Origin of the sequence: Sphingobium lactosutens DS20 (assembly GCF_000445105.1) — a bacterium.
Taxonomy (GTDB): Bacteria; Pseudomonadota; Alphaproteobacteria; order Sphingomonadales; family Sphingomonadaceae; genus Sphingobium; species Sphingobium lactosutens.
In genome coordinates, this window is sequence record NZ_ATDP01000079.1 from 1 (window position 1) to 43,934 (window position 43,934).

58 protein-coding genes and 2 pseudogenes are annotated in these 43,934 nt (G+C 60.8%); 38 read left to right on the top strand and 22 right to left on the bottom strand.

The features are described from left to right. Positions 1-123: 123 nt before the first annotated feature. Positions 124-891, bottom strand: coding sequence for an IS21-like element ISSsp5 family helper ATPase IstB (gene istB, locus RLDS_RS37380; protein WP_007686288.1), 768 nt, complete (start codon positions 889-891; stop codon positions 124-126). Next, the gene (gene istA, locus RLDS_RS37385) at positions 888-2,381 is read right to left on the bottom strand and encodes an IS21 family transposase (RefSeq protein WP_011950768.1); all 1,494 of its coding nucleotides are present in this window, start codon (positions 2,379-2,381) and stop codon (positions 888-890) included. Before istA ends, istB begins: the two co-directional genes overlap by 4 nt. A 156-nt stretch (positions 2,382-2,537) precedes the next feature. Between istA and RLDS_RS55215 the strand changes: the two are divergent. Then, a pseudogene (locus tag RLDS_RS55215) lies at positions 2,538-2,990 on the top strand (Tn3 family transposase); the annotation flags it as partial. A 62-nt stretch (positions 2,991-3,052) separates the two neighbouring features. Then, entirely contained in the window at positions 3,053-3,412 is a 360-nt protein-coding gene (locus tag RLDS_RS37395) for a hypothetical protein (RefSeq protein WP_021225585.1), read from the top strand. Here the strand turns inward: RLDS_RS37395 and RLDS_RS37400 are convergent, their stop codons facing one another. The 17 genes from RLDS_RS37400 to RLDS_RS37475 form a co-directional block, all read right to left on the bottom strand. Then, complete coding sequence (locus RLDS_RS37400) at positions 3,413-3,643, bottom strand: hypothetical protein (protein ID WP_020819802.1); 231 nt, start codon at positions 3,641-3,643, stop codon at positions 3,413-3,415. Positions 3,644-3,702: 59 nt separating this feature from the next. Beyond that, entirely contained in the window at positions 3,703-4,152 is a 450-nt protein-coding gene (locus RLDS_RS37405) for a hypothetical protein (RefSeq protein WP_020819803.1), read from the bottom strand. 39 nt (positions 4,153-4,191) lie between these two features. Continuing rightward, positions 4,192-5,376: an LPD7 domain-containing protein gene (locus RLDS_RS37410; RefSeq protein WP_020819804.1), complete on the bottom strand. Its 1,185-nt coding sequence runs from the start codon at positions 5,374-5,376 to the stop codon at positions 4,192-4,194. Continuing rightward, positions 5,366-7,282 (bottom strand): type IV secretory system conjugative DNA transfer family protein, encoded by a 1,917-nt coding sequence (locus RLDS_RS37415; RefSeq protein ID WP_020819805.1) that lies wholly within the window; start codon positions 7,280-7,282, stop codon positions 5,366-5,368. The genes RLDS_RS37410 and RLDS_RS37415 overlap by 11 nt, the downstream gene beginning before the upstream one ends. After that, positions 7,260-8,252, bottom strand: coding sequence for a P-type DNA transfer ATPase VirB11 (virB11, locus tag RLDS_RS37420; RefSeq protein WP_011627746.1), 993 nt, complete (start codon positions 8,250-8,252; stop codon positions 7,260-7,262). The genes RLDS_RS37415 and virB11 overlap by 23 nt, the downstream gene beginning before the upstream one ends. Further along, the gene (gene virB10, locus RLDS_RS37425; protein WP_020819806.1) at positions 8,249-9,517 is read right to left on the bottom strand and encodes a type IV secretion system protein VirB10; all 1,269 of its coding nucleotides are present in this window, start codon (positions 9,515-9,517) and stop codon (positions 8,249-8,251) included. Before virB10 ends, virB11 begins: the two co-directional genes overlap by 4 nt. A 1-nt stretch (position 9,518) precedes the next feature. Then, positions 9,519-10,361, bottom strand: a complete 843-nt coding sequence (locus RLDS_RS37430) for a TrbG/VirB9 family P-type conjugative transfer protein (protein WP_021225586.1) — start codon at positions 10,359-10,361, stop codon at positions 9,519-9,521. Continuing rightward, positions 10,358-11,041 carry a virB8 family protein gene (locus RLDS_RS37435; protein WP_004213217.1) on the bottom strand — a complete coding sequence of 228 codons (684 nt, stop codon included), beginning with the start codon at positions 11,039-11,041 and terminating at the stop codon, positions 10,358-10,360. Before RLDS_RS37435 ends, RLDS_RS37430 begins: the two co-directional genes overlap by 4 nt. Before the next feature lie 9 nt (positions 11,042-11,050). Next, a complete protein-coding gene (locus RLDS_RS37440; RefSeq protein WP_020819808.1) occupies positions 11,051-11,371 on the bottom strand; it encodes a hypothetical protein in 321 nt (106 codons plus the stop codon). Between the two features lie 10 nt (positions 11,372-11,381). Further along, entirely contained in the window at positions 11,382-12,398 is a 1,017-nt protein-coding gene (locus RLDS_RS37445) for a type IV secretion system protein (RefSeq protein ID WP_011627750.1), read from the bottom strand. Between the two features lie 40 nt (positions 12,399-12,438). Further along, positions 12,439-12,744 (bottom strand): hypothetical protein, encoded by a 306-nt coding sequence (locus RLDS_RS0127980; RefSeq protein ID WP_011627751.1) that lies wholly within the window; start codon positions 12,742-12,744, stop codon positions 12,439-12,441. 2 nt (positions 12,745-12,746) lie between these two features. Beyond that, the gene (locus tag RLDS_RS37450) at positions 12,747-13,460 is read right to left on the bottom strand and encodes a type IV secretion system protein (protein WP_020819810.1); all 714 of its coding nucleotides are present in this window, start codon (positions 13,458-13,460) and stop codon (positions 12,747-12,749) included. Between the two features lie 13 nt (positions 13,461-13,473). After that, a complete protein-coding gene (locus RLDS_RS37455; protein ID WP_006949654.1) occupies positions 13,474-15,858 on the bottom strand; it encodes a VirB4 family type IV secretion/conjugal transfer ATPase in 2,385 nt (794 codons plus the stop codon). Next, positions 15,845-16,189: a type IV secretion system protein VirB3 gene (locus RLDS_RS37460; protein WP_006949650.1), complete on the bottom strand. Its 345-nt coding sequence runs from the start codon at positions 16,187-16,189 to the stop codon at positions 15,845-15,847. Before RLDS_RS37460 ends, RLDS_RS37455 begins: the two co-directional genes overlap by 14 nt. Positions 16,190-16,195: 6 nt before the next feature. Further along, positions 16,196-16,537, bottom strand: coding sequence for a TrbC/VirB2 family protein (locus tag RLDS_RS37465; protein ID WP_004213202.1), 342 nt, complete (start codon positions 16,535-16,537; stop codon positions 16,196-16,198). A gap of 21 nt (positions 16,538-16,558) precedes the next feature. Then, on the bottom strand, positions 16,559-17,224 hold the full coding sequence (locus tag RLDS_RS37470) for a lytic transglycosylase domain-containing protein (RefSeq protein WP_020819812.1): 666 nt from the start codon (positions 17,222-17,224) through the stop codon (positions 16,559-16,561). A gap of 397 nt (positions 17,225-17,621) precedes the next feature. Further along, on the bottom strand, positions 17,622-17,930 hold the full coding sequence (locus tag RLDS_RS37475; protein ID WP_020819813.1) for a hypothetical protein: 309 nt from the start codon (positions 17,928-17,930) through the stop codon (positions 17,622-17,624). A 255-nt stretch (positions 17,931-18,185) separates the two neighbouring features. Between RLDS_RS37475 and RLDS_RS56255 the strand changes: the two genes are divergently transcribed. The 14 genes from RLDS_RS56255 (at position 18,186) to RLDS_RS37545 (ending at position 28,575) form a co-directional block, all read left to right on the top strand. Continuing rightward, positions 18,186-18,338 (top strand): hypothetical protein, encoded by a 153-nt coding sequence (locus RLDS_RS56255; RefSeq protein ID WP_006949649.1) that lies wholly within the window; start codon positions 18,186-18,188, stop codon positions 18,336-18,338. Between the two features lie 303 nt (positions 18,339-18,641). After that, a complete protein-coding gene (locus RLDS_RS37485; RefSeq protein WP_020819815.1) occupies positions 18,642-19,424 on the top strand; it encodes a hypothetical protein in 783 nt (260 codons plus the stop codon). Positions 19,425-19,535: 111 nt separating this feature from the next. After that, positions 19,536-20,417, top strand: a complete 882-nt coding sequence (locus RLDS_RS37490) for a DUF7146 domain-containing protein (protein WP_020819816.1) — start codon at positions 19,536-19,538, stop codon at positions 20,415-20,417. Then, positions 20,411-21,001, top strand: coding sequence for a thermonuclease family protein (locus tag RLDS_RS37495; RefSeq protein ID WP_020819817.1), 591 nt, complete (start codon positions 20,411-20,413; stop codon positions 20,999-21,001). The genes RLDS_RS37490 and RLDS_RS37495 overlap by 7 nt, the downstream gene beginning before the upstream one ends. A 116-nt stretch (positions 21,002-21,117) precedes the next feature. Further along, positions 21,118-21,438, top strand: coding sequence for a hypothetical protein (locus RLDS_RS37500; protein WP_020819818.1), 321 nt, complete (start codon positions 21,118-21,120; stop codon positions 21,436-21,438). Positions 21,439-21,720: 282 nt separating this feature from the next. After that, positions 21,721-23,496 carry a ParB/RepB/Spo0J family partition protein gene (locus tag RLDS_RS37505; protein WP_020819819.1) on the top strand — a complete coding sequence of 592 codons (1,776 nt, stop codon included), beginning with the start codon at positions 21,721-21,723 and terminating at the stop codon, positions 23,494-23,496. 483 nt (positions 23,497-23,979) lie between these two features. After that, positions 23,980-24,852 (top strand): ArdC family protein, encoded by an 873-nt coding sequence (locus RLDS_RS37510; protein WP_004213405.1) that lies wholly within the window; start codon positions 23,980-23,982, stop codon positions 24,850-24,852. 147 nt (positions 24,853-24,999) lie between these two features. Next, the gene (locus RLDS_RS37515) at positions 25,000-25,260 is read left to right on the top strand and encodes a hypothetical protein (RefSeq protein WP_006968047.1); all 261 of its coding nucleotides are present in this window, start codon (positions 25,000-25,002) and stop codon (positions 25,258-25,260) included. A 3-nt stretch (positions 25,261-25,263) separates the two neighbouring features. After that, on the top strand, positions 25,264-26,544 hold the full coding sequence (locus tag RLDS_RS37520) for a Fic/DOC family protein (protein ID WP_013054017.1): 1,281 nt from the start codon (positions 25,264-25,266) through the stop codon (positions 26,542-26,544). A gap of 327 nt (positions 26,545-26,871) precedes the next feature. After that, complete coding sequence (locus RLDS_RS37525; protein WP_013054018.1) at positions 26,872-27,261, top strand: DUF3768 domain-containing protein; 390 nt, start codon at positions 26,872-26,874, stop codon at positions 27,259-27,261. An 11-nt stretch (positions 27,262-27,272) separates the two neighbouring features. Further along, positions 27,273-27,560, top strand: a complete 288-nt coding sequence (locus RLDS_RS37530; RefSeq protein ID WP_006953883.1) for a hypothetical protein — start codon at positions 27,273-27,275, stop codon at positions 27,558-27,560. After that, positions 27,557-27,823 (top strand): hypothetical protein, encoded by a 267-nt coding sequence (locus RLDS_RS37535; protein WP_004213311.1) that lies wholly within the window; start codon positions 27,557-27,559, stop codon positions 27,821-27,823. Before RLDS_RS37530 ends, RLDS_RS37535 begins: the two co-directional genes overlap by 4 nt. A gap of 12 nt (positions 27,824-27,835) precedes the next feature. Next, complete coding sequence (locus RLDS_RS37540; protein ID WP_004213310.1) at positions 27,836-28,045, top strand: hypothetical protein; 210 nt, start codon at positions 27,836-27,838, stop codon at positions 28,043-28,045. After that, complete coding sequence (locus RLDS_RS37545; RefSeq protein WP_013054019.1) at positions 28,042-28,575, top strand: hypothetical protein; 534 nt, start codon at positions 28,042-28,044, stop codon at positions 28,573-28,575. The genes RLDS_RS37540 and RLDS_RS37545 overlap by 4 nt, the downstream gene beginning before the upstream one ends. Before the next feature lie 41 nt (positions 28,576-28,616). Here RLDS_RS37545 and RLDS_RS37550 read toward each other — a convergent pair whose 3' ends face one another. After that, the gene (locus tag RLDS_RS37550; RefSeq protein WP_006953889.1) at positions 28,617-28,907 is read right to left on the bottom strand and encodes a hypothetical protein; all 291 of its coding nucleotides are present in this window, start codon (positions 28,905-28,907) and stop codon (positions 28,617-28,619) included. Positions 28,908-29,372: 465 nt separating this feature from the next. Between RLDS_RS37550 and RLDS_RS37555 the strand changes: the two genes are divergently transcribed. From RLDS_RS37555 to RLDS_RS37605, 12 genes are all read left to right on the top strand, one after another. After that, the gene (locus RLDS_RS37555) at positions 29,373-29,609 is read left to right on the top strand and encodes a hypothetical protein (RefSeq protein WP_006953891.1); all 237 of its coding nucleotides are present in this window, start codon (positions 29,373-29,375) and stop codon (positions 29,607-29,609) included. 135 nt (positions 29,610-29,744) lie between these two features. Beyond that, positions 29,745-29,891, top strand: a complete 147-nt coding sequence (locus RLDS_RS56500) for a hypothetical protein (RefSeq protein WP_006953893.1) — start codon at positions 29,745-29,747, stop codon at positions 29,889-29,891. Between the two features lie 117 nt (positions 29,892-30,008). Continuing rightward, the gene (locus RLDS_RS37560; protein ID WP_006953895.1) at positions 30,009-30,269 is read left to right on the top strand and encodes a hypothetical protein; all 261 of its coding nucleotides are present in this window, start codon (positions 30,009-30,011) and stop codon (positions 30,267-30,269) included. Between the two features lie 2 nt (positions 30,270-30,271). After that, on the top strand, positions 30,272-31,723 hold the full coding sequence (locus RLDS_RS37565) for a DUF4942 domain-containing protein (RefSeq protein ID WP_230463538.1): 1,452 nt from the start codon (positions 30,272-30,274) through the stop codon (positions 31,721-31,723). Between the two features lie 317 nt (positions 31,724-32,040). Continuing rightward, positions 32,041-32,289 (top strand): hypothetical protein, encoded by a 249-nt coding sequence (locus tag RLDS_RS37570; RefSeq protein WP_013054021.1) that lies wholly within the window; start codon positions 32,041-32,043, stop codon positions 32,287-32,289. Then, entirely contained in the window at positions 32,286-33,095 is an 810-nt protein-coding gene (locus RLDS_RS37575) for a hypothetical protein (protein WP_013054022.1), read from the top strand. Before RLDS_RS37570 ends, RLDS_RS37575 begins: the two co-directional genes overlap by 4 nt. An 11-nt stretch (positions 33,096-33,106) precedes the next feature. After that, positions 33,107-33,730: a DUF6884 domain-containing protein gene (locus RLDS_RS37580; protein WP_013054023.1), complete on the top strand. Its 624-nt coding sequence runs from the start codon at positions 33,107-33,109 to the stop codon at positions 33,728-33,730. Between the two features lie 73 nt (positions 33,731-33,803). Then, positions 33,804-34,061 carry a hypothetical protein gene (locus tag RLDS_RS37585; protein ID WP_020819824.1) on the top strand — a complete coding sequence of 86 codons (258 nt, stop codon included), beginning with the start codon at positions 33,804-33,806 and terminating at the stop codon, positions 34,059-34,061. Between the two features lie 221 nt (positions 34,062-34,282). Next, positions 34,283-34,600 (top strand): hypothetical protein, encoded by a 318-nt coding sequence (locus RLDS_RS37590; protein WP_020819825.1) that lies wholly within the window; start codon positions 34,283-34,285, stop codon positions 34,598-34,600. A 297-nt stretch (positions 34,601-34,897) separates the two neighbouring features. Then, positions 34,898-35,119 carry a hypothetical protein gene (locus tag RLDS_RS37595; protein WP_004213291.1) on the top strand — a complete coding sequence of 74 codons (222 nt, stop codon included), beginning with the start codon at positions 34,898-34,900 and terminating at the stop codon, positions 35,117-35,119. Positions 35,120-35,216: 97 nt separating this feature from the next. Further along, the gene (locus RLDS_RS37600) at positions 35,217-36,248 is read left to right on the top strand and encodes an IS110 family RNA-guided transposase (protein ID WP_020818605.1); all 1,032 of its coding nucleotides are present in this window, start codon (positions 35,217-35,219) and stop codon (positions 36,246-36,248) included. Between the two features lie 290 nt (positions 36,249-36,538). Continuing rightward, a complete protein-coding gene (locus RLDS_RS37605) occupies positions 36,539-36,799 on the top strand; it encodes a hypothetical protein (protein ID WP_021225591.1) in 261 nt (86 codons plus the stop codon). Here the strand turns inward: RLDS_RS37605 and RLDS_RS37610 are convergent. Together RLDS_RS37610 and RLDS_RS37615 are read right to left on the bottom strand one after the other, a co-directional pair. Then, positions 36,796-37,056 (bottom strand): hypothetical protein, encoded by a 261-nt coding sequence (locus tag RLDS_RS37610; RefSeq protein ID WP_230463539.1) that lies wholly within the window; start codon positions 37,054-37,056, stop codon positions 36,796-36,798. The genes RLDS_RS37605 and RLDS_RS37610 overlap by 4 nt on opposite strands. Positions 37,057-37,088: 32 nt before the next feature. Then, positions 37,089-37,346 carry a helix-turn-helix domain-containing protein gene (locus tag RLDS_RS37615; protein ID WP_013054029.1) on the bottom strand — a complete coding sequence of 86 codons (258 nt, stop codon included), beginning with the start codon at positions 37,344-37,346 and terminating at the stop codon, positions 37,089-37,091. Between the two features lie 272 nt (positions 37,347-37,618). Here RLDS_RS37615 and RLDS_RS56935 point away from each other — a divergent pair. The 10 genes and pseudogenes from RLDS_RS56935 to RLDS_RS37660 form a co-directional block, all read left to right on the top strand. Continuing rightward, positions 37,619-37,708, top strand: a pseudogene (locus tag RLDS_RS56935) (sigma factor-like helix-turn-helix DNA-binding protein); the annotation flags it as partial. Between the two features lie 108 nt (positions 37,709-37,816). Beyond that, positions 37,817-38,236, top strand: a complete 420-nt coding sequence (locus RLDS_RS56940; protein ID WP_236616835.1) for a hypothetical protein — start codon at positions 37,817-37,819, stop codon at positions 38,234-38,236. After that, complete coding sequence (locus tag RLDS_RS37625; RefSeq protein WP_004213279.1) at positions 38,226-38,924, top strand: recombinase family protein; 699 nt, start codon at positions 38,226-38,228, stop codon at positions 38,922-38,924. The genes RLDS_RS56940 and RLDS_RS37625 overlap by 11 nt, the downstream gene beginning before the upstream one ends. Positions 38,925-39,317: 393 nt before the next feature. Continuing rightward, a complete protein-coding gene (locus RLDS_RS37630; RefSeq protein WP_004213277.1) occupies positions 39,318-39,632 on the top strand; it encodes a single-stranded DNA-binding protein in 315 nt (104 codons plus the stop codon). A gap of 107 nt (positions 39,633-39,739) precedes the next feature. After that, the gene (locus RLDS_RS37635; protein ID WP_007016081.1) at positions 39,740-39,991 is read left to right on the top strand and encodes a helix-turn-helix transcriptional regulator; all 252 of its coding nucleotides are present in this window, start codon (positions 39,740-39,742) and stop codon (positions 39,989-39,991) included. A gap of 9 nt (positions 39,992-40,000) precedes the next feature. Beyond that, a complete protein-coding gene (locus tag RLDS_RS37640) occupies positions 40,001-40,348 on the top strand; it encodes a hypothetical protein (RefSeq protein ID WP_004213276.1) in 348 nt (115 codons plus the stop codon). A gap of 30 nt (positions 40,349-40,378) precedes the next feature. Further along, positions 40,379-41,137 (top strand): ParA family protein, encoded by a 759-nt coding sequence (locus tag RLDS_RS37645; protein WP_004213275.1) that lies wholly within the window; start codon positions 40,379-40,381, stop codon positions 41,135-41,137. A gap of 47 nt (positions 41,138-41,184) precedes the next feature. Further along, complete coding sequence (locus tag RLDS_RS37650) at positions 41,185-42,159, top strand: ParB/RepB/Spo0J family partition protein (RefSeq protein ID WP_236616834.1); 975 nt, start codon at positions 41,185-41,187, stop codon at positions 42,157-42,159. A 190-nt stretch (positions 42,160-42,349) separates the two neighbouring features. Beyond that, positions 42,350-42,901, top strand: a complete 552-nt coding sequence (gene mobC, locus RLDS_RS37655) for a plasmid mobilization relaxosome protein MobC (protein ID WP_004213273.1) — start codon at positions 42,350-42,352, stop codon at positions 42,899-42,901. Then, on the top strand, positions 42,888-43,931 hold the full coding sequence (locus RLDS_RS37660; protein WP_021225592.1) for a relaxase/mobilization nuclease domain-containing protein: 1,044 nt from the start codon (positions 42,888-42,890) through the stop codon (positions 43,929-43,931). The genes mobC and RLDS_RS37660 overlap by 14 nt, the downstream gene beginning before the upstream one ends. The last annotated feature ends 3 nt before the right edge of the window (positions 43,932-43,934 follow it).

Consider the following 43,934-nt stretch of genomic DNA (forward strand, 5'->3'; position numbering starts at 1 on the left):
TGTCAACGGCGGAGCAAAAGTCGGCCATTCGGCGGCGTAAAACCAGGCCATCGTGTTACATGCCGGGGGGAGTGGCGTGAGGGCGTAGCCCGAGGGCCACTCCCCCCGGCATTGGTGTAATTTTCAGGGTCTGGTTTTGGCCTTGCGGGCCCGGCTGTGCGCGAGGCGATAGCTTTCGCCGTTCATCTCGAGGATGCTGACGTGATGGGTCAGGCGATCGAGGAGCGCGCCTGTGAGACGCTCAGATCCGAAGGTTTCGGTCCATTCGTCGAAGGGCAGGTTGCTGGTGATGAAGGTGGAGCCGCGTTCGTAACGCTGGGAGATCAGCTCGAACAACAGTTCGGCGCCGGTCTTGGAGAGCGGCACAAAGCCCAGTTCGTCGATGATGAGCAGCTTGTATCCGGCCATCTGCTTCTGGAAGCGCAGAAGACGGCGCTCGTCGCGGGCCTCCATCATTTCGCTGACCAGCGCTGCCGCGGTGGTGAAGCCCACCGACAGTCCTTTCTGGCATGCTGCCAGTCCGAGCCCCAACGCTACGTGCGTCTTTCCGGTGCCTGATGGCCCCAGAGCGATGGCGTTCTCACGCCGCTCGATCCACTCGCAGCGCGCCATCTCGAGCACCTGCATCTTGTTGAGCCTGGGGATGGCGGCGAAGTCGAAGCTGTCGAGGCTTTTGACGGCGGGGAAGCGCGCGGCCTTGATGCGCCGCTCGACCATGCGACGCTCCCTGTCGATCATTTCCATCTCGACGAGGCGGGCGAGGAAGCGGATATGATCGACGCCTTCAGCGGCACATTGCCGCGCGAGCTTGTGATGCTCACGCAGGCACGTAGGCAGCTTGAGCGCCTTGAGATGGTGAGCGAGAAGGATCTCCGGGGCCTGATCGCTCATGCGGCCTCCTGCCGGTCGGAGAGCAGGCTCAGATAGGCTCTGGCAAAGGTCTTCTCGACCGTGGTGCGTGGCAGGAAGGGATAGACGTCCAGGTCCAGCCTGGGCGGTACGCGTTCGATCCGGCACAGGACGAGGTGCTTGACGGCATCGAAGCCGATGGCGCCAAGATCGATGGCCTGTTCGACCGCCGCCTGGAGATCGGCGAGGGTGAACGTTTCCAGCAGGCGCAGTACCTGCACATATTCGCGCCTGCCATGTTTGTGCATGCGCCCTTCCATCAACCGCTGCAGTGTCGTGAACGCTTCGGGCAGGTCCCAGCCCTGCAAAGGCGCAGCCTGGTCGAATGCGTTGATCTTCTGCTCGATCAGCGGGAGATAATGGAGCGGGTCGAAGACAACCTCCTCGCGGGCATAGCAACGAGGATGACGGGCGATGACTTCGCTGCGGCAGCCGATCACCACCTCATCGACATAGGCCCTGATCCAGACCTCCTGATGGCCCCAGGCCACCGGAACCGAATAATCGTTGGTCCTGTAGCGCACCAGGGATTGCGAGGAGACCCTCCCGCCTTTCTGATCGCAGGCCTCGAAGGGTGTAGCGGGCAGAGGCTGCATGGCCGCGAGATCGCGCTGCAGCCGCTCACCGATCGTCTCGCTCTGCCCGCGCACCTTGTCCTGCTGGCGCTTGCGGCATTGCTCCTCCAGCCACAGGTTGAACGCCTCCCAGGTCGGGAACTTCGGGATCGGCACCATGAAGTTGCGCCGGCAATAGCCTACCAGCCCCTCCACATTGCCTTTCTCGTTCCCCTTGCCCGGGCGAGCATAGCGGTCGCGGATCACGTAATGTGACAGGAAAGCGCTGAACAGCGTGGCACGCTGCCGCGTGCCGTCGGGCAGGATCTTCGTCACAAGGCAGCGATCGTTGTCATAGACGATCGAGCGCGGTACCGCGCCGAAAAACGCGAAGGCATGCACGTGTCCGTCCACCCAGGCCTCCGCCACCGCCGCCGGATAGGCCCGCACATAGCAGGCATCACTGTGCGGCAGATCGAGCGCGAAGAAGTAGGCCTTCTGCTCCACCCCGCCGATCTCCACCAGCGCTTCCCCGAAATCGGCCTGCGCATCTCCCGCAGGGTGCGCCAGCGGCACGAACATCTCCCGGCTGCGCTGTTCGCGCTCCCGGATGTAATCCTTGATGATCGTATAGCCGCCGGTGAAACCATGCTCGGTGCGCAAACGGTCGAATACCCGCTTCGCCGTATGGCGTTGCTTGCGCGGGACACTGCGGTCACCCTCAAGCCATCCATCAATGATCGCCACAAACCCGTCCAGCTTCGGGCGCTGCGGTACGGACTGGCGCCGGTAACCCGGCGGCGATGAAAACGACAGCATCTTGCGTACCGTTTCGCGCGACACATTGAAACGCTTCGCCGCCGCCCGTTGGCTCATGCCATCCGCGCAAGCCAGACGGACCTGAAGATAAAGTTCCACGCTGTAGATCCCCACACCTCCCTGACTCGGCAGAAAGGCTTCAAGGTGGACGACTTTTACGCCGCCCGCAGCAGGACTATCCCGCCGCTACCGTGGTCGAATATTGCTCCGCCGTTCTCACCTTAGCGTGGTTCTACGAAGAAACCTTCCGATGGGGCCTACCGGCAACAGAATAGTCTTGCCGCCGCACTGCGTGAGGTCGGACGCATCGAGCGCACGCTGTTCACGCTGCGATGGTTTCAGGACCCGGCGCTTCGCCAGCTCGTCACCGGTGAACTCAACAAGGGCGAAGCACGCAACAGCCTAGCGCGCGCGGTAGCGTTTCACCGGCTCGGACGCTTTCGCGATCGTGGCCTGGAAAACCAGCAAATGCGAGCCGCCGCCCTCAATCTTGTCACTGCCGCCATCATTCTTTTCAACTGCCGCTATCTCGGTCGCGCCTTAGCCGAACTGGAAAAGCGCGGGACAAAACTCGATCCCACTCTGATTTCGCAACTTTCTCCGTTGGGCTGGGACCGGATCAATCTCACCGGCGACTATGTCTGGTCAGATGGAATCGAACTCGACGCCGATGGGCTAATGCCGCTCAAACTGGCCAATCGTTCCTGATCGTTACGCGGCTACCGTGAATCTGTGTCCGAATAATGCACAGGGGCCGAGCTGGTCAAAGCATGGCCCTGAATCGGATGCGGCAGCGCTACATGGCCGGCACCGCACCTGCACCGTTTGCCAATCAGAAGATCACTGCGGCCGCGCGAGACCAGCTGGCGGGGCGGTCCACCGCTCCGGATTTCGTGGTGCGCGGGCGGCAGGCATGGAATGAGACGCAACACCGCTATCTAGCCGCCGCCAAGCGCCTTGAGGCAAGCAGCGATCCAGCTGACCGCCAGCTTGCCGACCAGGTGCGGCAATTTGTGGGGGCAGGGCGAACGCCTACAATTCATGAGCGATCGGTAGCCGCGATGGAGCGGAAGCGGCAGAGCGAACGATCTAGGAACCGCGATCGTTCGCGGGAAGGGCCAGGACGATAGTTACTGGCCGTGCTTGGTCCAGCCAACGCTGTTTGCGCGTTCCAAAGCGACCAAGGCGTCTGATACCGCCTTCTGCGCGACTAGAAGATAACCTTCGGCAATACTGGGCCATGTTAACTCATCGAACGGATTTGTGACGTTGCCGTTGAAATAATCGAGAGCTTCATGGGCGCGTGCAGCCGCCTCGATTACCTTGGCGGTTTGTTTCTTTGCCCTGTCAGATTTCTTCATCGTGCCTCATGAGGCCATAGCCCATCAAGAGATCGCAAGCGGTGGCAGCTGCCACCGCTCTACCTTCCGTCAGTTTTGAGCCTGCCACGATCTACGGACAGCTGGGGTATCATCGGATACTTTAAGGCTTCACGCTCCCGCGCCCGACCTTCATCTATCCCGTATGATGCGCCAATCATCAAACCTACGAAGAACACGGGGATCATGAGCAGGAGCATCGAGCCGAAGCGTGCTCTACGGCGAGAGCTTTGGATCGCGAGCGCATCACGTTGCAGCTTGAGGGCTGTTATGATCGTCTCGGTAGCAAGGGTGATTTCATGGGCGTCGTCGCCCACATTTGTAAGCAATTGCTCAACGTCCGTCAGAGGGCGTTCTACCTGTTTACCCACTTCGCTTAGATCAGACCAAGCGAGGTTTCTGGAATGAATCACGCGAAGCAAGGTTTCAATGTGACGATCGAGATCGGACACGCCTCTCGATGGCACCGGATCAGGCCGGGGAATGTTCATCGTGCGGTTTCCTGTTTCCAAAAAGCATGTGCCATGCACTTAGCGCGAGCGTGACGGCTTCCTTTCCTGCTGGCGCAGCGTCAAATCCTCGCGCGCTATGCGGGTAGCCTCGTTCTGGCGCTGTTGCTCGAAACGGGCAGCAGGGACCGGCGCGCCAACCTCAATACGCTTGGCGACAGTTTCCTTGGCCCGCTCTATGAAGCGATCCCTGTCTTCCTTTTGGGTGAACCGGGTTTTCGCTTCGATCGCTGCCGCCAGGACGTGCGATTGCGCGGCCTTGAATTGCGGGTTGGCCGCATTATCCCGATGCGAATTGCGCCGGAACTGTTCGGCCGCAGCACGAGATTCTGAGGGGTCTTGCTTTGCCATGCTCGCTCTCTTTGCCGGGTCTTGTGCTTCGCGGGCCTTATCTCGCGCCGCCAGCCTTTCTCCCTCAAGTTTCAGCTGTTCAGACGGCTTGAACCCTTTCACTTCGACCCCCGATCGCGCCGCTTCCAGATAGACCGCCTTCTTGAATTCGTCGCTTCCATGAACACGGATCGACTGCCAGCCATTGTGCTTCGCGATCGCGATAGCATCGCCAATGGCATAGTCCTTGTTGATGCGAATGCCGTCTTGGCCCTTGATCGACATATCGGGCTTGTCATCGCGGCCGCTACGGAAAAGATCATTCCCAACGCGCAGATATTTGCGTTCGAGCTGCGTGGGCAGAGCCAAGCGTGTGTCGTCAACTTGCTTGTCATCCTTTGGCGCTGCCTTCGATGGAACCTCAGCTTTCGCGGGCGCAGCACCGTCTTTGCTCTCCGCCCTGGCTCGCTCACCCTCATGGATATTGAGCGATTTATCGGCCGATGCGGTCGGAGCCGCTTCGCGCTTCGCTTGCCGGGGCCACGCATTAAGGTCGGCCCGCACTCTGCTTTCGTGTCCGCGCAATTCGTCGGCAGGCGCTCCGCGTTTCAGCGCCTTATTATACTCTTCGACAGCCGGCGTCAGATATTGCGCAACCGGCGTGGACCCATCATTGCGCCAATCCGTGGACGCCAGATAAGCGGTTTTTCCGCCTTTCTGCATCGTCAGCGCGTGGTCATATTGGTTTTCCAGCTTGGCAAATGCCTTCATGGCATCGGGGAATCTCGCAAAGGTTTCCTTGCTGTTCCCAGGGCCAAGAATTTCGTAGGAGCGCGGCGTCTTTGCTTGGCGTTCGCTGTTGTCATTATCGGCCATATTCTTCTCCTTCACTCAGAACTAGATCCCGGCGCTGACCTTCCCACTCCTCTTTCGTCGGGTCGGGACCAATAATGTCGTCGAAGTTGATTTCATCGAAAGCCATGCTGCCGTCCTTCACTGTCAGGTTCGGCATATCGCGATCGAGGGCGAGAACGTCTTCGGGAATGTCCTGCACCTGGTCATCGGCCAGTGCGGAATAATCATTGAAAGCCGCCAGCTCTTCATCGCTCAGATCATCGACGGCCGCGATCGGCGCGACCGGCTTGGGCAGCGCCGGCACTTCCGGCGCAGGCGTCAAGCGCGAGCGGAACACGGCATCCTTGAAGTAGCGGATTTTCTTCCCGCGAATGACGGGGATGCCGCCCCGGATGACGAGTATATCGTCTTCGGGCAGCTGCATCAGCTCTTGCGGGAGCATCAGCGCGCGGCGCTGTTCGGAGATCGTCTTGCTTCGATTGGCGAGCAATCCATGTATCGTCAGGGACCGGCTTTCCGCATCCTGACCAAGATAGCCGAGGCGTTCGGACAGTTCCTTTGCGACCCGCAGCTCCTTCGGCGTGAAAGCAATTTCGACCCCGCAGTTTGATACGATTTCGTCCGCGCCATGCTCACCATAGACATTCCGCAGCTGGGAGCGGGACTGGATGACGGGGAGCAGACGCAGCCCATAGCCGCGCACATAGGAGAACGCATTGGCAATGACCTGGGCGCGGCCGAGCCGCGCAAATTCGTCCAGAATGAGCAGCACGGATAGCTTTTCACCATCGTCGGGCAGTTGCCGCGTGTTGAGGTCGATCAGCTGTTGGAAAAACAGATTGTAGAGCGGCGCGACCCTATCGAGTTCATCCGGCGAGACACCGAGATAGATCGAGGTCGGGATGCGGCGAAGGTCCGTCAGGGAAAAGTCGCTTTCGGCCGTCGCGCGATCGACAATCGGATTGATCCAGAGATTGAGCTTGGAGGTGACGGTCTGGATAATGCCGGTGAATGTGTTGTCTGCGCTGGACGTAAAATCGCTCAACGCAGCGCGGCACCCTTCCGATAGCGCACCATCGCCGGCTTCCTTGGCGAAGAATGCCTTCATCCCCGGCATCGTGATGGTCCGGTAGATCTCGCCAAACGAGAAGGGACGTTCAGGCTTGGCCGCGATCCACGATGCTATGCCGACAAAGGCCGTGCGGGCTGATTCCGTCCAGAATGCCTCGCCCTTCTCCGGGGGCACGAAGAGCATCGTGGCGATCTTCTGCAATTCGACCAGGACCTCAATCGGGTCGGACCTGTTGATATAGCTGAGCGGGTTGTAGCGGGCCGTGCGGCCTTCCCTGTCCGTAGGGTTGAACAGCACAACCTTTTGGCCGCCCTTGCGGCGGAAACCCGCCGTGATTTCGTAGTTCTCACGCTTAATATCGAGCACGACAACCGAATCCGGCCATTGCAACAGATTGGGAATGACGATGCCGACGCCCTTGCCCGATCCGGTCGGGGCTTCGAGCAATACATGCTCCATCTTGCCCACCATGAGAAAGCCGTTGCGGAAAAAGCCATTGCGGACGCGGCCGAGCACAATGCCCTTTTTCGCGCGAAGGCCCGCCTTGCGGATTTCACCTTCGCGCGCGAAACGCGCCTCGCCGTGAAGGTTCTTTTTCGGCCGCAAGACGATCGCCATGAGCAACACCGGCAGCGGCACGCCGATGACCGCGCCTCGCCAAAGCGCTTCGGTCACGACAGGATCATGCCGATAATACCAGAAGAAGCCGGGAAGGGTGAGCGGATCGTAGGCCGCGGCGGGCATCTTGAGGAAGAACCACGCCACCGTGCCGGTCAGCAGGCCGATCAGCAGGAGCGTGATCGGAAGGAGGACAAGGGCCAGTGCGAGCCTGTTAGAGCCTGTTTTCTGGATCAAAATATATCTCCGTCACGCGAAAGCGGCCTTCGACCTTCTTGGTCTGCACGACCACATCAACCAGCAGCTTGAGCAGGCTGCGAATGTCGTCACGGGCCAGATCGGCGCCGCCCTCGCTTTCCTTGACCAGCAATGTCAGCTGTTCGAACGCGAGTTCGGCCGAGTCCGCATGGATCGTCGTGATCGAGCCGGGGTGGCCTGAGTTGACGTTGCGGAGATAGAAGAACGCGGTGCCGTCGCGCAGCTCCTGCAACAGTATCCGGTCAGGCCGCATACGCAGGGCCGATTCCAGAAGATCCTTTGCAGAGATTTTCGCGGTGCCCTGCTTGTCCTTCGCGTAGAGCATGTGGACCACGTTGCGATGCGGAACGACCAATTCGCGCGTGTCTTCGATCGTCAGCAGCCGCTCATGCGGCGGAATGAGCTGGATCAGCCCTTTAGAGAGCGTCGTCTTTCCCGAGCCGGTAGCGCCGGAAATCAGGATATTCTTGCGGCCCTGGACCGCCTTCTGGAAAAATTCGACGTGCTTCCCTGCGTCGAGCAGATCGCGCAATTCAACATCGAGCGGCGAGACTTGCCGGGTTGCGATCTTCGTCTCGCTAAACAGCCCACCGCGCTCGAAATCCTCCATCGTCAACGTCACCGATGACGGCTTGCGGATGGTGATGGACACTGTGCCGGCAGGGACAGCAGGCGGCACAACCAGCTGCACACGCTCGCCGCTGGGGAGGATTGTGGAGCAGATCGGCGTGGACTGGCTTATGTCCTGATGCGTGAAAGCCGCCGCTGCCCGCGCGAGCGCGAGCAGCGACTTTTCATTCAGGTCGGGCAATGTCTCCCAGGACCACCCATCGCGCGTTTCAATTGCCGCCTCGCCAGCCTTGTTAATCACCAGCTCCGTTACGTCCTCACGCGCGAGCAGAGGGCGCAACGGCAGCAAGGCGTTTTCGAGGACAGCCGTATTGCTCATTGGCCGCGCCGAAGCCGAAGGCCGTAGATGTTGGAGAAATCGAAGTCGCGCGCGACCATGATCCCCACTTCCGCGCCCTGATTGATGCGAAGCACCGGCTGAATCTGCATCGTGTCCCGCAAGATCGTGTCCGACGCTTGGCTGGGAACCCGAGTGACATTATCCGCGTCGGAGACTTCCGAGGCGGCGATCGAGGCGGCATCGTTAAGCGAGCTGAACAGCAACGCCGCCCCAAAGCGTTCCCAAAAAAAGTTCTTCACGCCGCCTGCCATGCCTGAACGGCCAAGCGCATCGCTGGCGGGCGAGCCTACGTCGATCGCCACGCCGCGAGGCGTGACCGCGCGGTTCCATACCGCAAAGAGACGATATTTGCCGCGCTGGACGCCGGTTTGATATTCGCCCAGGACGCGCGTTCCCTTTTCCAGCAGAACGACGCGGCCGTTGTCCGAATAAATGTCGCGGGGAATGATGCAGCTGACATATCCGGGCTGACTGGAATCCATCGCCGTTTGCAGCACGCACGGAATGAACGACCCTGCGAGGATCAGCATATCGCGGTTGCCAATGTCGCGGCCTGACACCCGATCAATTTGCGAGGTCTGGCGCATGTTTTCGAGATTGGTCCGGCGCGATCCGCCCTGTCCATCGCCATCGGCCGACGCGCCAAGCAACTGCGCGCCCTGTCCTCCTGTGCCGCCGCCCATGGGCAGGCCGGTGGCAGCTGCCACCGCTCCGCCGACCCCACCGCCGTTTTCGCCACCATAGGCCATAATTCCGGCGCGGCGCTGCGCCTCTGCGATGACTTGCCCCTCAGACTTTTGGGGGCGACCGCTTGCACCGGCTGTGCGGGGCGCTTGGCTTCCATCAAGCGCCGGCACTTCCGTCATGGGCACCGGCGCGTTCGGATCATTCGGCGCATCGGCAAGCGTTGGGGCTATGATTGACTTCGGATCGTAGTTGGCGAGCTGCCTTTCATCCGGCTTTTCCGCTTTCTCGGCTTTTTCGGTTGGATCGCTCCGCATTGCGTCGATGGTGCTAAAACCGAGCACAATCGCGCCGCAGGCCACCGCCGCGAGAACGACCGCCTTTTTGGGGTCGATCGACCTGTTCGGAAGGGCGGCAATCTTGGCCTGACGTTCGCTTTGCCGCTCAATGTCTTCCGGATCGGGCACCGGCTCTGATGCAAGGGGCCGGTTTTCGACCGTCTCGCCCTGCGAAATGATGTTGTCGCCATGCGGCGCGTTGTCATGATCGTTCGCAGCCATTTTATTGAACCCCCGTGGTTCGCTCGACCAGGCCAGAGGCCGTGTCAGTTTTGGGATCGCGCCCGTAATAGTCGGTTTTCTGATTGTGGATGCAGAGCACTTCGAGGCCCCGGCGCAGCCGGATTGTTCTGTAAACCCCGTGCAGCACCACATATTCATCGCGCACATCGAAGGAGGCGATGGCTTCCGATCCATCAGGATTGACGATGAAGAACGCCGGCAACTCACGCTGGTTGGGAAAGCGCATTACCGTGAACTGTCCGTTGTCAGACACTTCGGAGGGCTGGATGGCGGTCGATCCTTGCATGATGTAGTCGGCGTTGCGCGTGCCTTCCAGCACGCCAATATCGAGCGCGGACTTCACCGCGCCGCGTTCCATGGCTTTCAGCTGGGCCAGCTGGGCCATTGCGGCTTGCGCCTGCGCTTCCGCTGCTTCCTGTTCAGGATAGCGGAAAACGACCGTATAGAAGCCGCTGCCCCGCTGCGTTGGCGACAGAGCGAAGCGGTAGCTGCGCGGGCCATAGCGCGAACGGGTTATGACCGTCAGGTTCGTGCGACCCGCGCGCTCGCGCGGTTTGATAAAGAGCGAATTGGCAGCCGGTGCGACTTCCCAGGACACGGTATCGCCCAGCGCCACATGCTCGACCACTTCATCCTTGGCGAAGACGATTTCCGTGGCGATGCGGAACACGCCCGGAATCTCATAGACTTGCCGATCATTGTAGTTCGCTTCACGAACCCGGTGATCGAGCACCGTCGCATGGGGCGTTTCTTCGGCCATCGCCGGCGACGCAGCCAGCGCGATCGCGAGCGCAAACGGGGCGCTCCACTTCAACACGGTCATTGGGGCACCTCCACGTCAGCGCGATAGCTCTCGACCTGATAGCCAAGCGGATTCTTGAAGCGGTCCACTTCCTTGCTCGGCGTGCCATCGACCTTGTATTTGATGGTCGCGACGGCATCGGTTTTGGTCGAGTTCGAGCCGGTCACAGATTCCTTGGTAAAATAGACCTGCGCGACGTTGCCGCCCAGGAACGACACCCGCTTGATCTCGACAAAAACATCAGTGCGGTTCGCAAGGATGTTTTGCGGGCTTTGGGGATTGTCGGTCTTGTAGAAGCGTGACCACCGATCCTGTTCGGGCCGCGCCGACATGACCATGACCGCATCGAAATATTCTTCGCGAGCGGCCGCTATCCAGCCTTCGCGATAGCGGACATAGGTAGCGAGGAAATACTTACGGACCGCCTCGTCATAGGTGATCGTCGCGTCACCGTGGAGCTTGGCGGCGATCGACGCCTCGCCCGTGTTACGGTCCACCGTGATAACATATGGCTCGACCGTTTTCAGAGGCGTCAGGGCTGCAACGGCCACAACGCCAGCAGTCGCCAGGGCGCCAGCAACGCCAGCGACGACCCACGCCAGCTTTTTGGAGCGCTCGGCCGCCGCAAGCTTGTCACGTTCCCAGCTTGCAGCCTCTTCAAAATAGGCTTTCAGCTCGTCCTTTGGAATACCAACTGCCATCGTAACACCTCAGCAATTCGAGTAGATCGGGCCGCGCAGCGAGGCGCTTAGACGCGGCACTTCGACCGCCCGCGATGCGTCCGACTGTTCATTGCCCGGAGTGGCAGGGTCTGCCGGGGCAGCGTCCGGCGTTGCCGGTGCGCCCTGGTTGAACACGTCCACATTCGCCGGGGCGGTTCGCTGCGCGGCCTGATCCGGGATCGAGGGAAGGGTAAGCCCATGCGGATTTGCGGGCCGCATCGGCCCCTCGCATTTGGCTGGTTTTTTGACGGGCTGACCGGCGCAGGCCGCCAGCGCCAGGCAGATTCCGAGTCCAAGCAACTTGCGCATATTCGTTCCCTCAAGCTCTGGTGATTGTGTTTCGGTTGCGCCAACGGCGAACCGCCGACGAGAAGCCCCGACCCATGCTGGCCCCCATGGCGCGGGCATCGCTGGCCGCGTGGCCTGCGCCCGTTGCCACAGCCCCGCCCCCGCTCATCACGGCGTTACCGAACTGCGATACCATCGCAGCAGCACCGCCACCCAGCGAGGCCGCAATTCCGGGGATTTGTAGGAAGAAGAAGCACGCGAGGACGTAGAAGGCGATGATGCGAACGCATGTGTCCCAAACGTGCTCAAACTGACCGTCGAAGGATGCTGTTGCGGATTCCGCGACGTTGGCGACGACGAGCACCAACAACAGCGCGAACAAGGACAGCATCAAGAAATTCAGGACGCTACCGAGCCACGAGAAGAAGTAGCTTCTGGTGGAATCGAAGAGGAGCGCCCCGACGAAGATCGGACCAACCACCGCCAGACAGGCGAGCGCGAACAGCGCATAGAGCACGATCACAAAGCCAACCGCGAGCGCGAACAACGCGGCTACAGCGGTTAGCAAGATGATGATGGTTGCGCCGATACACAGGATGATCGCAGTCGCTGCCCCCTGCAAATCCCACATGCTGGCGTTCTGCTCAGCATATTCCTTGGTGGCATCCTGCATCCCTATCAGAGCAACATCGACGCGCGCCCACATCGTATCAAACGACCCACCGACGCCATTTGGCGAGTTCCCGATGATTGAGGCAAACTCATTAGGCAGCCCCGTCACGATCATTTGTGCAATTGATGCCCCGTAAAGGCTTGTCACAGCCCAATAAAGTGCAGCGAGCATTAGGGAGCGATAGACGTATTCGCGGAATGGGTATTGCACAGCACCGCGCATGATAGCGTAGCCGAGCAGTATGATATAAATCACCATTCCCGTGCGGAGCGGCCCAGCGATCCAGCCAACAAACCCAGCGTAGTTTGAAACCACAGACGAGTTGAGTTCGTTGACAAAGCCCTGATAGGCATTCGTGAATAGATCGTATTCCACCAGATCGCTCCGCGTTATTATTCAATCGACCTTCGAGCTGTCACATTCCCGCCGCTTTGCGTGCGCGAGCCATCTGATCTTCTCGGTCACGGGAATATTTGATCGAGGCGATGGCAGACTTGATGCCTCCGCAATTCTTGGCGACGGGAATGGGAAGATCGGATTGTTTGAGTTCGCTGTTCATGATCTTGTCGCACTCCGATACGATCACCGGAATTTGATCTTCGTTGGCTTTGAGCCATTCCACGTCGTGGTAGGTCATGAGGATTTCAGGGAAAACGGGTGCGCGTTGGCAGCCGGCGATTATGCCGGCTGCGCTCAATGCTACTAAGGCCATCTTCCGCATTCTTACATTCCCGCCGCTGCCCGCGCGCGGGCCAGTTGCTCTTCACGATCGCGGGAATAGCTGGAGAGGGCTTCCGCCGTTTTGGCCGCTTGTTCGGCCCGACGCGCCCGCTCCATGGCATCGACGCGGAGCTGGTCGTTCATCATGGACGCGCTTTCAAGCTGGATGCGCGCTTGAAGGTCAGCGACTTCCTTGGCCGTTGATGCCGAAGCTAGGCGGCTGCGCAGCTCTTCCAGGCCTTCGCCACGCGATGTGGCCGCTTCGCCCATCCCTTCGGCCATGGCCTTGTCCATCGCGATCGAGCGCGCGGACTGATAGCGAACATCAGTCTGATCGCCATTCGCGGACACGCCGAGACGTTCGAGCATGTCCTGATAGATCGCATCAGATCGCCCGCCATAGCTGCCGCCGCCGCCAAAATCGCCGCGCGCCATGCGTTCGAGCGAGTTCACATCGACGCCGAGCGTGCGAAGCGAATCCGTCTTGAGCTGGTTGGCGATCGAGGAAACATCGGTCAGCTGGTTCAACCCTTGGTAGAGCTGCTGCGCTTCCGCAATCTGCTGGCGACCTTGCTCGATCATCTGCATGGTCTTCTGGATTTGTTCGATATGCTTGAGCACGGACGTGCTATCGAACACAGGGATACCCTGCGCACTGGCTGGCGTCGCGGCCGCAAGGCTCCCGATCGACACAGCCGCCAAGAAAAGCTGCTTCATAGTCTCACTCCTTTCAGCTTGGGCGCCGGCGCCGGTGAAATTCCGGCAACCAGAGCTTCGGATCATTGCCCAATTCGGCAATCACTTCGCGGGCCACGCCCGTTGTCTCAGCGCGCCCCGACAGCACGGCCAGTTCATCGTCCATGCCAATGAGATCCAGGCCGACCACAACGGAGTCATGGCCCTGCTTCACAAGGAATTTGCGGCTTTCCGGCGACAGCTCTTCGCGCACCAGCTTAAATTCCGCCTCCGACAGCGAGAAGCCTTCGATGTAATCCCGGCGCTGGCCGAACGGATTGGGCAGGAAGATTTTCGTCGCTACCTGCTCCAAGATCGAATGGCTGATCGTGGACCGCAGCGCGTCTGCAGGCGACTGCGTTGCAAAGACGAGGAACGCGTTGCGCTTGCGGTATGTCTTGAGGCCATCCTGCGCAAATGCTGTGAACGCCGGATCGGCCAGCGCCTTCCAAAATTCGTCAATCGCAATCACCATGCGCTCGCCTGTCAGGAGCGCGTCTATCCGCTCGAACAGGTAGAGCATGACCGGCGTGCGGATTTCCGCGTTTTCGAGGAAGTCGGTCATATCGAAGCCCACGAAACGGGCTTCGAGCGACATGGAATCTTCCTCATTATCGAAAACCCAGCCAAGGTTCCCCTCGGAGGTCCACTTGACCAGGCGCGCGCCGACGCCGCCCGAGTCCGACATACCGAGCATGGTCCGCAGCGCCGACAGCGAGCGTTGCTCGCGCGGCAGCTTCATCACGGCTTCAATGCCATCGTCGATCAGGTGCGATTCCTGCACCGTGATCGGCGCACCCTCTTGCTTGACCAGCTGGCGGATGAAGCGACCGAGGAACGCGCGATGAGAAGCCGTATTGTCGAGCGCCTTGAGCGGAGCGAAGCCCGTAGGTTCTCCGTTCCGCAGCGCTAGATAGGTGCCGCCACTGGCGCGAACAAAAATCTCCGCGCCCTGATCCTTGTCGATGAAGATATGGCGTGCGTTGAACTTTTCGAGCTGCGCCATCAGGAAGTTGACCAGCACCGTCTTGCCGCCGCCCGATGGACCAATGACCATCGAATGGCCCAGGTCCGCCGAATGGAAATTGAAGTAATATGGGCTGCGCGCGCTTGTCTTGAGCAGCGCGACCGCAGGCCCCCAATGATTGCCGTCCTCGTGCCCTGCCGGGAACGTATGGAACGGTGAGAAGGCCGAGAAATTATAGGACGTGATCGGCGCAGGGCGCGCCCGCCACGCGAAGTTGCCGACCAGCTGCGACCAATAGGCAGCTTCCAGCGCGGCGCTTTCACGGGCGGCGACCATGCCCGTATCGGCCAGCGCAGCGCGCGCGATCGACATGTTATCGCGCAGCTTCTTCAAATCTTCCGCGAACACCGTCAGCGTGAAATGATGGTCCCCCAGCACAAAGCGGTTCGATTGCAAATCGTCGGCCGCGTCGATCAGCTCATCCATCTGGCTGATCGCCTTGTCACCGGCGTTCGCCATTTGGGTCTGGCGAAGCCGAAACCGTTCTGTTGCCGCTGTGCGCGACAGGAACGTGAACGACTGCGTTATGGCGAGGCTGAAATCGACCGAAAGCAGCGATTCAAACTGGCGCGGCGTTGTCGATGACGGATACTCGCGAATGCCGAAAATGCCGCCGAACATCGAATGATCGGCGTCGCGGACCTCAAATGTCTCAGCACCGATGATGGCACGGCTCGCATAGAGCGCCGAGCCGAGACGGCCACGGACCAGAGGACAGCGCCGATAGCGCCCGGTCATCACCTGGTTCAATATTTCCAGCGGTTCGGAGAACAGGAGACCCCGGTGCTCATAGATGCCGACACGGCGCGGGCGAACGCGCAGCAGCAGCTTTTCCAGATCGCGCACCTTGTCTTCCAGCAGCTCTAGAGCTTCCGCGATATTGGCGTTCTTGTCCTCCTGCTTCTTGCGCAGGAAATCCATCAGCTTGTCAGTCGCGTTTGCTGTTGGGCGGATCACGACCGTCATGAAGAAGCGGTTGCGGAACATGCGTTCGGCCGTCATCCGCTCATAGTATTTTTGATCGAGCTTCGCGGCGAAATGCGAGCGGAACGTGCCGCCTGGATAGTCGCGCACGCGCATCCGCAACATGTGCGTCCAGATCGAAAGCCGCTCGTCATGAATATTGCGCCAGACCCCGTTGAGGCGCGTGTGCCAATCGTTCAGATCGCGCACGTCCGAAGTCTCGAAGGGCCGTCCATCCAGTTCGAGCATGAGCATCAGATCGCCGTTATCGAGGGCGACCACATGCTCATTGACATGCCGCGAATACGGCAAGAATTTCTCGGGCATTTCCTCCCGCTTGGCCTTGTCAAAAGGCACCTTCTCCGCGAGCGCGCTCTTACCGAACACCACGACCAAATCCCTTTCGCTTGATTCCGTAGAGCGGCAGCGGCGTGTAGCTCGACCCACCCCAAAAGACGCGGTTCCGGTTCGCCGCTTTGGTCCGGCCCCACAGGAAGATCAGCCGGAATGCGTTCACGTCATGCCGAACGATAAGCCGCGCCATCGCATAAAGCGCGACGGCGGCCGCGCCGCCGTAGAGAGGATTGCCCGAACCAACCAACGTGATTGCGCCCGCCATGATGATGAGCGCGCCCGCCTCAATGGGAACACCCGCCCACAAAGCGGGGCGGGTGACGGCCAAGAACAGCGGGTCTTTTGTCATTTCTTCCTGACCGTCCATCCCCGATCACCCCGTAATCGTGTCGACGATCCAAGGCGCGGAGAACACGATCACCACGCCAACTACGACCGTGACGAGCATCTGCACCGACGCGCGGCCCAGGAACCACAGAAGGCCGACGACGATGATCGCGATGATCGCCAGCGTGCGGAGCAAACCGTTGCTCAGCAGGCCGAGAATATTGTCGGCCAGGCCTTCAAAGTTTGCCTGCGCAAAAGCCGGCTCCGCTACGAGCAGGCTTGCCAGCAGCGACAGGGGCAGCGCGCGCGCCATGAGCGGCGAGGGCTTGAGACGCGCGAGCAGCGCATCGAGCCGGGATTCAGCCTTGATCTTCCAGATACGAAACATTCGACAACTCCTATCTTCGCCTTACGAACCAATCCGCGCGTGTTGGGCGCGGCCGAAAACATCCCACGCAGGCGGTGGAGGCGGTGGAGCCGCCTCCATGTTCTCCGCTGCGATTTCCGCCAGCTCCACCGGCACACGACCGGCGCCAGTGTCGCTCACGGCGGCGCTGGCGGGCTGATCGCCTACGATGACAGTCGGGATTGCGGTCGCAGGCCGACCGCTGACGCGGCGACCTGCGTTCTCCACGCGGGCGACATAGCCGTTGCGGAAACCTCTCGATTGAGAGCCTGTGTTATACATGCTGAGTGCGACCCGAAGGGCCTCTTGCGGGGTGCGCCCCGTCTTGGCCGAACGGAAATTGGACAGGAGCACCCGCCCTGCCGCTTCGACATTGGCGCACTGCTTGAAAACAGTGTCCCACGTCAGGCCGAGCCAGCCCATGTTGCGTGAATTGATTTGGCCGAGGCCGAGATCCACGCTGTAGCCGCGAGCCACATAGGAGCGCGCGGTTGCGATGGCCTCAGCCTCATTACGCGGACGGCGCGGCTGACTGGCCACGCCGTTGACGTTGATCGCAAACACATAGTTCGAAGATTCCGCATCCACGATCGCGGCGATCGTATGCGGTGCTACTGCTGGGGCGCATTGCGCCGCCAGCGAAAGAACGGCTCCGGTTTCGAGGAACACGTTCCCGCTCCCGGTCAGTTGCGCGGCTGATAGTAGGTCTGTTGCCGCCCGTCAGTCCAAGTGACCGTCAAGCGACCAGGCCTCCCATCATCCGGCTTCTTGTATTTTGTCTTGGCGATACCCCCGCCCGTGCATGTCGGGAAGCTGCCGCCGAGAGCCAGCACCCGCCACAGTTTCGTTATCGGTGGAACACAGGCTGGATATTGCGTCGGACCACCCGGGTTGGAGATGCACAGAACAACCTCACATGCCCAAGTATTATCCGACGCTACAGCGGGGGTCGATTGCACCGCAGCCCCCACCAAGGCGGCCGCGAGCGCGAAATTAAAAGCTTTCATCGCTTTCTCCCTCGTCATCGAGATTTATGCACATATCACGATGAGGGGGAAAGGGAAGCCTAAAACGCCAATTTGTTGCTGCATTGTTTGTCGGGGACCAATCGGATATGGTCATCCTCATATCCGTAATCGAGCACGACATGCCGCACGGCACTTGACAGTCGCTTGTATGTTTTAAGCGTCGGTTGCTCGAATAGGCAGACATTCAGCCACTTATCGCCATGCCACGATACTTTAACGTTGATGATCCATTCACTCGACGGCAACTGCGCAATCTCGACCGCTTGGATCATTCCCCCAGCGGGGCGGCGGGTGGTTAGTTCGCGTTCCAGGATCGGATCATACTGCCAATCGTCGCTATGCGGCATCGTGATTTATTCCCTTTTACCGATAAGGATATGTCTATCCTCGCTTTGACGGCGAGGGCAACCCGGCTTGTCCTCTCTTGCCGTGCAACCACATTACAGCCATTAAGCGTGTCAACACGCTTATTCCGGCACCACATCAACCTCTTGTGTTTTAGACCTATGGCTCGCCCGAAAAGACAGGAAGACCCCCTTCTCCCGGTTCCCTTGCCCCGGCGTCGGCCGAGCCGCGCGAACACGCGCAATCTCGCAGCGTCGGTGAAACCCGAGCTGGCGGCAGAGATCAAAAACCTTGCTGAGCGCGAACAAACGTCCGTTGCCGCCCTGGTCGAAGAGGCGACGATTAATCTCTTGAAAGCACGCGGGATCGAATATCCCGACTATCTGCGCCACTACCGCAAGTTGGCGTGACGAGCGCGTTATAAGCGTGCGCGCACGCTTATTCTTGCCAACCCCTTAAACTTGAGCCAGTTATGACGCGCTGATTCCGCCTTGGAGTCGGCGATTCATCTGTTGCGTGCGGGGTGGCTCCCCGAGGCGACAGGGCAACAAAAAACCCTCGCTTGGCTGAGCGAGGGCTGTTTGTGCCACCGAAGGTGAGCGCGTCTAACTTGGCTCCCTTTATCGGTGGTGCGGCAGCGAAAGTCAATCTCGAAAGCGTGCTTTCGGGAGCGATGGCGCTTGGCCTCGCGGGACCGACGAAGGGAGGTCCGCATGACCACTTCCATAGGCGCCGTGCTGCGTAGCACTGGCCTCGCCACGATCGACCGCGCCTTGCTAGCGCGTGCCGAAAAACCGCGCGTCAAAGTCTGGGCCGGCAGCATCGCCGTAGGCCACGAGAAGCGGGCGAAGGCCTACACGCCGATCCGCAATGCTCGCCAGATGCGCGAGATGATCGAAGCCGCAAAGCTCTACGAGCGGCAGACGCTCGCGCAGCGGCGGACAACCACGCCGCGCATTCGTAACGGTGCGATCGGACAGGCCGGCATCCAGATTATCGAGTTCCTGGCCCGCGTCATCGACTATAGCACCGGCGCGTTGTTCCCCAGCCTTCACACCATCATGGAGGGAACCGGCCTCAGCAAAAATTGCGTCGTTCAGGCGCTTTCGCGCCTCAAAGAGGCGCGCATTATCGACTGGTTCCGGCGCTACGAGCCGGTTCCCGATCACGAAGCGCAAGGCGCTGGCCCGCGCATCAAGCAGGCCACGAACGCCTATCGCTTCCTCTTCCCCGCCTTCCTCTCCAAAATCTTCGCCGCTCGCCGCCGTCGCGGCATCGCGGCTGACCCAGCCCCCGCTTGCGAACAGTATCGCCAGATCGAGGCGGCGCGCGACATGGAGCGCATGAGGGATCAGCTGCCCCTATGGGAGCTAACCCGCGAAGAGCGGGACAAGCGCGAGCTGGCCGATATTCTCGCCAGCTTGGGCGAAGCGATTGAGGCCAAAGAACGTGAGTCATTCGCAAGTGAAGATACCCGGCGGAGATATTTATATTGAATGGCCCTAGTCGGGCCATGCGCGATATTGGCATATATCCCGACCGTTTGCCCGCCTCCGTGAAATGTGTATAAATCCCAATGTCGGGATACCGTTGACGAAAGAAGTTCGATGCAGATGGACGTCGAAGCACGCGCACGTCAGATCGTAGCGGATATGGGCGGCCACTGGCGCGGCTCATATGGCATGGTTTGCTGCCCAGCCCACAACGACCGCAATCCGTCGCTCCAAGTCACCCCCGGCAAGAAGGCCGTCCTGTTCAAATGTTGGGCCGGTTGCAGCCAGGAAGCCGTATGGTCCGCGCTCAACAGCCGCAAAATCAATCGTCACACCAGCGGCGAGACGGTCGATCGCGCGCCCGAACCGTCGCGCCGGAAGCTCGCCCTGCACCTATGGGATTCCGCCGTGCCGATCGCAGGCACCGCGGCTGAACGCTACCTGCGTTCGCGCGCGATCGACCCGGTCGGCCTCAAGGTCCGCTTTGCTCCGCGTTGCATCGTTGGCCCGCCCGACGCCCGCGAAGAGCATCCTGCCCTTCTCGTGCCGTTCGAGGCCGACGAAGGCATAATCGCCGTGCAGCGGATCTTGCTCGATCCAGCAACGGGCGAGAAACGCTACCATGCGGCGTTGCGCGAGGCGAAGTTGACACTCGGCCTGGTCCGACACGCCGCGATGCGGATCGGCGGCCAGCCAACCGGCGATGTTCTGCGCCTCGCGGAAGGCTTCGAGGAAGCCGTTTCCGTCACCCAGCTTAGTGACGGAAAATTCAAGGTGTGGGGCGCTGGCGGCATTCGCCGCTATGGCCTGATCGCGATTCCGGAACGCATCCGCAAAATCGTCATCTACTCGCAACACGGCCAGGAAGCTGCACAGGCCATAGAGGACGCGCGCGACCATCTCACCGCCAACGACCGCGAACTGAAAATCATCCTCCCGCCGGCCCCGGCGCCGATGGACTGGAACGACATTCTTCAGGAGAGAGCCAGGTGCTGATCCGAGGTTTCAAAAAATGGCCGCGAAATCAGCAAATCGCGTTGCCAATTCTCTCTGTTTTCGCCTTCGGTGCGCTGTTCAATCAGATGCAAGCAAGGAATAGCGAGCCAGTTTCGATCCACGTCGAGAACCCGCGCATTATCGACGGCGATACGCTCGAAACGCTCGATAAAAAGCGGGTGCGGTTGTCGGGAATCGATGCGCCGGATGAGGACGGTAAGGGCAATGTGCCCAAGATCGCAGCGCAGCTCTATTTGGAAGAGCTGGTGAAGCAAAATGGCGGCATGGATTGCACGAGCGATTTTCAGGACGAAAAGCTGACGATCGAGCCGATATGCAACACGCGGCGGACAAGCTGGGGCCGGTCTAACCTGTCGTGCCGGTTTCGGTCGAATGGGGCATCTGTTTCGGCAACGATGGTGCGCCATGGATATGCCGTTGATTACAGGCAACATTCAGGGCTGGCCTATGCCCGTTTCATGAAAGATGCAGCCGACGAGCGGCGAGGCCTTTGGGGTGTCGATTACGAGGCGATGAGGAATCTGGCGATCGAGAGGGGCCAGTTGCCGAACAAGTGCAAATGATCGGAGCCGGGAACCTGCCCTATTCCACCCCACGGCTGCGCCGCGCGGCTCCACGGAGCCAGCAAAGCCGTCTCCGCCCATTCGGGTGACGGTCAGGGCTATAAGGGAAGATTAGCATGAATGATGCGATGCGAACGACGATGCAGGCCGCGCCCAGGCACAGTGCATCGCCGCGCGTCGAGGCAATCGCGGCATGGCTGATCGCCGCGCTCATTCTCGCAGGCGGCGGTATCGTTGCACGCCTGATCGTCGATTATCCGCGGCTCCTGCCGAACAGCTATATCGGCTTCCTTATCTACCGCGCTGGACCCACGATTGCGCTGCTATGGGCCTGTGCCGGCGCTGCGATCGCGATCAATGCCGCGACGACACGCCTGATGCTCTTGTCCGCATTGTGCGGATCAATCGTTGCGGTTCTCGCTCTCGCCATTCTCTAGCCGCTAAATGTGCGGCCCTGGGCCGCGCCTTGCCGGTGGTGGCAGCTGCCACCGGGGGGGAACACCAAGGGCACCCGCCCTTTCGTTCCCGAAGCATAATCGACAGGACCGGGTTGCCCGACAAGTTCGGCCAGTTCCGGCGCGCTCGCGCGCGCCGGGGCCTCCCTAGTCGCGCCGCCCGCACCACTCCCATCGATTTTGCTCCCCCCTCCCCATCCCGCGCTTCGCCAGCGGGTCAGAGCCGCAGGCCGCAGGCAGCGGCTTCGCCTAAAGGAGTGAAAAATGACCATCCAGACCATCCAACTGAACAAGCTGGCGCTTTCCGACCTCAACGTGCGGAAGGTGAAGCCCAAGGAAATCGAAGCCCTCGCCGCCGACATTCAGGCGCGGGGCGTGCTGCAAAACCTGATCGGCTATGATGAAGACGGCAAAATCAGGATTTGCGCCGGAGGGCGGCGCTACCGGGCCTTGAAGCTGTTGCAGAAGGCAAAGGCCATCCCCGGCACTTTCGAGGTTCCCGTTGAAATCCGCAGCAAGGACGAGGCGCTGGAAATCTCGCTTGCCGAGAACGCGCAGCGCGAGGACATGCACCCCGCCGATGCCATCGCAGCCTATCGGGCGATCATCGACAGCGGCAAGGACGTTGACGATGTTGCAGCATCGTTCGGCGTCTCCCCGGCCTATGTCCGCCGCGTGTTGAAGCTGGCGGCGCTGCACCCGACCATTCTCAAAGCCTTCCAGAAAGACGAAATCGGCATGGGCGCGGCGCAGGCTTTCGCGCTGACCGACGATCAGGACCGCCAGCTTGAGGTTTTCAAGCGCACCGGCGACAACGCCCACCAAATCCGCGCCATGCTCACCCAGGAGAAGGTTGCCGATACCGACAAGCATTTTCGCATTGTAGGCGAGGAAGCCTATTGCGCCGCAGGCGGCACCTTCACCACCGATCTTTTCGGAGAACGTCGCTATTGCGATGATGCGGGCCTTGTCATGGACCTTGTGCAAGATCGGCTCGACGCCATCGCCAAGGCGGCGCGCGAAGATGGCTGGCGCGATGCAGAAGGGCAGCTCTACCGGCCTGATTCCTACTGGATGCGCGGCCATCTGGAACCCGCTGGCGAGCGCGATCCGACCGAGGAAGAAGCCGCGCAGCTGGTCGAGATCGAGGCGGCAATCGCCAAGCGGGAAAGCGAGGTGGACGAGGACGATCACGACTATGACGACGAGTTGCGCGCCCTGACCCGCAAACAGGACGCTATCGTATCGGCTTGCCGCGTTTTCACCGCCGAGCAGAAGGCCGAGCACTCGCTTATCGTCTTCATCGGCCATGACGGTATCGAACAGGTCGCGTTCACCCGCACCGCCAAGGGCACCGCCGCCGATGGCCCCAAGCCTCCTCGCCCCGACTACTCGCAGAAAGTCATGGATCAGCTGGGCGGCATCCGCACGATGGCGGTTCGGGAAGCCCTTGCCAGCGACCCGGAGCTGGCGCTGGACGTGCTCTTAACGGGCCTCTTGGGGCAGGTTCGCGGCAACGCTTATTCGTGGCAACAAGCCGCCGAAATCACCGCCGAGAAGAACCGCTTCCATGTTGACGATGCGGTCATGGGCCATTCCACGATTGCCGACATTGACGAGATCGCAAGGGCCGATCTTGACCGCTTGGCCGAAACACCCACGCTGGACGACATGCGCCAGATGGACAGCGAAGCGAAATTGCGGCTGCTGGCCTACTGCGTTGCCTCGCAGATCACGAGCCTTTCGTTCCACAGCGACCGCGACCGCCAGCTGGCGCAGATCGTCGGAGCCGCGCAGATCAACATGGCCGACAAGTGGGAACCTAATCAGGTATTCTATGACCAGCTTAGCAAGGCCACGCTCTTGAAGCTGCTGGCCGAAGGTTGCGGCAACGACGCTGTAGAGAATTGCCAGACCATGAAGCGCTCTGACCTTGCCGTGACGGTCAACGAGCGCCTTGCGGGGCGGCGCATCCTGCCCCCCGCCCTTCGACCCTCTGCCTTGCCCGATGCCGCCGATAGCGAAAGCCAAGCGGCATGACGGCACGGGGAGCGCGCTTCACTCCCGCGCTCCCCGCAAACTTGGGGGCGGTGGCAGCTGCCACCGCCCCGCCTTTGCGATTAGCGAATGCGCCTGTTGAGGAAGAAAATCCCGATGGGTGCGACGAACAGCACAAAATCATGCAAGCCGCCGCCAAAATGAGCGGCCAGGGCCGCGCGCTTAGTAGTCTGTCAGCTGCCACATAGGATCGAGCGGCCCAGGGCCGCGCTCCGTCAGTGGTGGCAGCTGCCACCGGGGGAACACCAAGGGCACCCGCCCTTTCGTTCCCGAAGCATAATCGACAGGACCGGGTTGCCCGACAAGTTCGGCCAGTTCCGGCGCGCTCGCGCGCGCCGGGGCCTCCCTAGTCGCGCCGCCCGCACCACTCCCATCGATTTTGCTCCCCCCTCCCCATCCCGCGCTTCGCCAGCGGGTCAGAGCCGCAGGCCGCAGGCAGCGGCTTCGCCTAAAGGAGTGAGGAAAATGGCTAAGGAAACGAACCGGATCGACATTTATCAGGCCGTCACCGACGACATTCTTGCGATGCTCGAAGCGGGCACCAAGCCTTGGGTGAAGCCGTGGAGCGGTGGGCCGACCATTCCGCTCCGGCACAATGGGGTCGCCTATCGTGGGATCAACGTCCTCAGCCTTTGGGCCAGCGCCATGCGTCAGGGCTTCGCCTCCCCCTATTGGCTGACCTTCAAACAGGCATTGGAGCTTGGCGGCAATGTCCGGAAGGGCAGCAAGGGGACCACCGTTGTCTATGCTAACAAGCTTGTCGTGAAGGACTCCGAGACGGACGACGAGCGCGCCATTCCGTTTCTGAAACGATACACGGTTTTCAATGCCGATCAGGTCGAGGGACTGGACGGCAAATATCCCGCGCCCGCCCCGATCATTACCAATCCCGAAACCCGCGACGTTGAGCTTGAAGTGATGTTCTCTCGCATCGACGCAACCGTTCGCATCGGCGGATCGCAAGCCTATTACCACACCCGCGACGACTATATCCAAATGCCTGCTTTTGAAGCGTTCCATTCCGCCGACGACTACTATGCCACGCTTGCGCACGAGGCCGTGCATCATGCAGGGCATGAAAGCCGCCTCAACCGGAAAACCCTGATTTCAACGAGCCGCGCCGACTATGCGAGGGACGAGCTCGTAGCCGAGCTGGGCGCATCCTTCATCGGCGCGATTGTCGGTTTCAAGGTCGAGGAACGCGAAGACCATGCCGCGTATATCGAGCACTGGTTGACCGCGCTCCGCAACGACAAGCGCGCGATTTTCGAGGCTGCCCGTGAGGCTCAGAACGCCGCCGACTACCTGTTGGCGATGATGACCGACCAAGCGGATTGAATGACCCGCCCTGCTAAATGCACGAGACGCCGCGCAAGCGCGGCGTCCCATTTCAGGAAAGTGAAATATGGGGGCTACTCAATGTGGTTTATATACAAATCCCGACATGTTAACTATGGGCGGGAGCAGGTCGTTTTTAGGTGCAAAATGGAAAATATCATCGACACCTACAGGAATCGCATCAAGGCGATGGGGTATGAGCCGCGTCGGCAGGAAGAGATTCCTGACGTGATGGCAGCTTATTGCGAAGCAATCGCAAATTGCAAGATTGAAGGACTTGAATTGGTTTCGGATGACCACTCTTTTTGTTTGCTGTTGGTCGAAACCCAAATTCCCGTCGATGTGGCGATTGGTCTGGCGCAGGACTACAACCGTGATGTTCTGTCCCGCCAGAAACTCGCTGCATGACAGGTGAGCGACCCTTACACCTGGCGTAACAGCGACGTTCTTCGGAACAAGCTGGGAATCCGCGACGATAATATCCTCAAGGAGCGAGAAGCTTTCTTCTCGGTTGTCCGACATGGCGAGCTGGTCGTGCAGCGCGCCGCGCCGGCGACGAACGCGCGCGAGTATCGCGAACTGCACAATCATCTGTTTCAGGACGTATATGATTGGGCGGGGCGCTTTCGGACTGTGGACATAAGCAAACCCGGCAGCACTTTTGCCCGAGCGCACTTCATTGCCCGCAGCATGGAGCACGAATTTAAGCAGCTGCCCGACCTCCAAACCCTCAAGTCGATGGATCGTGATCGCTTTGCCGATACCATGGGGCGGCATATTTCCGAATTAAATGCCGTTCATCCGTTCCGTGAGGGCAATGGTCGCACCATGCGGCTGCACTTGCAGCTACATTCCCTTGCGGCCGAAAAATTCGTCTCGATCCAGGCAATGGGGCCGAAGGACTGGATGGAGGCGAGCCGCGACAGCTTCCATACCGGAAATCATGCCTCCCTCGCCAAAGTCATCCGTGATGCCATGCCCCTCGAACAGAACCGCGTCGAGCCAGCGCGTGGGCCAGCGGGCATCGCGTTTCCACCCTCGATGGAATCTCTCATGCCAGTTGGCGAACGACGCGCAATGAGTATCGAGCAGGCCAAGGATCAAATCAGCCGTTACCTACCTACTGCGCAAACCGTTGCGTCGCGGCAGCATGAGCAGCTTAATCGGATCGCGGAAACGTCCGCTGACATGCGCCAGCTGGCCGCGCGTTCAGCGCAGGAGCTTGCCTTTTTCCGCGATCCCAAAGGGCCGATGCACCACCTTCAGCTGATTGAGCAACGCCGCTATCATCAGATCGAAGTCAATTGGTCCGAGGGTATGGACCCGCTGCAAAGAGTCCGCGCCATCAGCGCGGGCGCCGCAGATTTCCTTTCGAAAATGACCGACCGCGACATTCAGGCCGCCGATCGCGCGCTACGTCTGCAAGTCATGCCTCCCGGCGTCAGTCAGGTTGATCTACGCCTTGCTGCGCAATTCGAGAAAAACTCGCCTGAGCAGAACCGCGCCGATGCCAGGTTCGCGCAATTCCAGCTCGCCATTGATAAGCGCGTCGCGACAGCTACCGAGCGCGGCGCATCGAAGGAACAGCTGGCGCAGATCGTCGAAAGCGCAAAGGCCCATGTCGCCGCAACATTGCGCGAAGGCAAATCACCGACGCCGGCCGCCGAGAAATCAAAGGACCGCGAGCGCTGAAAATGAGCGGCCAGGGCCGCACGCTTCGTAGTCTGTCAGCTGCCACATAGGATCGAGCGGCCCAGGGCCGCGCTCCGTCAGTGGTGGCAGCTGCCACCGGGGGAACACCAAGGGCACCCGCCCTTTCGTTCCCGAAGCATAATCGACAGGACCGGGTTGCCCGACAAGTTCGGCCAGTTCCGGCGCGCTCGCGCGCGCCGGGGCCTCCCTAGTCGCGCCGCCCGCACCACTCCCATCGATTTTGCTCCCCCCTCCCCATCCCGCGCTTCGCCAGCGGGTCAGAGCCGCAGGCCGCAGGCAGCGGCTTCGCCTAAAGGAGTGAGGAAAATGGAAGCGACAACTGACCAGATCGCCACCGTTGCGGCGCTGAACGACATTGCGCGGCGAACGATGGGCGTGACTTGTCGCACCGTGATTACGCAAGGCATCGCGGCGCTGGACGAGAATACGCAGTCCGACATTCTCAAGATGATCGAGGGCTTTGAGGATTTCACACCCGACAACGATCCTCACGGCGAGCATGACGCCGGTTTCCTTTATCGCGATGTGATCGGCCAATGGCATACCCGCTGGACTGACGACAGCACGCGCCCAGCCCTCTCGGTCATGTGGAAGTTCGACTATTACGACCGCGATCTTGAATTTGGCAGCGCCGAACCATGGAATCCCGATGCCACAACCCGCGTGCTCACCATTCTCCTAACCAGCGAATATTGAGGGAGGCCACCATGACCAAATCGCCCCCCGTGATCGAGCTTAGCTGGCGTGATGAGAATTACGGTTCCGTCTGCGCTGTCGCCGCCTTCCGCAACTATGCGGGCACACTGGATTGGAGCGACCGCACCCACCAGCGGTTTCGCGGATGCCTGAAACGCGCAGGCTTCGCCTTCCACGATGGCCGGTGCAGCTACATCGCCACCAGCGGCACCCGCGAGGATCGGCAGCGCGCCCTTTGTGACGAGCTGGCCCGCGCAGGCTTCCAGATCGACAGCGGCGACGTGAGGGCAGAGGCATGAACCGCGAACGCCGCAAGCAGATCGCCGCCGCCCGCGTGCTGATCGACAAGGGCAAGGCCCTGTTGGATGAGGCGCGCGACATGCTCGAAACCGTCAAGGATGACGAGCAGGCCGCCCGCGAAAATCTGCCACCCAGTCTTGAGGACAGCGAACGCGCGCAGGCGATGGACGCCGCAGTTTCCGAACTGGAAAGCGCGATTTCAGCCCTTGAAGACTTCGACGCCGACGAGATCGGCACGCAACTCGACACCGCCAGCGAATAGGAAGGATTGACCATGCAACCCATGCGCCACCTAGATCGAGACACGCGCCGCGCCCGCCTTCTGGCGGCGCGCACGCGCCCCGTCGGCGGCATCAACCGGCGCGGCATCTTCACCGGCCATTGGGACGGTGGCGATGTTGTGCGCCAGTTTCGCGGCGATAACGGATCGTGGATCGGCCTTGCCGCCTACAAGGCGAAGGAAGAGCCGGAGCCGCAGCCATGAAAATCAGCAACACGGCGAGCGCCGTTCGCGTCACCCTCTCCCCCACCGAGATCAGCGATTTGCAATTTGTGATCGAGGCGGCCGAGCGCGCGGGGCATTATATGCCCGCGCGCGTCCTCAACATCATGGCGGCGCTGACGCGCAGCGCCGACGATGTTCGGATGAAACAGGCCATGAAGCGGGCGGAAAAAGATCGCGTGACGCGGATCGAGCAGGACCGACGCGCGCGCGAACGCCAATTCATGCTAGGCGACCGATACAGCGTCATAGCGAGCCGCACCGACTACGCCGATGCGTCTTCTGATCCGGACGCGCGCCAATGGGTTGACCTGGTGTTTCATGAAATCATGCAGAGGCCGCTTCCCGATCAATACGAACTCCGGCGCGACGTGTGGCGTGTCCACGTTGTCCAACTGGACGGCGGCACGCTCGGCGCTGTTGTAGGCGGCGATTGCACTCAAACCGCCGACCCCGCCGAAATTACTTCCGTAGCGGAACAGCTGATCGCCCGCTTCGAGGCCAGAGCTTGACGCGCGTGGAGCGGTGGCAGCTGCCACCGCTCCAGAGAGATCTAGAATCTGGCGATGAGAGGCAGCAGCGCCGCCGCTTGGCTTCCCAGGACCGGCACCCAATAATTCGCGGCGCGGTAATCAGGGCCGTGATCGACCGCCATCACCCCAAAGACATATCCGATCATTGGCAGCGTCCACAGCAGACGCCCGCCCAGGTCCACGCCCATCAGCACCAGCGCAACGCCAAGCACAGCCCAAAGCGGAATCAGTCGTTCCATGATTTCGCGATGACGGATTATTCGCCATGCACTTTCCCGGTCATCGGCGCTAACCTGCGATACGAGGCCCATAGCTTCCCCTTTTCATCAACGGTCGCCGGCGATCATCCAACGGCTTCACGAAAATGTGAAGCGCGTTTCGCGCGCATTCTCGCCAATCCGTTGTATAGCCCCCATCGAGCGAGGGCGAGGGACTGTGACAGCGGCCCTTCGCAAATCCTCTCGCTCAAAGGAGGTGATGTGATTTGACAGCATATGAAGCAGCTCAATTGACGATCGCAGCCGTCGCGCTCGTGATCGCAATTGTGAAGCTGGGGAAGTCCGATAAGGGCTGATCTAGCGGGGCGGGTGGTCTGACAGGGCCGCCCGCCCTAAATGTTTGAACCCGCCGTGTGACAGCACGGCGGGTTCAGGTAGGTGCGTGAAATGAATCAGCACACGAAGCATTGCCTATATAGCCCTTTTCCCTTGCCAATCCAATAACCGACGCGCGCGCGAGGTGTTCCCCGTCTGTTCCCTTTGGCGCATAAGCGCCCAATGGCCGCGAACTACAACCGCCCCAAGCCCATTGATCCTATCTGGTATCGGCAAGGCTGCTATCTGCGCATCTATTGCGCTTGCGGTCGCCGCGTTGTCGCCCCGCTGGGCGACTTCGCCCGCTCGCGCCGCATTTCTTTCGATACCCGCATTTACGAGCTGATCGCGCGGCTTCGGTGCAGCCAGTGCCGCCGCAAGCCTTATGCGGACGTGTCGCGCAACCGCTCGGGCAATTAAAATGACGGAGGATCCGATTGCTCGGATGCTTCCGGCGCTATCCGTTGGGCATGTCGCCGGCGACATGCCGCAGCGTCCTCTAGGTCACCGCTATGCTATGACCTGGCGGGCGCTTTTCCCTAGATTGAGGCGGCAATGCCGCCGCGTCCGCTGTTCGACTTTGGGGCCTGTTCCTGCCCCCTGCCGCAAGGGCTGGACCGTCTCGGCCGCTGTGCGGCCTCGCTTGGCGATCAGGCGGGTTTCCCCGCCCTTCCTTCGCTACGCTCCGTGCAGGACGGGTGATCCCCCTCCCCCCTGATCGGCCCTGATTTGCGGCATTCCCCGGCCCTGCTCGCCGCTGGGCAGAAGTCGATGACCCGTCATCGCCTTCGGCTCCATTCTAGGCAGGGAAAACAGCACATGACCGACATTCCGTTGGCAACGATTCTTCGGATCAACGCCGCACGCACCATTCCGCTCGCTCGCTATGAGGAAGAGGGCAATTTTGACCGCTTCGGCTACATCAAAGACCTTGCCGAAAATCATGGCGCTGACCTTCCCGCCGTCATCGAGATTGCCGACCTACTAGGACCGGATGAAGATTTTGACGGCCTTGTGACCACCATCGAGGACGCCGCCGAGGGCTTCGGCTTTGGTGCTCTTATCCTCGGGGGGGCGTGAGCATGGGCCAGGAGCTTATGACGCCCGCGCAGATTGCGGATATTTGCGACGGCCGAGACAAGGCCATAGCCCTTTGGCTCGGCCTCTATGACACCTACCATGCAACCCGCGACGAGGCGGCGCGCCTGACCCTTGGCGGCCCACTATCGCTGTCATGTGGCCGCGACTGGACCGAGGACACGTTGACTCGCGCTTTCATCCAGTCGCAGCCTATCGACCAGCGCGACAAGGAGACGGGAGCGCGCCAGACCATCGACGCACGCGACAATTTCGAGCGCGTCTTGACGCACACGATGGACCGCCGGTGCTGGGCGGCCCTCATGGAGCAGCTGGGTTTCGACCAGCTGCTAGACCAGCAGGCCCGAAAGGAGTTTCATGACGGCTTGCGCGATGATCCCGTGCCGTTCACGCCCGACAACTGCGCCGCGACTTTCGGAAATATCTGGACCAACCGGCGCGACCTCTATTTGCGCGGCATCGCCAACGTCTTCGCCAAGCTGGATCGCCGCTTTCGCTCGCACAACGGTTTCAAGATCGGCGCGCGTCTCATCATCGACCGCGCCTTGAACGAATGGGGATCATGGGACCGATACGAGCGCCGCGACACGTTGCGGGACGTGGAGCGCGTCTTTCTGGAACTGGACGAAAAGCCCCCTGTTTCAGAGGGCCACAGCATCGCCTCACAAGTTGCCGATGCTGCGCGCGTGCGCGGATCGCTGCCAACGGTGATCGAGGGCGACTATTTCCGAGTTCGCGTCTTCAAGAATGGCAATCTGCACATATGGTTCGAGCGTGACGACCTTTTGCAGAGTGTGAATCTGTTGCTCGCGGAATATTACGGCGAGGCTATCGGTGACGGCTATGAGACGACCGAGGCAGAAGCGGCCCCGGCCTATCATATCACGCCCGCCAAGAATTTCGGCGCGTTCATGACTTCTCCGGAGATCGCCGCCCAGGTCATCGAACATGCGAGAATCAGCAAAGGCCAGCGCGTTCTAGAGCCTAGCGCGGGAAAGGCCGCGCTCGCTTCGGCCGCACGCAACGCCGGTGCCGATGTAACTTGCGTGGAGCTGCAACCCGGCTTCGCCCATGAGCTACGGGTAATCCATGGCTTTGCCGATGCGATCGAGGGCGACTTTCTCGCACTGGACCCGGCCCATTATGCACCGTTCGACGCAGTGATAATGAACCCGCCTTTTGATCGAGGCCGCGACTGTGACCATGTGCGCCATGCCCTCGCCTTTCTCAAACCGGGAGGCGTGCTGGTGGCGATCATGAGCGCGCGGGCAGAGTATGGCGAGGATCAGCGCCACAAGGCGCTACACCGCATGATCGCCGGTTGCGAGGCGATCTATTTTCACGGTCGTAAATGGATCGACCTTCCCCCCGGTTCTTTCGCCCACGCTGGAACCAACGTGAACACCGTTTTGCTTGCGATCCGCAAGCCGGGTTGATCGGTGCAGGCGGTGGCAGCTGCCACCGCCTGTCCTGGCGCAGATTGAGGCGGCAAGCCGCCGCGCTGATCTGGCGCGTTTTGGGGCCTGTTCCTGCCCCCTGCCGCAAGGGCTAGACCGTCTCCGCCGCTGCGCGGCTCCGCTTGGCGATCAGGCGGGTTTCCCCGCCCTTCCTTCGCTACGCTCCGTGCAGGACGGGTGATCCCCCTCCCCCCTGATCGGCCCCGTTTGCGGCATTCCCCGGCCCAGCGTCGCCCGCTTTCGGCAGAAGTCGATGACCCGTCATCGCCTTCGGCTCAATTAGGAAGGGAAAGCCCATGAAAATCCGTATCTACCGCCAGACCGAGCAGGACTTTGACCGGATCGAGATCGAGGGCGCGACCTTTGAAACCATCGTCAACCGGGCAGCGGTCGAGGGGTTTCAATGCAGCGGTTACAACAGCAATCCGAGCCAGCGGCTTGAGTTGCAGGGCGCACCGAAATTCAAGGGCATTTGCGGTCCTATGTGGGATGGCGATGCGATCCGCTACGAATGCAGCGCCACCTATGCGGAGTTGAGCGCATGAGCGCTGCCCCCGCGATCCGCACGGCGCAGGCCGACGAGCTGGGCGACCAGATCATTGCCGCAGGCTTCGCGACAAGCGGCTTTCTGCTGGACATTAACGGGGCGCTTGATGTGCCCCGCGACTTTCCCCTTTCCGCACCGTGGAATCTGCCGTCGCGCCTGTTCCAATTCCCCATCGAGGTTATCCGCGCAGAGCAGGACGAGCCGCGCAAGATCGGCCTTCGCCATCCTTTGCTTGCCGCCCATCCTTTCGTGCAGCACGTCGAGCGCGCGCTAGGGATCGAGATCGCCCGCGATGGCGTGACGAACCGCCACGGCTACAGCAACCGCGCTCATTCGCTCTGGCATCATGCGGTGGACCTTATCAGCGCCGGGAAATGGCGCGAATTGCTCGAAACGCAGGAGTTCACCGAACCACGCAACATCTTCAAGGCCGTTGCCTATGGCCTTCGCTACTCGCACCATGAGGACAAGAGGGCGAGCGGTCATATCAACACCGCCGAGGCCCGCCAGATCATGCGCGCGATGGATGCCACCGAGCCGACCGACCGCGCCGCGCTGATCCTAAGCCTTTCCGCCCCGTCCCCGTGCAAGCAAGACCGCAGCGCCGAATATTGGGCGATCAACGCTCACGGCATCTGCGCCGAGGATGAGGCATGGGCCTTCATCGTCGGGATCGAGGACGGTTGGTTTTCCTATGACCGTGCCGGTTTCCTGCAATGGTCCCCCAAGGGCCGCGACCGCTACGCCGCAGGCGATAGCGCCAGCTTCACCGAGGCGAGCGGCCAGACCGCTTTCGCCTTTTGAGGGGATCGAGCATGGCGCGCCATTGCATCCGAGAACCCCGCTACGTTCCCCCGGTGCAACGCATCGGGGAACAACCCGACCTGTTCGGAGGCCCGACCCTTTCCCATGTTGCCGAGCGCAAGGGACCACCGAAAGGCTGGCAGCGCCAGTTGCAGAAATGGGGCCGCTGCACCGTCATTGCTGATCTTGAGTCCGCCCCTTTGCCTGCCATCAACCCGGCCCCGTCCCCGGCTCCGGTTTTCCTTGTCGCTTGCGTTGCCGCGAAGCTGGACCGCCCCGCCCCGGCTCGCGATCTTTACGCATCGCCATGGTTTCGGAAGGCTCGCGCCTATGTCGAACGGCAGGAAGGGCAATGGTTCATCCTGTCCGCAAAGCATGGCCTGATCGCGCCGGAAACCGTGATCGCGCCTTATGACGAGACGCTAGGCGCGATGAAGGCAAGCGCGCGCCGCCTTTGGGGCGTGCGCGTGATCGAGGCGATGGCCGATCAGATTGATGCCGCCGCGCCGCTGATCGTTCTCGCAGGCCGGCACTATCGCGATCCTTTGTGGCCGCAAATCGAGCGGCGCGCATCCGCGCCGATGGAAGGGCTTGGAATCGGCCAGCAACTCGCTTGGCTCGCTCAAAAATGGTGATGGAGTGCAGCTTGCCGTCAGGCGGTTTGAGACCGTAAATCGACCTGTGACTATGGACGCCCCCAAAGAACCCTTGTGGACGCAAGATCAGGCCATTGCCTATGAGGCAGCGCTTGAGGCGATCAATGACGTGATCGCCGGTTACAGCGAACAAATCGCACTGGAACAGGACCGTCAGAAGCCAGATGCAGCGCGTATCTCGTGGCTTGAAATGCGGACGGATCATGCGTCCGCAACCAGCCATGCCCTTACCGTCACCGATGATGAGAATGTCCGGCAAGCACTGCTGGAATACAGCGCCATGGTGCGGGCGAGGGAAGCCCCAAGGTAGCGGTCTGCCCTTCGGGCAGGCGTTGATTTGTTAAATCCCCCCGTCAGTGTCTTCCTAGCATGAGGGACGCACCAGGCCGCATCAAGGATCGGCGGTCCCCCCAATTTGCTACGCAAATCGGCTCCCCCACCGCCCGCTAGCGCGGCCGCTTCGCGGTCCCTGACCCGACCCGGCGCGACCCTCCCCTTGGCCTTGCCAATTCCGGCAACAAGGAGGTTGTTATGTCTCATCGTCTGTTCGCCCAGCTGGCTTTCGAGCGCGCGCTTGGAAATGCTGCGATCGACGCCCTGAGAAATGCGGTCAACGATAAGGACCATTTTGAGGCCGAAAGCATGTGGCCGAAAGATCCGATGTTCATCGGCAAAACGAGCGCCGACATTGAGGCTGTGTCCGACGAGCTGGCGCAGATCATTGCGGATCGCATCAATGATGTGCTGGACGGTCCCGGCATCCGCAACATTGAGCGCGGCGAGTGTTTCGACCCGCAGCTTGTCGCCCTTGTCCTTGAGGCCAAGGCGAAGCGCGGTCAGTCCGGCTGACGCCGGAGGGGCGGGCATGGCCCGCCCCTTTTCGCCCGTTGGGCAAAACCGATGATCTCGGTGCTACATGGAGCGGGGGGCGGGGCATCGAACCCCGCCCCCCGCAATCTCTTCTCTCTGTGTGTCGAGGCATTTTGGCATGGGTGCGCGCCAGCTTTCAAGGATCGGCGGTTCCCCCAATTTGCTGCGCAAATCGGCTCCCCCACCGCCCGCTGACGCGGCCGCTTCGCGGTCCCTGACAGCCGGCGCCGGTGCCCATGCCGGGTGTCTCCCGTCACCAACGAGAAGGAGAACCGGATGCACATCAAATTGTTTAGAGCACTGAAAGCGGCTAATCTGTCCGACGACGCCGCAGCGGAAGTTGTAGAGGCTATTGAGGAGTATATCGCCGTGAAGGTTCAGGAGGCGAACAAGGGAATCGAAAGCAAGCTGACGGCACAAACTTGGGTCATCGGCAGCGTCGGTTTCGTCCTCGCAGTCATCGGCCTTGCGCCCGCTTTCATCAAACTGTTCCAGTAAGACAAAGGGAGGCTTCGGCCTCCCTTATGGGATGGCCCGCCCCTTTTCCCCGGCATCAGGTATGATGCCGGGGCTTGAAAAGGAAAGGAGCGGACCGATGTCTATTGTTATCCTTGGCGTTGATTTGGGCAAGAATGCCTGCAGTGTCGTAGGCGTTGATGCAGCAGGCGCTGTCATCGTGCGTAAGTCGATGCGCCGACAGACACTTATCGATTACGTGACCAAGCTTCCGGCTTGCGTGATTGCAATGGAGGCGTGCTGTGGTGCCCACAACCTTGGTCGCCTTTTCGCCGCGCAGGGGCACGAAATCAGATTGATGTCGCCGGAGTACGTACGCCCGTATGTCAAAGCGCAGAAGAATGATGATCGTGATGCGGAGGGGATTGCCGAGGCCGCCTCGCGCCCGACTATGCGCTTCGTCGAACTCAAGACTCAGGAGCAGTTGGACATCCAGACCCTCCACCGCGTCAGGTCCCGCCTGGTAGCCGAGCGCACAAACCTTATCAACCAACTGCGGGCGATCCTCCTGGAGCGGGGGACCATTTTTCCGGCCGGCCGGCGCAAGCTGGAGTTGGGCATTGATGCCATGCTGGCCGCCGAAGATACGGCCCTATCACCACGCTTGAAGCAACTGGTGGGTGAACTGCGCGCCGAATGGCACGAACTTGATACCAAGGTCGAGGCACTGAACGGCGAGTTTGTCGAACTGGCTCGCAATGATGCAGCTGCCCGGCGGCTCACGTCCATCCCCGGCATCGGCACGTTGAACGCAACCGCTTTGATTGCAGCCGTGGGCGATGCCAGCAGCTTTGCCAAAGCGCGAGACTTGGGTGCTTGGCTCGGCTTGGTACCCAGGCAACATACTACCGGCGGCAAGCCCCGGCTGCTCGGCATCTCCAAGCGTGGCAACACCTATTTGCGCACTTTGCTCATCCATGGCGCCCGGGCAGCATTACCGTCACTGGCGCGCAGCGAAACCCCGCTGGGACGTTGGTTGACAGGAATGATCGAGCGAGGAGTTCATCGCAACGCAATCGTCGTCGCATTGGCTAATAAACTGGCGCGGATCGCTTGGGCAGCCCTTCGCAAAGAAGTGAGCTTCGAACGCGGCTATCCAGCAGCGGCATAACGGATCGGCTGCGTGCTTCTGCGCGCGTAGCCCAACGATGTTTGCAGGAAGGATCGTGAAGATGGCCTGACAGTCGATCGGCGTCTGGAAAGCCCGGGCAAAAAAATGGCACCTGTTGCCGGTTCCCTTATTGTGGCTCCAGACGTGCGGATGTCCATCTTGGCCACGGGATGCTCCCGTGAGACCGCATACGTTGACGCAGACTGATCAGAACACCGTAAAATCCTACTTGCAAACGGGGCGGGCCATACGTTTTTTTGCCGAACCGCCCGATTGTCAGGAGGCGCAAATTGATCGACTTCGCACAAGCACGGTTGGATATGTTCGAGAGCGGTGTATTCGGCCAGGGCAATGCTTTCTGGCGCTGGATCGCCACGGTCGAGGCGCGGCCCTATCTGGCCGCTTTCGCTGCCGATCGAGCACCTCCCAGCGAACGCGAGTTTTTCGCGGTCGATCTTGCCGCAGAGGATCTACTTGATTCCGATCACCTGGCCGAGCTGGCCCAGCAGATCGAGGCGACGCACGGGGGGCGCCATACGCGCCAGGGTTAGCCGCGAGCAGCTTTGCGCTGTTGCTCCGCTACGTCGCGGATCATAGCTGCCCAGCATCCCAAAATCATGCCCTCTTCATTATCGACTTCGCTTGTCGCGACCGCATAGATACCCAGCAAGTTTGCGACCTCTTCCGTCTCGACAATGCCTTGGCGCGCAAGCAGGGTGGCAAAGATCGAGAGCGCTCCACCCATTGCCCGCACCAGTGGCGCATCTTGTGGCAGACGGTCAAATTCGGGGGGCGGGTTACTGGACATAGATCATTCCAATCAAAAAAAGCGACAGCCTTTCAGGACTGATCGTCTGAAATGCTATCCTCTGCCAATAATTCGACAACCGATAATCTGAAAACACCGGCAAGGCTCTCCAAGGTATCAAGCGTGGGATTGCCTTGTCCCCGAACCATGTATGAAATATGCGACGCCGCAACGCCCGAGCGTTCGGACAACTCCCCTTGAGTTATGCCTAGCTTCTTTAGTTCGCGCGCAATGTTGGCCCCGAGCTGGGTCATCAACGGCGATGTTCGTTTCAGGTATATGGTTGGCATCGTGTTCGCGTCCTTCTCGCTAGGCGCAGAATGTCGGCACAGGCAGCATGGCGCAATAGGGTTGCTCAAGCAACTAATTGTGCCATGGCTTTCGCGCCTAGCGCAGATGGTATAGATTGTGCGCCATATTTGGACGAGCGAGGTTCAAACCCTGCATGGACGGTCAGGACGACGCGATGAAATCGGCCATGGAGCTGTTCGCAGCTCGGCTTGCAAAGCGCGATGTAGAGAGGCCGATCACCGACCATCGAACCGTCGAGCGGTTGATCGCGATGCTGGAACCGCATGAGCAACAGGTTGTCCGCTTGCGGATCGGGCTTGGCCCCTCTCCCGCGCTCACTCTTGCCGCGACTGCAAAGATCGTCGGTGTGTCGCCAAGCCGCATCGGCCAAATCGAGGACAAGGCATTCCGAAGGATCAGATGGGTCTGCAACAACATAGACATTCACGATCGTTCGGCGCTGGATGCTTTGATCGCGCGCAGGCGTGATGAAGCGGCTGAGGCCGAGCGGATCAGGAAACGCGATGCCTTGCAAAAGGCGCTAGATCAGGAGCGGAAGCGCAAAGCCAAGCAAGACCGGGACGAGGTCAGGCGAGCGAAGGCGCGCGATTCCGCTTGGAACCGCAAACTACGCGTGGCGCAGGCTGAGCTTGATCGGATGAGATCCGACGCTCAGTTTTTTGCCGAACAGATCGCTCAAATCGAGCAGCGCGCTAATTGGCTGAGGGCAATTTTGCCGCGCGACCGCCAATTGGCGGCGCTGCGCGAACAGGCCGATGAAATCCGCGATGCGATCGCGAGCGCAGAAGCCAGCATATCCAACATGCTGGCCTCGCCCCCGGATGGTCCCCAGCTAGGCAAGGAAGCTTCAACAAACGATGGCCACTGATATTGAGCCGTCCCCCGCCTTCGCGCCGCAGATCGGCCGCGTTTATTTGCGCGTCAGCACCGATGCACAGGACTTACGCCGACAGGATGCCATCGTAGCCGAGGCGAAGGCAGCGGGCTATTATGTCGCGGCAGTCTATCGGGAGAAGGCATCGGGTGCCCGTGCCGACCGCCCCGAGTTGCTGCGTATGATTGCCGATCTTCAACCCGGTGAAGTGGTGATTGCCGAGAAGATTGACCGGATTAGTCGTCTTCCCTTGGCCGAGGCCGAGCAGCTGGTTGAGACAATTCGTGCGCGAGGCGCGCGACTTGCCATTCCCGGCGTCGTGGACCTGTCCGACCTCGCGGCCGACGCCGAGGGCATCGCCCGCATCGTGCTCGAATCTGTTCAGGCGATGCTCTTGAAGATCGCCCTGCAGATGGCTCACGACGATTACACCGATCGCCGCGAGCGACAGCGCCAAGGTATCGCCTTGGCAAAGGCCGCAGGGCGCAGCGGAGGGCGCAAAGGCGATCGGGCAACGCACGCCCGCATTGTGGCATTGCGCGAAGCGGGCAAGAGCATTGCCAAAACGGCAGAGCTGGCCGATTGCGACCGCAGCACCGTCAAGCGGGTGTGGGCGGCCCATCGTGCCGCCCAGGTGCAAGAACCCAGCCCTCAGCGAAATCATCGTGAGCGGAACCGCTGATTGCCCTTTCTGTTCGGCTTCAAGCCGGTGGCAGCTGCCACCGGCAGTCCCCTGCTCGCGTCAACGGACTGCCAGCTACGGAAAGAGCGGCGGAGCCGCGACAGGGTTTTCCAATCCCCGCCGTGCCGATCGAGCGCAGCGACCTATGGGTGCCAATGGCCAGTGGCAGCTGCCACCGCCGCCAGTCCAAATTGCTGCATCTACTCGGGCCGTTTCCTTTGGGCGTTGCTGTCTGACGGATACGAACTCCACATCGCCACTAATGCGGGCAAGCAGAAAACCGGCCTTCGGCCTTGGGTTTCCGCAAGCGGACCCTCCCATTTTCAGCTTGCCCGCGTAGCTCAGCTCCGCCGCAAAAAATCCGTCAGCAACGCTTATCCAAAGGAGACTACCATGCAGAACATCGCTGAATTTCGGATCATCGGCCGCGTTGGCAGTGTCGATACGACCGATAAAGTCACCCATGTTTCCGTCGCCGCGAACTACAACCGCAAGGATGGCGATGAATGGAAGACCGATACGCACTGGAACCGCGTGACGTTCTTCCGCCAGCTGGCAGAGCGCGCCGCTGACTTGGGCAAGGGCGACCTGGTTCACATCACCGGACGGGTCCGCCAGAACAGCTACGAGAGCAATGGCGAAACCCGCTACTCGGTGGACCTGATCGCTGAGGGGCTGGGTATCTTGGTTCGGGGCGGGGCTGACTAAGCCCCCCCCCTTTCACCTAAAACGGGCGGCCTGGTGGCCGCCCTTTTTTGTGGACAATGCTTTTCACAGACCCTAACAAGAATAGGGTTTAACTACGTGAGGCATGTGTGGCAGCCAAACTGTTCAATCGTGTAGCGAGCTTGCGCGTCGCTTCCGGACTTACGCAATCCGAGCTGGCAGCGAGGATTCAAGTCTCCCCTGAAACAGTCGCGGCCATCGAGAACGGCAGACAGGACGCCACTTTGCTGACGGCGCTACGTATGTCGCGTGCCCTGCGAACCGAGGTGCCGAACATCTTCAGGGAGCAGCCTTTCCCTAAGCTGATCGGCTCCGAGCGAGGCGAGAGCCGAACAGCTTAGGAGGCCGCTATGCGCCGTGAGATTGCCAGCAAACTTCGGCGCGCAGCCAGCGTGCTACGGACTGTCATGCTTTGGGCATCGCTTGCCCTGTGGCTTGCGATCGCGGCAACCGCGCTGATCGTCGTCCTTGCAGTCGGACTCGCGGCCTATTTCGCTTTTGGCTGGCTAGGAGTGGGAGCCGTCGCCGTCTTCGTGCTGATCGTTTTCTTCGGCAAAGACCCACCAACCGAACAGACCGGCCCGCGCCGCAAGGGCAAGGGCCTCAACCTGAACGACGATCCGAACCCATGGTATATGCAGTCGCAGTATCGCTTCGGATCGGGAAACAGCGCCGCTCATAACCGCTGGCACAAGTAGCCCGTGGCGCAGCCATTGAAGGGATTCTCAATGCGAACAATCGTAGTGACCAATGAGCGCGGCGGCATCGGCAAGACCACGCTTACCTGTCATATTGCGTGGCATCTGGCCGAGCAGGGCAAGCGTGTCGTGGTCCTGGACCTGGACAAGCAATGCCACAGTGCCGGGATGCTGAAAGCCGAGTTCGAGCAGATCGGCCCGGTTCAGTCGATTCTTGACTTCGACCCGAACGAAGAACCTCCGGCGCTGGCCTGTTTCAAGAACACACGGCAGATCGTCGAGTTGACGACTGACAGCCCGCAGCAAGGCCAGCACATCGGCGCTTATGTCCGCGCCATTCGTGCCGGCCTTGCCAAGCACTACGACTACTGCGTGATCGACACTGCGCCCGCGTGGGATGGCCGGAACCTCATGGCGCTGATTGCGTCCGATTATGTCGCGGTCCCACTGGACCCCGACAAAACCGCGCGTCAGTCGCTCAACGAAATCTCGCAAAGCATCAGCCTTGCAAACAAGGTGCGCGGGGAGGGTAACGCGACCCGGTTCGGGATCGTGTTCAACCGCGTTCAGACAACGAGCGAAGTTTCAAAAATGCTGATGGACCGCATTGGGCAGGCGCTTCCTGCCAATGTGGTGCCGCACACCATTCCGCACCGCGAGCACATGCGCGAGGCGGCTTTACTCGAAATTCCCGTTTGGCGCTTGGCAAAGGACACGCGGCGTAGCGCGCCGATCGTGCGCGAAGTCGTCTCCTACATTGTCGATCAAGCTGAGAGGGAAGCCGCATGAGCAAGGCAGCTGTCAAACCGGCGAAGAAGAGCTTTGCCGACTTCGATATGGACGCGATGGACTTTTCGGCCGTCCCCGCGAATACCGAGTTCAAGGCAGCTGGACGGTTTCAGCGCCTTCCGCTCGATGACATTGATCCAGACCCCACGCAGGTTCGCCGGGAGTTCGACCAGGCCGAGATTGATGCACTGGCCGCAACCATCAAGGACCGCGGCTTGCTGCAACCCATCGTTGTCGCGCCAACATCGAACGGTCGCTACATCATCCGCTACGGAGAGCGGCGCTATCGCGCGTGCCGCCAGCTTGGTTTCGACCAGATCGACACCGTTCTGGATCAGGCGGACGCCGAGCGCGATATTGGCCTCGACCAGTTTCTTGAGAACGAGCAACGCCAAGCCCTAAGTCTGGCTGAGCGCGTCAGTTTCATCGCGAGCCGCGTCAGTGACACGCTCTCGACAAAGGATCTAGCCGCGCGCATCGCCAAGCCGCATTCGGAAGTGAAGCGGCTCTACTCGCTGCGCACCTTGCCCGAGGACATTCTTGCCGCGTTGAAGAATTGTTCTCCGCGTGCCGCCGTCGCGATCAAACACGCGATCGAGCTGGACGAGCAGGCCACGCGCAATTTCGTGGCAGCAAACGAAAATCCGACAGCCGCCGCCTGTGAGCAGTTTCTTGCTACGCTCCAAGGCAGCCCCGAGGAAGAGACCGCGCAGGCCGGTGCCGCTAAAGCGATCGACGATCCAGCGTCGCCCCAAGAATCGCGCGCCTTGGTGGCAGCTGCTACCAGTGCGACGGACGATCGTCGGGAGCGGCCTGAACTGGACGCTCACGACGACGAGCGGGAAGGGGAGGGGGCCGTGCTTGCCGATCCTTCCGATCACAAGCCGCGCGCCCCCCGTCAGCCGAAAGAGGCTACCGACGCACCGGCTATCATCATTCAGGGCCGTCGCGGGATTGTTCTAAGTGGCCAGGTCACGGTTCGGTTCGACGGCGAGGCCGCGCCCCAAACCTTCGACTTCTGATAGCTTTTACCGTCCACGTTCTCTCAGCATCGAGGCGACGTGGAATTTAGAGCGGTGGCAGTTGCCACCGCTTTTTGTTTGTGGGGTAGGTATCTACTGTATGGCAGGATAAGCCTTGCGGCGGCTAATGTTAACCGATACGCTCAATCCTATCGGATCGCGCTTCACGGTTGGGAGATACCTACCCCACATGGAAAAGACGCTGGGCTTCAAGATCGAGGCAACCAAGCTCGCAAAGATTGACGCGCTTGCGCAGACGAGGGGAGGGCGCGGCCCCTTCATGCGTCAACTGGTTGACGCCGTGCTCCGGCAGTCCGGGGCGGCCAGCGAGGCCGCACCTCTTGTTGACCGCGAGGCCGCTGGCGAGCATCGCCTTTATCTTCGGCCGACCGAAACCGAACTGGCCGTGATCCGCCATCGCGCAAAAGAGCGCCGCATGACCCCGGCGACCTGGGCCATGGCTCTTGTGCGGCGACACATCGGCATTGCCGCGCCTGTCGATCGCGAATTGCGCGAAGAGCTGTTGAATTGCCGTCAGGCGTTGCAGCGCATTGGGCGCAACGTGAATCAGATCGCCCGAGCCGCTAACAAGATGGCGCTGGCGGACAATGCAGCGGAGATCGCCGGCGAGCTGCAAAAGGTCAACGACCTGCGCGCGGCGATCGGCGCGGCCGTCGAAGGTATCGGCGCCGCTACGAAAGCTGACCTGTCCTATTGGGAGGTTTCCAGTGAGCGACTTTGATAGCAGCTTTGAGGCGGGACAGCTTGCCGCGCTGTTCAAACCAAAGCTGACCAGCGACCCGAACAGGCGCGGGGCCGATATGTTGCTGCGCTCGCTGAGTTCGAGGCGGGCAGGCCAGGGCGGGAGCACGCGGGCGCGGCTTGCTCGCGTTGTCAGCCGTGCCCCGGAGGTCATGGTCAAGGTTACGGGCAGGCCGAAGGGCAAGAACCACGCGGCTGCGCATTTCGACTATATCGGCCGGAAAGGCGATGTGCCGCTTGAAACGCGTGATGGCGACATACTGACTGACAAGGAAGCTCGGGCGGAGCTGGCGCGCGATTGGGGCGATCCTGTCTATTGGCGTGACAATTCTACCGTAGCCGCCGTGAGCATGGTTTTTTCGATGCCGGCAGGGACAGACCCCGACAAGGTTCTTTCAGCGGTGCGCGAGGTCGCGCGCAGCGAGATCGGGCATGAGTGGGATTACGTCCTGGCGCTGCATACGGACACACCGCGGCCCCACGTGCATGTGACGGTTGCCGCGCGCGGCGACACAGGGCAACGCTTCAACCCGCGACCTCAAACGCTGCATCATTACCGGGAGCGCTTTGCAGAGGAATTGCGGGCGAGGGGGGTTACTGCCGAGGCAACGCCTCGCGCAGCGCGTGGTGTCGGCCGAGCCGGTCAGAGCATGGCCCTGAATCGGATGAGGCAGCGCTACATGGCCGGCACCGCACCTGCGCCGTTTGCCAATCAGAAGATCACTGCGGCCGCGCGAGACCAGCTGGCGGGGCGGTCCACCGCTCCGGATTTCGTGGTGCGCGGGCGGCAGGCATGGAATGAGACGCAACACCGCTATCTAGCCGCCGCCAAGCGCCTTGAGGCAAGCAGCGATCCAGCTGACCGCCAGCTTGCCGACCAGGTGCGGCAATTTGTGGGGGCAGGGCGAACGCCTACAATTCATGAGCGATCGGTAGCCGCGATGGAGCGGAAGCGGCAGAGCGAACGATCTAGGAACCGCGATCGTTCGCGGGAAGGGCCAGGACGATAGTTA

Bases quoted from the DNA above. Each gene is read 5' to 3' on its own strand.
- istB (WP_007686288.1), bottom strand. From the start codon at position 891: ATGAGCGATCAGGCCCCGGAGATCCTTCTCGCTCACCATCTCAAGGCG.
- RLDS_RS37395 (WP_021225585.1), top strand. From the start codon at position 3,053: ATGGCCCTGAATCGGATGCGGCAGCGCTACATGGCCGGCACCGCACCT.
- RLDS_RS37400 (WP_020819802.1), bottom strand. From the start codon at position 3,643: ATGAAGAAATCTGACAGGGCAAAGAAACAAACCGCCAAGGTAATCGAG.
- RLDS_RS37405 (WP_020819803.1), bottom strand. From the start codon at position 4,152: ATGAACATTCCCCGGCCTGATCCGGTGCCATCGAGAGGCGTGTCCGAT.
- RLDS_RS37410 (WP_020819804.1), bottom strand. From the start codon at position 5,376: ATGGCCGATAATGACAACAGCGAACGCCAAGCAAAGACGCCGCGCTCC.
- virB11 (WP_011627746.1), bottom strand. From the start codon at position 8,252: ATGAGCAATACGGCTGTCCTCGAAAACGCCTTGCTGCCGTTGCGCCCT.
- virB10 (WP_020819806.1), bottom strand. From the start codon at position 9,517: ATGGCTGCGAACGATCATGACAACGCGCCGCATGGCGACAACATCATT.
- RLDS_RS37430 (WP_021225586.1), bottom strand. From the start codon at position 10,361: ATGACCGTGTTGAAGTGGAGCGCCCCGTTTGCGCTCGCGATCGCGCTG.
- RLDS_RS37435 (WP_004213217.1), bottom strand. From the start codon at position 11,041: ATGGCAGTTGGTATTCCAAAGGACGAGCTGAAAGCCTATTTTGAAGAG.
- RLDS_RS37440 (WP_020819808.1), bottom strand. From the start codon at position 11,371: ATGCGCAAGTTGCTTGGACTCGGAATCTGCCTGGCGCTGGCGGCCTGC.
- RLDS_RS0127980 (WP_011627751.1), bottom strand. From the start codon at position 12,744: ATGCGGAAGATGGCCTTAGTAGCATTGAGCGCAGCCGGCATAATCGCC.
- RLDS_RS37450 (WP_020819810.1), bottom strand. From the start codon at position 13,460: ATGAAGCAGCTTTTCTTGGCGGCTGTGTCGATCGGGAGCCTTGCGGCC.
- RLDS_RS37460 (WP_006949650.1), bottom strand. From the start codon at position 16,189: ATGGACGGTCAGGAAGAAATGACAAAAGACCCGCTGTTCTTGGCCGTC.
- RLDS_RS37465 (WP_004213202.1), bottom strand. From the start codon at position 16,537: ATGTTTCGTATCTGGAAGATCAAGGCTGAATCCCGGCTCGATGCGCTG.
- RLDS_RS37475 (WP_020819813.1), bottom strand. From the start codon at position 17,930: ATGCCGCATAGCGACGATTGGCAGTATGATCCGATCCTGGAACGCGAA.
- RLDS_RS37485 (WP_020819815.1), top strand. From the start codon at position 18,642: ATGACCACTTCCATAGGCGCCGTGCTGCGTAGCACTGGCCTCGCCACG.
- RLDS_RS37490 (WP_020819816.1), top strand. From the start codon at position 19,536: ATGCAGATGGACGTCGAAGCACGCGCACGTCAGATCGTAGCGGATATG.
- RLDS_RS37500 (WP_020819818.1), top strand. From the start codon at position 21,118: ATGAATGATGCGATGCGAACGACGATGCAGGCCGCGCCCAGGCACAGT.
- RLDS_RS37505 (WP_020819819.1), top strand. From the start codon at position 21,721: ATGACCATCCAGACCATCCAACTGAACAAGCTGGCGCTTTCCGACCTC.
- RLDS_RS37510 (WP_004213405.1), top strand. From the start codon at position 23,980: ATGGCTAAGGAAACGAACCGGATCGACATTTATCAGGCCGTCACCGAC.
- RLDS_RS37515 (WP_006968047.1), top strand. From the start codon at position 25,000: ATGGAAAATATCATCGACACCTACAGGAATCGCATCAAGGCGATGGGG.
- RLDS_RS37525 (WP_013054018.1), top strand. From the start codon at position 26,872: ATGGAAGCGACAACTGACCAGATCGCCACCGTTGCGGCGCTGAACGAC.
- RLDS_RS37530 (WP_006953883.1), top strand. From the start codon at position 27,273: ATGACCAAATCGCCCCCCGTGATCGAGCTTAGCTGGCGTGATGAGAAT.
- RLDS_RS37535 (WP_004213311.1), top strand. From the start codon at position 27,557: ATGAACCGCGAACGCCGCAAGCAGATCGCCGCCGCCCGCGTGCTGATC.
- RLDS_RS37540 (WP_004213310.1), top strand. From the start codon at position 27,836: ATGCAACCCATGCGCCACCTAGATCGAGACACGCGCCGCGCCCGCCTT.
- RLDS_RS37545 (WP_013054019.1), top strand. From the start codon at position 28,042: ATGAAAATCAGCAACACGGCGAGCGCCGTTCGCGTCACCCTCTCCCCC.
- RLDS_RS37550 (WP_006953889.1), bottom strand. From the start codon at position 28,907: ATGGGCCTCGTATCGCAGGTTAGCGCCGATGACCGGGAAAGTGCATGG.
- RLDS_RS37555 (WP_006953891.1), top strand. From the start codon at position 29,373: ATGGCCGCGAACTACAACCGCCCCAAGCCCATTGATCCTATCTGGTAT.
- RLDS_RS56500 (WP_006953893.1), top strand. From the start codon at position 29,745: ATGCCGCCGCGTCCGCTGTTCGACTTTGGGGCCTGTTCCTGCCCCCTG.
- RLDS_RS37560 (WP_006953895.1), top strand. From the start codon at position 30,009: ATGACCGACATTCCGTTGGCAACGATTCTTCGGATCAACGCCGCACGC.
- RLDS_RS37565 (WP_230463538.1), top strand. From the start codon at position 30,272: ATGGGCCAGGAGCTTATGACGCCCGCGCAGATTGCGGATATTTGCGAC.
- RLDS_RS37570 (WP_013054021.1), top strand. From the start codon at position 32,041: ATGAAAATCCGTATCTACCGCCAGACCGAGCAGGACTTTGACCGGATC.
- RLDS_RS37575 (WP_013054022.1), top strand. From the start codon at position 32,286: ATGAGCGCTGCCCCCGCGATCCGCACGGCGCAGGCCGACGAGCTGGGC.
- RLDS_RS37580 (WP_013054023.1), top strand. From the start codon at position 33,107: ATGGCGCGCCATTGCATCCGAGAACCCCGCTACGTTCCCCCGGTGCAA.
- RLDS_RS37590 (WP_020819825.1), top strand. From the start codon at position 34,283: ATGTCTCATCGTCTGTTCGCCCAGCTGGCTTTCGAGCGCGCGCTTGGA.
- RLDS_RS37595 (WP_004213291.1), top strand. From the start codon at position 34,898: ATGCACATCAAATTGTTTAGAGCACTGAAAGCGGCTAATCTGTCCGAC.
- RLDS_RS37600 (WP_020818605.1), top strand. From the start codon at position 35,217: ATGTCTATTGTTATCCTTGGCGTTGATTTGGGCAAGAATGCCTGCAGT.
- RLDS_RS37610 (WP_230463539.1), bottom strand. From the start codon at position 37,056: ATGTCCAGTAACCCGCCCCCCGAATTTGACCGTCTGCCACAAGATGCG.
- RLDS_RS37615 (WP_013054029.1), bottom strand. From the start codon at position 37,346: ATGCCAACCATATACCTGAAACGAACATCGCCGTTGATGACCCAGCTC.
- RLDS_RS37625 (WP_004213279.1), top strand. From the start codon at position 38,226: ATGGCCACTGATATTGAGCCGTCCCCCGCCTTCGCGCCGCAGATCGGC.
- RLDS_RS37630 (WP_004213277.1), top strand. From the start codon at position 39,318: ATGCAGAACATCGCTGAATTTCGGATCATCGGCCGCGTTGGCAGTGTC.
- RLDS_RS37640 (WP_004213276.1), top strand. From the start codon at position 40,001: ATGCGCCGTGAGATTGCCAGCAAACTTCGGCGCGCAGCCAGCGTGCTA.
- RLDS_RS37645 (WP_004213275.1), top strand. From the start codon at position 40,379: ATGCGAACAATCGTAGTGACCAATGAGCGCGGCGGCATCGGCAAGACC.
- RLDS_RS37650 (WP_236616834.1), top strand. From the start codon at position 41,185: ATGGACGCGATGGACTTTTCGGCCGTCCCCGCGAATACCGAGTTCAAG.
- mobC (WP_004213273.1), top strand. From the start codon at position 42,350: ATGGAAAAGACGCTGGGCTTCAAGATCGAGGCAACCAAGCTCGCAAAG.